Below are 57,671 nucleotides of genomic sequence, written 5' to 3' on the forward strand. Positions count from 1 at the left end.
GGTTTCTAGCTCCAGACTAATGAAAACTTAAAACGAATGGAAACTCAAAGCCTTCTCATTTTTTTATCTTCTAAAAAGAATTAGAAGACGACGATAACGAGTATTTAAGTTATATAAACAATGAATGTTACATCCTAGGGGGAAGAAGCCAACAGTTTCTGTTACTAAAGCGGTAAATATAAAGTTATAGTCCAGTAATAAGATGAGTTAATCAGCAATATTTCCTAGCTGTTAACGACGCAGTAATTGATTTAGGTTTACTTTAGCTAAAACTAAATCAATTACTGCGTCGTTAAGTTTGCAAACAACTAAGGTAGTCTCAATGCTTGTTCGTTCATTGGACATGACTAAGTAAAGCAGCACCATGCTTTACAATTTAGGATTTTTGTAAAATCTAAGAAAGTAAGTTAAAAAGTATTTAAACTTGTGTGTTCATTGTCATCTTGAATTAATACTTAAGTCAAGGTGGTTTAGGCTCAATTAACCCTTATGTAGGCGTATTAAACAAAATCTAGATTAAGACATAATCAACAATCAATGGTCATTGTTTGTTGATTATGTCTTTTTAAGATAAGAGACCGACGATTGTGAATCATATGGGAAAGCGGGGGGTGAAATTTACCCTAACACCTAAGGTAAATGACAATCCTAGAGGAGATGAGTACGATCACTGAGAATTCCCAAAATTAGATTATTTATAGTATCTGGAATGTTACCAATCATTAGTATAATTACCCCTGCTCTCTCTACATAGGTAAGGGAATACTAATAGACAAAGAACAAGTATATTAGCCGCGATTACTGGTCCGGAATCTCTCACATCATGAGCTAATTCTGTCGTAGAATAGAGTCTCTTTGATTTGAGGACAGTCGTATAAATTATGAATAGTAAGTCATTGATTCTAGAATTATAAAGCAACATAGGAATTGGCTATCCTCCTGACTCAAAGAGTTCTAACTTCCTACTTTTTACTTTAAATAATGACTAGAACCCGTAAACGTTTTGCACAACACTGGTTACGTAATGAAAAAGTCTTAACAAAAATAATACAGGCTGCTCAACTTCAAAATAGCGATCACATCCTAGAAATTGGGCCAGGAACTGGAATTTTAACCCGTCGTCTTATCCCACATGTTCAGTCTACCGTAGCGGTGGAATTGGATCGAGATTTATGTCAACGGTTAGCCAAACAGTTAGGAAACATCAAGAATTTTTTATTATTACAAGGAGATATATTAACCCTAGATTTAACCACTCAATTACAACAATTTTCAAAATTTCAACCCCTAAATAAGGTAGTAGCAAATATTCCCTACAATATCACTGCTCCTATCTTAGAAAGACTACTTGGAACCATTGCTCATCCCCACCATCCCCCATATAATACAATCGTTTTATTGATTCAAAAAGAAGTTGCCCAACGTATTGTAGCTAAACCCAAAACAAAAGCCTACGGAGCTTTATCGGTTGGGATGCAATATTTAGCTCATTGTGAGTATATTTGTGATGTTTCCAGTAAAGCTTTTGATCCACCCCCAAAAGTAGATTCTGGGGTAATTCGTTTGACTCCTAGATCCCTAAAAACTCCTGTTACTAATCCCCAACAATTAGAGACACTAGTTAAAGTTGGATTTGCTAATCGCCGCAAAATGTTAAGAAATAATTTAAAAAGTATCATTGATGATGATAGCTTAATCTGTTTCTTAGAAAAATTAAATATTAATCCCCAAACTCGCGCAGAAGAACTAAATCTAGAACAATGGGTCATTTTAAGTAACAATTGGACCACACTTAATGGGAATCATTAAACAATTATTTATCAGAAAATATGTCAAAAATTACCGGTAAAACAAAATTACTCGGCATTATTGGTGATCCATTAAAACATTCCTTATCACCAGTCATACACAACGCAGCAATTAGTTATTTAGGAGTAGATTATATTTATGTCCCTTTTCCTCTAAAACCCAAAGATTTAACTACTGCAATTGCGGGATTTTCTAGTATTGGAATTGTAGGATTTAATGTTACTATCCCTCATAAGCAAGCAATTATTCCTTTCCTATCGGAAACAACCCCCACGGCTCAATTGGTAGGTGCAGTTAACACGGTTTGGCGCACCAAAACGGGATGGAAAGGAACTAACACTGATATAGATGGCTTTTTATCCCCTCTCCAATCATTACAACGAGACTGGGCTAATCTGACTCCAATTATTCTAGGGAATGGAGGCGCAGCTAGGGCGGTAGTGGTAGGGTTAGCCCAATTAGGATGTCTTAAAATTCACGTTGTGGGGCGAGATCGACAGAAGTTATGGCAGTTTGCACAAAGTTGGAAAAATACTCAACTTACAGCCACTTTAAGGATTTATTTCTGGGATGAATTGTCAGAGATAATAGAGGAAACTGAACTATTAATTAATACCACTCCCATCGGAATGTTTCCTAACATTAATGACTCTCCTATGGAGTCTATACTTTTTGCTAGAATGCCAGAAAATGCGATTGTCTATGATCTGATTTATACTCCTAATCCCACTCAATTTCTCAAGAATGCACAACAACAAGGGTTAATAACCATTGATGGATTGGAAATGTTAATCCAACAAGGAGCAGTTGCCCTACAATTCTGGTTACAAAAAACTGTTCCTGTTGATGTTATGACTCAATCTTTACAAGATTATTTAAACCTTCAGTAGTAATTGATAATTATTTAGTTAAAGTTAGTTATTTTTAATGAAAGGTTATTGATTTAATTCCAATAATCCAACTGGAGGATTAATTTCTATACGTTGATTTTTTAAGTCAACGACAGGAACAATTTCGTATACGAAGGGAATTAAAATCGTATTTATTTTATGGGTTTTAGGTTTATTTTTTTGTTTTTGACAGCGTATTATTTGGGGAGTAGGCTTAGAGACATCTGGTTCTTTTTGAGCATTTTTCTGATACAGTTTAACTTCTAATAGATCATGACCTGCCCATAAAATACCAGTAACATTTCCAATTAGTTCTCCTGTTTTTTGATGATAAACTTCTAGATGAATCAGATCTGATATATGATATTCTTCTTTTTCTATTTTTGGGCGATCACTCCTAGGAACTACCAATTTATAATTCCTTAATGCCTCAGCTTGAGTACGATCTTTCACTTGGGCTAATTTAATAATATATAGATTTTTTCCGGGTACATACCTACCTCTCACTAACTCAACTTCTTGAAGATACGACTCTTGAGGAGACTGTAACCATCTTGCTCCTGGTTTTTCAAATCTTTCTGAAAAATCTGAATCGGAAATAACTCTTAATTCTCCTTGTAATCCTTGCGGTGCAACAATTTTTCCAATTTCTATCCAATCATCTAGATTTTTTGATGTTAAATTATTTTTAGTCATTTTTTGAGATTATCATAATATCTATATTTTTATTATGTTTATAATAAGCCTTTATGCTATTATATTTTTATAAATTATAATATTTTATGGCAAAAAAGTTAGATGATTTTATATTAAATTAATTCAATGACTTTAAAAACGTGGCAGGTAGATTTTTATAAAACCTCTTTTCTAAACGAAGAACATCAGTTTCAATGGCAACTCTTTATTTGTAACGCTCAAGGAAAAATAATTTATCAAGCTATTTGTGAACAAAAAGAAGCTAATTTAAGTTGGTTATTTTCTAAATTAGAATCCGCTATGGAACAAGAAATACCTGATTTAATTCAAGTTTTCCGACCTCAATTAGTTAACTTATTAGTTGCAGCAGCAGATAAGTTTGGTATAAAGGTTGAAGCAACAAGGCGAACACCCAAGCTTAAAGAAATTTTAAAAAAACAAGGGATTAATAATAATTTTAATCCTGTCAAATTAGAACAACCGCCTCCACAGACACTTCCTGAGAATTTATGGGGAGAAAGATGGCAGTTTGTTACCCTCCCTGTAGGAGGTCTTATTGAGTTTTTTAGTGATTGCCCCATTCCTATTGTTGATATTCCTAACCTTTTACTTCCTATAAATTTAGGACTTGCTTCCACCGTAAGAATCCCAGGTATCATTATTTACGGTGGTCAAACCTCAATGTATTTAGCCCGTTGGTTAGTAGATGTTAAACCAGTCGCCTTAAACTATATTTCCACTCAGATAGGTAAATCGGGAGGGTTAGTTTTAGAATCAGATCTAGTTGACCGCTGGATCCTAGCCACTTTTGAAGATTCAGACATGGCTAAAGCGGCACAAAAATATGAATTGCGAAAAAACGATAGCCAAGGATTGCATTTTCTAGTCGTTCAGCCAGATGATTCTGCGATGACTTATAGCGGGTTTTGGTTATTAAGACATGAAGAGATTTAAAAGACTATTTGTATTTGTTGAAAAAAATTGCGGGCTAGTTTGTATATTTTGTAGGGTATGCAAAAGTTTAATGATAAGTGATATACAATTACTCAGGATGTTCATCGTATTTTTATACCCTGCTACCCGATACAAGTATAGTGTTTTGTTTCTTTGATTAAAGAAAACTTGAGAAAAGGTCGCTTAACCTAGTACATTTACTAAAATCAGTTTTTATGTGCGTCAACTAATAACGTGATATTTGGTAAACAAGAAACTAATTAAGTTATATGCTAGTTTCACAGTAATTTTATACATAATGTCCACAAATATGAACTTAGATAAAGACAAGTTTGAATCTACAGATTTATGGGAAAAAGTCATTACTCAGACGAATCATGCTATTAACTGTGGTGCATTACAATCTATCGTAACGAATCATGAATTCATAGAAGATACCAATATTAAATTTTTAGTTAAAATTTTAGATAATTTTTCACAAAAAGAAAATCTCCAGAAACAAGAAACTCAGCAACGTAAAAAGATAGAAAAGAAAGTAGATCCTTTTCTTCCCTATGAAAAAGATTTATTTGTCACTAATCTTTCAGATACTCATCTATGTTTATTGAATAAATATAATGTATTTGATTACCATTTACTAATTACTACTCGCGTTTTTGAAGAACAACAAAGTTGGCTAGATTTCAATGATTTTGCTGCTTTATATCAATGTTTGTTGCATATTAATGGGCTGGGATTCTATAATAGTGGCAGGCTTTCCGGAGCAAGTCAACAGCATAAACATTTACAATTAGTTCCTTTTCCATTAAGTTCTGAAGTAGAAAAAATTCCAATTGAATCAATAATAAAAGATATTTACTTTCAAGATAATATTGGATGTTTGTCTGATTTTAACTTTAGTCATGCTTTAACTAAAATTAACCTTGCTAATGAGAAAAAACATTCTCAAAACGCCCTGATTATGTTAGAAAATTATCAGAAATTATTAATGGCTATTAATCTATCTTTACACCACGAAAAACCAACAGTTGATTATAATCTTTTGGTTACACGGGAATGGATGATGATTATTGAGCGATCACAAGCAAGTTATAAATCTATTCCAGTCAATTCTTTAGGTTTTGCCGGAACATTCTTTGTTAAAAATCAGAAACAAATGGAACAATTAAAAGAATTGACTCCGCTGAGAATTTTACAGAATGTTTCTAAAAATAAGGAATAATTAATGGATTTTAGAGCATAAATGTTAGAGACATTTGTTGTTAAGTTTTTTGGTGAATATTTTTTAGTCGGTTAATAGAGGTTCTCAAAATTATAATTAGTCTATATTTTGATTACTAAATTACTTAGCTTATGGATCACCTATTCCCATTTCTCTTAAAGCAATTATTTTACGTTATGTCATTAACTACTTATGTTCCTACAAACCATTCTTTAAATAAGATAATATCAGCTTGATTAATAATTTTAATTTTAACTATATCCCCTTTCTTACGGTGTAAATTTTCATCCAAATAGGGAGCTAAAAATTTACTAACTTTAGATAAAGTTATTTTTTTTTACTTGTTTTTTTAAAATATTTTTAATTAAAAGTATTTTAAATCCTTTTTGGCTAACAAACTGCTTTACTTTCAGTAAAATTAACTGAGATTCTTTCAATGCTAACTATTTCAACCATTGTTTAACCTAACTTGGAACAGCTTTGAGAAGATATAATTTCGTCTTATTTTCTAGGTTTTACTAGAGTAAAAATCATAAATCAGAAGTAACTAATAACCTAAAAATTAAGTTTTTGGGCTATGAAAACCTTACAAGGGAAGACTTTTAGTTTTTGTTAATTATCTTTTTGTTATATCTAGTCTAGAAGAACTATTTTTATGAGTCCATTTACTAGGGTAATACCAAAGGCTTGTATTCTTTTGAAGTTAGATAATTCTCACATAGTAACCGCATTTAATTAGAAGTATTTTAAAATTTTATGATTATGAAGCAAGTTTTAAAGCTTCAAAATAGAGACTATAAACAAAGCCAATTTTAAAGATATTTAAAATTTCAAGCCATAGTTTTTTTTTTAACTGTTGTATCTGACTATAAGCAACACGACTAATAGTTTCTGTAAATAAAATTAGAAACCCGGCAATTGTAATATCCCAATAGGCTTCTTGTCCTGCAGTTGTAGACACAGCTTGACCAATAAAAAACCCTAATAACAGACTCATTAAACTTAAAGAAATGCGCCTCCAAGGATTAGTAAATAGTTGATTAAGACGGATTTGAATATTATCAAACAGAGTATTTAATCGAGTTTTTTGCATAGTGGATAATTAAGTAGATACTCATAATTCATTGGACATATTGGACAAAAACCATAATATGGGCAATAATTACCATTTTGATAGATATTGCCCACCCGATAATTAGTTTTATTTAGATACCAAGAAAAATACCCTCACCCTTCCTGAAGTACTATTTGGTAATACGATTGAGTAACCACAAAGAGATACCAATTCCGATAAAATGAGCGGTGACTGCTGTTGAATTAGCTTGAATACTAAAAATATCTGCCGCTACTACCAAACATCCTGCGCCTCCTCTTACTGCCCCAGTCTGTCTCACGGATTTCAATAAAACATTACCGACAACAGATTGAGTGCCAACTAACGACAATAGCATTCCGATCAGGTTAATAATCAACCCCCACCGAATCACTTGGACGGTATCGGTTCGTTTGGGACGACGGGTTGGATCGGAACTCTGCAGGAGATTAGCAATTTTGGTATGACGAAAAGAAAAATAAATGCTAATGCCAAGGACCACTAGTCCACAAATAGCAAAAAATATACCAAACCCCGTGCCTGGGTTTTTTTCCCCTTCCCCTAATGAACCGGTTCCAAGGGCTAACAGAGAGATAATACCGAGGACAATTTGCATCCAAAAGCTACGCCATCCCCACCATTTTAAAGTTAAGGAAGCTTCTAACATAGCCTCAGGTAAGGGACGGCTAATTGCTGGGTTTTCGCGGTTGTCGTTCATGGGACGGTTATCATTTTTTTAAGGCAGTGCTGACTCAAAAGGAAGAAGAGGACAGAGGAGAAATTTTATTTTTTAGGGGAGAAAAACAATATTGGAAACCAACTACGGCGAAGAACCTCGTTAGCTAAACTGGGATTTGTCCATTCTAAGATAGTGTTGCGATAATCGGAAGCGATGGCGATCGCGCTAATGTCAAAGTTTAAGGCAGTATCGAGGATTTCTACTAAGGGGTTTCCTTGAGTAACCTTAGTTTTGACGGTTACATTTAGTTCTTCCAATTCTGCTTTAACGCTGTTTAGTTTCTCCTGAGCTTCTCTGTAGTGATATTTTGTAATTTCTTCCGTGCGTTCCCCATCATCAATCACCCATAGTAGTAAGCATTGTTCACAAGAGTTGTCAGGATAGTCTTTCAGGTGATTTTTAATTTTTCCAAGCAAATATTCCCCAGATCGCTTTCCATTGTAAGGAATCAGCAAGTAACGCCACATATGCTGACAACGTAGGGCTAATTCTTCATCAGTGTAAGTGGAGATTAACTGAGGACGCAAAATCATTAAAGGTGTTGAGGTTGATTTGACTAACTCTAGAGTGTGACTCCCAAAAATTTTTGTTTCTATGGCACTGCGGATGGGCATCCCTGTGAGCACAATATCGATGTTATAGGTGTCAATTAATCGCAAAATTACATCTTTAGTTTGTCCTGAGAGAACTTCAACTTTAACTTCTACACCCTCAGGAATTTCTTCTAAGGAGGGTGAGAGAAGTTCTTTTGCCTTAGCAATTTCGTCTTCGTCAACCCCGACAACTTTTTCAGATTGCCAAACCGAGATACTGTGTAAAAATACGATACGTTTGATTCCGTTACTAGCTAGAGGGGAGATGAAGTTAACTAGGCGATGTAAGCCGTCAGTGAAGTCAGTACAAATTAAATAGTTATGGAACATAAGGAAAGGTCTTCATTTTCAAGCAAACCACTCGAAACTACTATAGCAAGAATAAATAGTTATACTGCTGTTATGAACATTAAAGTTCAAGCAAACAAACACACGAACGGTAATCCAGAATCTAGATACTTTCCTAAAGAGGAAATGTACATAGAAAACTATATACATTTTTTCTAAAATACCTAAAGAGAGCTTTTGAAAATTTTCCCTATGAAAACTTATCAAAATTATTTTTAGATTATCATCCCTATGATAATTAATTGAATCTTAAAATTAAATTAGTTGTTGACTTGATTATTTTTTTATGTTCAATAATTCCTTGACAAAATCACAAAGTAAATAAAATATTAGAAATACTCAAAAAAAAATTTACCCTACCATATAATCAACTAATCTTAGCAGATATCTCCCTATATTTGATTATAGTATAAATTTCAGCCCGAATGGTTACAGCTATAAATATTCAAAGTAGATAAAAGCTAATAAAAGTTAACTTCTGTGTTTTTTTATAACGAGTAAGAAACCACAAAAACCCTAAATGAAGGAATAACAAAATAACAAATAAGCTATTAATGATCATCAATTAATGATCATCAATTAATGATCATTAATTAATAACATCTTAACAAGAAGAACACCAAATCCACCAAGCAGCACTAGAGAAAGGACAATTCCCAACAACTGGACTGCTTGTAAAGTGACTAATAAGCTTGAAAATGGGGGATTTTTAATAAAATTCTAAGTAAATGTGTTCATGAATTTTAGAATCAATGATTGATAATTATTTTTTCTCTAGCCAATTAATGACTTTTTTTCCTAAATTAGTTTCATCCAGACGATCAATCTCTCTAATACCAGTGGGACTGGTAACGTTAACTTCTGTTAAATAACCACCAATAACATCAATTCCAACAAAATACAAACCGTTTTGTCGTAATTTTGGACCTATAACCTCACAAATTTCTAATTCTTTGGAGGTAACTTGTGTTTTTTCACTTCTTCCACCAACAGCCATATTTCCCCGAAATTCTTTACCTGTCGGGATTCGATTAACTGCTCCAATAGGTTGGCCATCAAGGAGAATAATTCGTTTATCCCCATCCTTTGCTTCGGGAATAAAACGCTGTACCATCACAGCTTCCTGCCCATAAAAAGTACTGACTTCAATTAGAGAATTAAAATTGCGATCACTAGAATCTAACAGTAAAATTCCTTCTCCTGCTTTTCCTCCCAAAGGTTTTAAAATTGCTAATTTTTTCTCTTCTACGAACTTACGAATAATTGTCTTATCCAAACTGACAATTGTTTCTGGCATTTTTGAATAAAATTGCAGAGTGTACATTTTTTCATTAGCTTCGCGTAATCCTTGAGGAGAATTAATCACTAAAGTTTTTTCAGGATTAATTAACTCTAAAATGTAGGTAGCATAGAGATAGCGAACGGTAACCGGGGGGTCTTTTCTCATGAAAACTACATCCATGTCTTCTAGACACTTCAACACTGTCTCCAAGATTTCATACCAATTGGGAGCCGCTACCCATTTTTGACCTTGTAATTCAACGGGAATTAACTGAACCTGAGATAAGATTGCCCAGGACTTGCCTTCAATAACACTAAGTTGATGCAATTGTGTTACCCAGACTTCATGACAGGCTATTTGGGCTGCTTCCATGATAGCTACTGTGCTATCGTGACCGGGATCTAACTGAGGTAGGGAATCAATAATAAAAGCAAATTTCATTGCTACAAACAATAGGGAATAGGGAGTACTAAAGATCTCGCAATTTATTAGGGTAGTGCTTTCAACAATTTATAATAAACAACAAAACAATTACCTTTTTTTAGAAGACAGAGGATTAGAAAACAGTCAGCTTTTTCCTTTTTAAAAAAGTTTTAGACCTAAATTAATCGTCTATTGGTAAATATTTTTGGATTAATATCGCTAACTTTTCTTGAGTTTTCGGTGGAATCTTATCCCAAGGAGTCAACCTCGCATGTTTCAGAGCATTATGGGCTTTGGATACTGGCAGATTTTTACTCAACCTTCTTACTGTCTCTACAATAACCTTTTGGGCATTAACAGTATTGTGGTTTAAATTGTCCATAATCATCTCAACGGTGACATGATCATGGTCCGGGTGCCAGCAATCATAATCCGTAACTAATGCTAGAGTAGCATAGGCAATTTCTGCTTCCCTAGTGAGTTTCGCTTCAGTTAAATTAGTCATTCCAATGATAGACGCGCCCCAACTGCGATAGAGGTTGGACTCAGCAATAGTAGAAAAAGCTGGACCTTCTATGCAAACATAGGTTCCACTTCTGTGTAAGGTAATTTCAGGTAAGTTAAGACTCTCCACCGCATCCCCTAACATAGCGGCTAATCGATTACAAACGGGATGTCCAAAACCAATATGAGCAACCATTCCTTCCCCGAAAAAAGTAGAAATTCGGTTACTGGTGCGATCAATGAATTGATCAGGAATCATCAAATCACAGGGTTTAATTTCAGCTTTGAGTGATCCTACAGCAGAAGCCGAGATAAGATATTCTACCCCTAATTGCTTCATGCCGTGGATATTTGCGCGAAAAGGCAATTCTGAGGGAATTAAATGATGATTTCGTCCGTGACGAGCGAGAAAGACTACAGGAGTTCCTTCAATAGTTCCTAAAATATAAGCGTCGGAAGGGGAACCAAAGGGGGTATCAAGGTGGACTTCTTGGATATCTCGGAGAGCATCTATTTTGTATAAACCACTACCACCTATTACACCTATTTTTGCTTTAATCATGATTTGCTTAAGAATTGAGCTGAGGACATTATAAGAAAAGTATAGGGGTAAAGGAACTCCAAATTTTTAAAAGTCGGGGTAGTTCTTCCTATTAAACAGCACCTATCAAACAATAGCTAATTTCGATTTGTTAGTGTCACTTGTGATTTCTGCCGAATTGCACCATAAAGATGATTCAAGGCACTAATATAAGCTCGTGCCGAAGCAGTGATAATATCAGTATTTGCTGCATATCCTAAATAGATGCGATCTTCATGGCTTAGGCGAATCGTAACCTCTCCTATGGCATCAATTCCGGCAGTAACGGATTTCACAGAAAACTCTATTAACTCATTGGGAACATTAACCACACGGTTAATAGCTTTGTAAATCGCATCTATGGGACCGGTCCCGATGGCTGCATCCGTTAATTTCTGACCATTAGGAGTCTTTAGGGTGACAGTAGCTGTGGGGACAGCATGATCCCCACAGGATACTTGTACCAATTCTAAACGGAACAATTCGGGGGCTTGTTGAATTTCGTCGTTAATGATCGCTGCTAAGTCCCAGTCAGTAATTCTCTTTTTTTTGTCGGCCACCTCTTTAAAACGTAAGAAAGCGTTATTAATCTCCGTATCCGATAATTCAAATCCTAATTCCTTCAAACAACTACGGAAAGCATTACGTCCTGATAGCTTACCCAAGATAATTTTATTTTTGGTTAGCCCAATTGATTCTGCATCCATAATCTCATAGGTTAACTTGTGTTTTAGTACCCCATCTTGATGGATTCCCGACTCATGAGCAAAAGCATTAGTTCCCACAATTGCCTTATTAGGTTGTACCACCATTCCAGTTAGTTGGGAGACGAGACGAGATGTGCGGTAAATTTCTTTCGTATGAATCTGGGTCAAAGGTTCACTAGAGTCAGGGGAACGACCGAAGAAGGGATTAAAATATTGACGGCGCACGTGCAAAGCCATCACTAATTCTTCTAATGCAGCATTACCAGCCCGTTCTCCGATCCCATTAATGGTACATTCAAGCTGTCTCGCTCCATTCTTAACTGCTTCGAGAAAATTAGCTACGGCTAACCCTAGATCATTGTGTCCGTGAACAGAGATAATGGCCTGCTCAATATTTGGAACGTTTTCTCTAATACTGCCAATTAATGCACCAAATTCACTGGGAGTTGTATAACCGACTGTATCAGGTATATTAAGAGTAGTTGCACCGGCTAAGATCGCTTTTTCGAGGACTTCATACAAAAATTTAGGGTCACTTCGTACTGCATCTTCAGGAGAAAATTCTACATCATCCACAAAGGTTTTAGCGTAAGCTACCATTTCAGGAACAATAGCTAAAACTTCCTGGCGGGTTTTTTTAAGTTTGTATTCTAGGTGAATATCTGAGGTAGCTAGAAAAGTATGTATACGAGCTTTTGCCGCCGGTTTAAGAGCTTCTCCAGCTGATTGAATATCCTTCTTGGTAGCTCTGGCTAACCCACAGATTGTAGGTCCAGTTTTGGTTCCCACAGTTTGGGCGATTTTTTGAACTGCTTCAAAGTCTCCAGGACTAGCATAGGGGAATCCTGCTTCAATGATGTCAACTCCAAGTCGTGCAAGTGATCGAGCAATAATTAGTTTTTCTTCAACCGTTAAACTGGCGCCGGGGGACTGTTCTCCATCTCGTAGAGTTGTATCAAAAATAATAATCCGGTCAGAGTGATTACTCATAGCCCAACTCGTACTAATTTATCAAGGACATTGTCTATCTTCAGTGTCTTCTGGAATTATAGCAATTTCATCTTACATTTTAAGCCATAGATTTTCTTAGCTTGAATACTCCCAATATTTCAGTTATTTTTTTAATCCTTAATCGATTAAAAATAATTCTATGCAATTTCTATATTATTTCTATCTGCTCCTGTGGAAATGATGTCAATATCAAAACGGTTTCAACAAATATCAAGTGTGAGCTTGATGGTAACTACTGATGTCAGCTTACCCTATCCCTCCACAATCCTAACTCAAGGTTTCTATCGTCCCTAATACTATTGTTAAGGTTATGCTAGAGACTATGCTAATTAATCGCTTTCTGGCTTTTTTGCGGAGGTGCTAGAGAGGCAATCAGTGTAGCTACTGTTGAGATTATTACAGCTATTATAAACAAGCTTTATTCTACTTGATAGACAAGGAAAATCTCTCTTGATAAGGATTAAGATAAACTTCAAAATAAATTAAGTTTTAAATAAAAACTTTGTTGTTAATTATAGCAAGGATTAAGGACTTTTATAAGAAGACAGCAACTAATTTTATTTTAATTTTTTTATAGCTTAATAAAATCTAAAAAAATCAACTGATTACAGACAATATTTAGTTTAAAAACCCGACTAAATAATAATTGTTTACTAGATTAGTAATAATTACTTAAATAAATTTAAATTAACACTCTTGATAAGTATCATTAAGACAAATATATAAATCTATCTTAGAACTAAAAAGAGATAGTGTATTTTATCTCTTTTTAGTTCTAAGATAGATTTATTTACATAAGATTTATTATCATTTCCTGAGTTGCCTTGACTTAGTATCTTTGATTGTTTATTCCATTAAATATAGGTTAAAATTGAGCTATTGATTGTGAGCAATATAAGTATTTATTTTTAGTTTTTATTTATGTAAAAACAATATTTTCTGAATCCTGTTTTTATTATCGCAAAGTTGTTATGACTATAAAAATAATTGAGATAATCATACATATTTTATTTTTTTTAAAACCTATACAAAAATATTCTGAACAAAATAACGTCACCAACTTAAGTGGTTGTATATGGATTTCATGCGACTAAACAAGTAACCTATTAATTAAATAATCAAAAATAATTTTCAGTAAAAAATTAAAGATATTAAAAATACTAGTTAAAATATATTTATTTATACTTAAGTACAAATAAATATATTTTATATAAAAATAAAAGAGATTTAATCAAAAAATAAAAAATTAAATAAACCTGAGTATATAAAACGTTGACAGTTCTCTTGAAAATACACTAATTCAAAGAGAGATATAGAGGAATTTTGAGAACAACTCCAGACTAGATATAAATGTTTTTAGAACTAAAAACTAATTTGCTAAAGCTGTATAACAACTGGGTAGCGTGCAATAATAGAAATCCTCACCTAATCCAGCCAAGGAATAGTAGAAGATATTAATAACAAATTGAAGTTAATTAGAAAAAGATATTATAGATTCATAAATTTAGGCTCCAATTTTTAAAATTTAGCATTTTAATAGTCAGTTTTACATCATTAGTTTAATTTTTTCTTGACTTAGGACAAAATGACGTAATTTAAGCAAATCAAAAGTATGTCCTAATTTAAGAGGTAAAAGAGAAATTCCTTCTAATCTAGATTGCACCCAGCCATCGCCCCAAACCCATTCATGATAACCATCAATTCCTTGACTTAGTAGTAATCGTAAGCTGTTTTTATTAGCAATTTCTACTTGATGATGGATAGAAACAAATCCTAGCCAACTAGTAAAGACTACCCCTGCTTCTAAAGTATCAGGAAGTTCAGAGGATAGGGTTTGAGGAATGAGCCATTGACGGAGATTTTTTGTTTTTAGTAAACTATGACTAATAGTACTTTCATTAACATCAACAGCGATGCGTAGATGACTTTCTTGTAAATTTCCCAGCATATGAATTAAGTCAATAGTTGAACAAAGATGAAGCTACCCACTAGTTAAGAGAATAATTAACCAATATTTTTTTAATAGAATTTGATTTGCTTAAACACTTCTAGTTTATCATTAGCTGTTTCTTGATAATTTTTGGGGATAGTAAAAACTTGACCAAGGTTAGCTAAATGATTGGGATTAGATGTTTAGCACATCTATCGTTTAATTTCTAAAAAAGTTTGCTTAAACATGTAAAAAATATAACAGTTTTTATAGGTTTCAATACCGTGTTTTCCTGATGAACTTCCTTGAAACTCCATACATAATTTAAGGATTTATTCCTCTAATTCTTATATCTTTTCTCATATCCCTGCTACAGCATTATAATCAGGAATTAATAGATGTAATTTGCTATCTCTGGTATAAAAACATTAGTGATTTAATAACCCTTATTTTCTCTTAGTTAACCAATTTATCGTTAAATTGTCGCTAATTTAGTCTAAAAAATTTCCTATATTGAACAATATAACTAGGACTAAGCCTATCCATTATAGCAAAGACTACCTTTTGTCCTCTCCAAAATCTTGGACCGCTTTCTACATTATTTAGCTAGCGAAGGTTATTTTTCTAGCTTCATCTTGCTGAAAAATTTGGACGCTCCGCTCTTTATTCACAGGCGATTCTACACGTAGTTTATCTAGTTTTACTAACAAAATTATTTCAACATCTCTGGGACAATTGTTAGTGGCTACTACATCGTTCTACCGCATTAATACAAAGGTTATTCATGATTTCCATGCCTGCTAAAATAATAACTGCACTAACAATATCAGCTACTGCTTGTCTAGTAGCTTCAATATCAGTAAAGTAGGCTAATAAAATACATATTGCTTCTAAGGTCTTCAAAATGTGTAAAGTGATTTCAGTAGCAATTCCTAATATCCCTTCAGACCCAACAAATGGTTCCGTCAATTTATCCCCAGACATTTCGGGAACAGTATTCTCAACTTTTTTCTAAATTTAAGAACGTGAGGATAAACACAATAGATACTGAAATAAAAGATAACAACTTTTGAGCATTTAATTCATTTTGGGAACATTAAACCAGCCATCAACGTTCAGTTATAGAGAGTAATGATTAAATTTACTTATCAAAAAAAGTGGATTCTTCCTTATTGACAAATAGAGTGTATTCTTTAAATGTGAGTGTGTTGTGTGAGGAAATAGATAAAATGGTAAGTTCCCTATCTCGTAATGTAAGCAGTCGGATGGACCGTGTCAGTGCTACGATGAACCCAGGTTTTTTGGGACAATTTGCCCATCTCCCCAATAGCTCTTTATTTGGAACCGATGGCATTCGTGGCAAAGCAGGTGACTTGCTAACTGCCCCCTTTGTCCTTCAACTTGGATTTCGGGCAGGGCAAGTTTTAAAAATGAATCGGGGAACTTCAGGCCCGGTGATTATTGGGCAAGACTCTCGAAACTCTAGTGATATGTTGGCTATGGCTATGGCTGCTGGGTTGACTTCTGCCGGGCTAGAAGTCTGGCAATTAGGTTTGTGTCCTACTCCTTGTGTTTCTTATTTGACACGCACTAGTGAGGCGGTGGGTGGAATTATGATCTCTGCAAGCCATAATCCCCCTGAGGATAATGGAATTAAATTCTTTAACCATGAAGGGACAAAACTAAGTCAAATATTAACACAACAGATTGAAGAAAAGTTACGTAGTAATTTATCCTTATCATTAGATAAGCCTCAAGAATGGGGAAAAACTTACTATCAGCCGGGTTTAGTAGATAAATATTGCCAATTTTTACAGGGTGCTCTCCCGCAAAGTCTAGATTTGCAGGGAATGCGAATAGTTTTAGATTTGGCTTGGGGGGCATCGGTGAATGTGGCTGTTCAGGTTTTTAAATTACTGGGGGCGCAGGTAATATGTTTACACGATTACCCTAATGGCGATTGTATTAATGTTAATTGTGGCTCAACTCATCTTAATGTACTCAAACAGGCAATCAAGAAACATCAAGCTGATTTAGGATTTGCTTTTGATGGAGATGCAGATCGGGTAATGGCTGTCGATGGTCAAGGAAGGGTAGTTGATGGTGACTATATTCTATATCTGTGGGGAAAATATCTTCTTCAAAAAGGAAAATTGCCTAATAATCTTTTAGTGGGAACTGTGATGGCTAACCTAGGATTCGAAAGGGCTTGGAAAAACTTAGGTGGTCAATTTATGCGAACATCTGTGGGCGATCGCTATGTTCAAGCCAAAATGTGGGAAACTGGAGCGATGCTTGGGGGTGAACAGTCAGGCCACATTATTTGCCATCATTATGGCGTGTCTGGAGATGGGATACAAACTGCCCTTCACTTAGCAGCTTTAGTTCGTCAGTCTGAGGAGTCTTTAGCCACCCTAGTAGATAACAGCTTCCAAACATATCCCCAAATTTTACGTAATGTTCGTGTGGAGGACCGCGATCAGCGTCACTCTTGGCAGGAATGTATTCCTTTAAGAGAAGCGATCACCCACGCAGAAATAGGGATGGGGGATACTGGTCGGGTTTTAGTTCGACCTTCTGGAACGGAACCCTTAATTAGAGTAATGGTAGAGTCAGTAAGTGCTAAAGATGCTCATGAATGGGTTGAATATTTAGTCAATGTTGTTGAGAGATATTTAGCCAATTAATAGGTCTACCACGTATGACTTAAGAATCCCAGTGTGATTAGGTTGCACAGTGACTAAAACTATTAAAAATAAGGACCACCACTTTTAAGGGGTCTCTATTCTGAATATTTTTTTTGTACGTTGGAGTTCACATTTACTTATTTACATTTTTAGTGTTTTGAGTGCCATAAAGTCTAGCTTTAAATGCAGCAAGGATTTTTTAAAAGTCTTAATCAAGTGTTTTTAAAACTAGAGTTATTCATCCTATACATAAATGATTCTTGTCTGTCTAAAATTTTACACACAGTAAAAATTAAATCTTATTTAATTTATCGAAATCTATCCTGATGGGTGAGAATTATACACTTAACCTCCTCATGAAAAATTAGTATAGTTAGAACTATTAATCTCAGATAATATGCATTAATTAAAGCATCAATATTTTGGATAACTTGACAATTTTAATAATTTCAAAGGTAATATTTTTATCACTTTGTGACTTGAGTCGCTCAATCTTATGATGGCTGGTTTATACATAAATCTTTGAACAAATAATCGTTGGCTTAGAACTTCTTTTATTCCCCAATAATTAGCTGACATCAAATCGACGGTTTCGACTAGCTGTACTAATAGATTTTCTCTTAATCTTACTCGTCTCAACATTTTATTATCTTAGTACTAACAGTTAAGAGTTTAGCAGTTTCCTTAATTTAAATAAGATAGTTTGGATGGTTATTGATTTAAGCTTACAATACTTTAGATTAGTAGATACTTTCCAGGCAAGTAGAAGTTATGTATTATCTGTAATAGACAAAGTAATTCCTATATATTCGACTAGCTAAAAAAAATTAATGAAAACTAAATTTTAAAAAAATAAAGATGGTTAACTGTAGTTAAAATACTTATAAATATAGTTATTATTAACTCCAATAAATAATCATATTGATAATCATAACTAATTATTGATTAAGTTTTTAGCTTCCATTAATTAGAATTTAATAAAAGCTTTTGAAAAAACCAAAAATCAATAAAAATTACTTCATATTTTATAACTATAAAATCATTGATTGTACCTAATTATTTTAGGGCTTAGCAATATCATTTAATAATCTAATAAATTATTTTTTCTTTTTCAGAAATTAAACTTTTGATCATATTAGTTAAATAGAATATAAAATTGAATGATATAAGTTCTTTTCAAAATAAAAATACTTTGACTTTCTCAAATTATTTATTTTCAATAAAATGATAATTTTTTTTATCTCTAATGTCTTTAACAACTAGCACTCTATTGATATGATTAAAATTTAAAGTTTCCTTATAAATAAAATTAACTATTTTCGATTACATCAATTGTACGAAGAGCCCAAACTAAAACTGTTGACATAATAAGTTTACAATACTCATTTAAAGAGAAATTCTTCTCTCTGTTGTCAAATTAATCTATAAATTAAGAATCAATAAGACTTCCAAAAGGTCGGGGAAAAATAAAGTAATTAGACAAATTTATTTGGTAGTTTTATATTTATTTTGTTATCATAAATAGCTAATAAGTCACCTTAGTACTGCATTACTGTAAAGTGTTTGAATGACTGTATTATCTACATTTAAAATTTTACCTATAAAATCAATATCTTGTTTAACTTCATTTAATAAACTAACACACTCATAACTTTATTCTTAGTCAGAAATAGTTCACGCTCTCATGAGATAAATAGTCAAACATTTCGAACAGACTATCAAAGTTCAGATATTGATTTTAGGAAATAGAATATCAGGTATATAGCTCTCAATGATACTTATACCTTAATCTTTTGGCAAGAATTATGATAGGTGTATCCTGTCTTGACTTTCTCCTCTATTCTAATAGTTTTAAGCTCTCAATTTTTTGCAATTGCTTTATGTTCTGCTTGCAGAAGTCTCATATGTAAGTTTATCTGTCAATACATAACTTCTAAAATCTTAAAACAGTTGGCTTTAAAAACTCGATAACTAGTCGGATATCGGTAAACAAAATGATTTATATTAAGAAGGATAACTAAAGAACTGAAAGCTGTTTTTATGACAACTCACCTTCACTTATGTTCAACTTTAATAGTGTGCTATTACTTATTCTCGTACTCTTATGTATATTTTTATTCTTAATTCTACTCCTAATTAACAATTTTAACAATCAATAATTTCAATGAGAAAGCTCTATTTTTTGGTTCCAGGGACGGGAGAAAAATTTGCTTGTGGCGGGCTATGGGCTGAATTAAAGACTGTTAACCTAGCGCAACAAATTTGTAAATCACGAGTGGTTACCTATCGTCAACGAGAACCGGAAACATTATTTATTGATGATATTTTCCCAGCAAAATGCCTTGAGGATGTTATTTTTGTAATGAGTTGGGGTTTTGATGTTCCTAGCTTAGCGGCCAAATTGAAGAATTACCATATTGTTTATCATGCTCATAGTGTCGGGTATAATTTTATATTACCGCCAAATATTCCCATTATAACAGTTAGTCGTAATACAATGGGTTATTGGGGGCAAAAAGCTCCTCATTCTTTAATTTATTATTTACCCAATCAAATTTCTAATGAGTTTACTAACTTACATATTGAACGAGATATTGATGTTTTAGTTCAAGCCAGAAAATCCTCGGAATATTTAATTAAACAGTTAGTTCCTGAGTTAAAAAAACATTGTCAAGTTTTTGTCGTTGATTCTTATGTTGAAGATTTGGGTCAATTGTTTAATCGGGCAAAAGTGTATCTTTACGATTCAGCAGAATATTGGGCACAACAAGGAATAAGTGAAGGGTTTGGATTGCAGCCAATGGAAGCTTTAGCTTGTGGTTGTCAGGTATTTTCGAGTGTTAATGGTGGATTATCGGATTATTTAGATCCTGGTTTTAATTGTTATAAAATTGCGGGATATTCAACTATTTATGATGTGCAAAGAATTCTCAAAGTCATTAATTCTTCAGCCAATATTATTTTGTTAGAACAGATATTATCTGAATATCGAGCAGAAAATATTATTAAGCGGTTAGAATTAATTTTAGAGGATATAAATTTATTTTTTGACAGCAAGTCTCAGTATAGTAATGATATTCATAAGTTAACTAAGTTAAAATTTACTAAATTATTTCTCAAAAGAGTTTGGAATAAGATACAAAAAATGTAAAATAACTCTATCTCATAACAATCACTGTTACTTTTGTATTTTTTTGTTGTTAGAATAATTAAAATTAAACTTCATACAATTGTCTCATGCATAAGATAAGGTAATCCTTCTTTGTATTGCCAGACTAATTATTCCTATTTTTATTATTTATGAATTAATTTTTATCAGTTCAAATTTAATTTCATTACTACCACTACTGATCCAAATTAATATTTTTTATATATTATTTTTAAAAATTAAATAGATTTAGTCAGTTGAAACCCTTTTTTTGTTTTTCTTTAAGTTAGTTCTTAAGTTTTTGGAAATTTAGTTAAATATTTTAACTTTTCCATATAGATCAGCCTTGGTAATTTTTATCACTTCAATGCTCTAACACTCTTTATATTCAAAAATAAATATAGAGTGGAGAGATGAATAAAGACGTCTAAAAATATTTAGATTGACTATTTTTATGTTCAGAAATTTTATAGAAAAAAGGCACAAATTTTAGTGTTTTGTTGTATAAAAATCTCTACAACAATTCAAGTTTATTTAAATGCTAAACCTAAATTATTTAACTTATAACTATAGCTTTTTTTAAAATCTAACTAGTAATTATAAGAATAAGATTTTCAAATTACTATTTAGATAGTTATTTAATGATCAAGTTAAAAAGGATATTGGTGTAATCTACAAAACTAGAGAATTTATTGGTTATATCTTGATTTGAATACATCTAAATAAATTTAAAATAACGGTGATAATCTAAGCCATCCTTTTAAGAAGTTGCCCTGCATTATTGATGAAATGCCGTATAATATCTGGAATTCTTCAGTATTAGGTTTAAGTTCAATAGCATATTTTAACAAAGTTTCTGCAGCTTTTGGTTGCCAATTATAAAGATAGACAAACGCCAAATAGGTATAGTGATAGGGGTTATTAGGATTAAGTTTAATTAGTTGTTTTAAAGCAGTGATTGCACCTTTAGGATTTTCTTGTAAAACATGAGACAATACTAACCCATAAGTCCAGTCTAGTTCATATTTTCCTGGGTGATGATTTAAGCGATAAGTTAATGATTCTTCTGCTTGTTTAAGATAATCTTGAATTGGATCATATTGGTTAATCCGATCAACTTGATCAAAAATGGGGTAAATTCCCTCTATTCCTTGAGCTAGATTTAAGGAAAGTTGTCTTAATCTTGTAACTAAATCTAATGGGAATGAAGAAATAGGAGAAGCATTATTATCGATGGTGATATTAATATCAGAAACAACGATAGGATAAGTTTCTCCAGTATTACGATTAAGATATATTCCTGTTAACTGATAATCTCCCGAAGGCAAATCTTTAGGAACCATCATCCCTAAATTTTCAATAACTTTAAAGTTTTGTTCGTCTGGATAATTTCCAAACAACATTCCTCCTCCAATTCCATGATCGTGTATCCAAAACTTAACTAATTTTTGAGTTTGGTTTTCTTTTTCTTCTATAAGTTCCCAGTTCAATAAAAGCAAACCTGATTTTAATTCTTTCCAAGATCCTGACCATTCATAAGTAATAGGAATAGGAAAACCTGAAGGAATTCTTTGGGGTATTTTAACTTTATCTAAATTAACCTTATCATATGATTTTAAGCTTTTTTGGATAATTACAGATGGGAGTTGGCGATGATATAAAGTCAAAATATTTTTATCAGATAAATTCCAAGTTTTAACAGCTAAAAAATTTTTATCAGTTTCTAGTTTTTGAGCTAAAGCTAATTGAGGTTTTCTAGTAAATCCATTGTCTCCAGTTTTAGTAACAAACCAATCAAAATATTTTTGATCTTGTTGTATATCTTCTTCTTCATTTCCTAATTCTCGGCCATGAACTTGAAAATTAGCGACTTGTCCATAATAATTAAGGGTATTATGATTAAAAAAATCTGTATTAACAATTACCCCCAAATTAGATATCTGATAAGGATTTATTTCCTGTACAGTTCTGATGAGTTCAGTATTAGGAATATTTTCATTAAGATAGGGACGGAATAATCCTCCTGAACTTAACATTACAGTGAGTTTATCTGTCCCAAGAATAGGAAATAAATTTGTACACATAACCATGAATACAAGTCCTAAAGTGGTCCATTTAACAGGTTCCCATTTTCCTCTCCACTGAATTAATCCGTAAGCTAAAAATATCGCTAAAATTGGTAAATAAGACATAATATAGCGAGTATCTTTGTTTAAGATAGCTGAACAAATTAAGTATGAACCAATAAAATAAATAGCTAACCAAATAATTCCTTGTCTCAGCTTACTTATTTCTATTTCTTGTTTACTTTTAGTAAATTTTCCTAAGACATTTAGTATTAAACCAACTAAAGGAACTACTAGTAATATCCAAGTTACTGCCGAAGGCAAATCTTGCCAATAGTAAGTCCAAGCTGCTAAGGTGTTAAGAGGAGGATCTCCTTCATAAGATGCAGGAATTACATTAGAATTACGAATCGTACTAAACAAATAAATCCAATTAGTTCTATACCAGGGAAACCAAATTATACTAGATATGATAAAACTAATAGTTAATTGTAATATTCTTCCCCACTTACATTGAAAAATATAGCTTATTGCTAACCATAGTAAAGGGGTAAGCAAGAAAAACATGACACTTTGTTTTGTTAACAATGTAAATCCCCAACATATTCCGAAAATAACTGTCCATAGCCATTGTTTATAATAGATTTTCTGGAGTTTCCAAATAGTTAAACAACAAAAACACAGAACTGTCAATGTCATTAATGGAGTATCAATCAAAAATTGTAAGCGGCTCTGATATAATCTAGGAAACAACATCGATAAACTAGCCGCCCACAAACCGATCTGATGATTAAATAGAATTTTACCTAATGTATAAACTGCTAAAATTAAGATACTACTGTAAAGTAAATTCGTGATTAGTGCAGTATCATTACCAACCCCAAAAATTTTTTGAAATAAAGCAGCAATAATATAGGTTAACGGAGGATACTTCGATGATATCATCCAAAAACTTCGCCACCATTCACTATCAAAAAAATGTGGAGATTCTAATGCGTGGAGATATTGGAGAGACTTAGTTAAATGATTACTTTGATCCCAAGGGGGAATAGAATGATCTAAAATTAGCCATATCTGATCACTCAGATTACTGATCAACCAAATTAGTCCTAGTATCATCCATATTTGAGTGGGGCTTAGGAATAGTTTTCGGATGTTCATCTTGATAAGACTAATCGGAGAAGTGATACAATTATTAATGTATTCTAACATAATAGCTAGTTTTGAAAGTTTGCTTATTTATCTAAATAGTATTGAGAAAAAATATTTAACAATTTTCCTAGTTTAGTAGTATTTAAACAAACTTTTTTTATTTTTTTCATTAGTTTGATTAACTCCTGTTAAAGAAAAAGTAACTGATTCAGATAATTAAAGATTTAATATCTAACTAGATCTCGAAGAATTTTTTCAGTGGTTAAACTTTAAACAGAGCTAATTTATTTTATAAATCTAATTATATTTTTATTAACTAACCGAGAACAAATAACTATATTAAATAATGAATTAATATATTTTTATAAACCACTATAAAAGAAGATTAAATGATAATCGTTAAGAAAAAAAATTAAAATAATAAACAAAACTTAGTGTATTGATACTGTAGTCACTTTCCTTGATTTTCCTAATTTAATCTATTTTTATAATCTAATTATAAATAAAAAAAGGCCGCTATTAATATCATAACAATATTATGAATTGTAATGACTTCTATTGAGATAAAGTCTACTAAAAAATAAAAATTTTAAAAAAGTGAAACAAAATCAAAGTAATTCTTGTTGACAAATTATGAGAATAAGTAGAACCAGGAGAAAGTAATACTTTATAAGTATACCTCCTAAGTATACCTCCTAAATATCTCTCTTGATAAAAGATTAGTTTCGATCTTAAAACAAATAAAGAAAGGAGATTTATTTTCTTGGAAAAGTGTTACTTCTTTAATATGTACGCAATATAAAACAATAATTTTATTATATTATTTAAGTTTTTTAAAATGGCTTAGTATAAATATATTTCTAGTTTTTATCGAAATAAACTTTCTTCAACCTAACCCTATGTCACTAATTCATGAATTACATGATACTTTAGCCAGATTTGACACTATCATTGATTTTCTGACAAAAATTAGGTAATAAGTATATTTTTAAAATTTAAAACCCAATTACGGGGATGCGCATCTAAAAGATTTAGTCCAATAAGTAGTAGATTATATCTAGTAGTGCTTTTAGCCCAAAAGGATTTATAGTTATAGATTTAATTCTATTTATAATAGGGGACGTTGACACTCTATGCATCTACAATACTTTGGAGGAGCCAAGCAAGTAGAATGTCCTAACATTTCTGTATTTAAGTAGTCTAACATTAAACACCAGTGCTTTGGCAAATTTAGGGATTAAACCAATATGCCTAATAGTGAATTTTTTACTCAGTTAAATCATAATATCCCAAAAAGTTTAGAAATAATCCATATTACAGTCATATATACTCCCTATTGCTTAATGATTTGACTGCTAAAGAGCCAAATGGTTTTAAAATTAATCTAGGTGATGAAATTTTAACCCTAGTTTTTATTCATGAATAGATGCTTCAAGATATGAAACTTTAACAGCAATTTCTCGAGCCTTATCTGAATCCGTTAATAGTCGTATAAACTATATTAGTAAAATAAACTTATGGACTTAATTCAAGCATCTGAAATAGAATATGTTGATGTCGTTGTTGTTGGAGGTGGAATTGCTGGAATTGCTATAACTGAATTTCTCTCTCGTCATAGTAATTTAACTATTAAAGTTTTAGAAAAATCTCTTAAATTAGGAAACTTAGCATCGGGTAAATTGGAAGGATGGTTTCATACAGGAGCTTTATATTCTGGTCAAGACGATGCCCAAACTTTTATTAATTGTGTCAATGGAGTAGAAGACATAATTAATCTTTATAGTCCCTATTTTCTGGAAAACTGTAATATTAATTTAACTGAAAAATATTCTGACTTTTATAGTCCAAGCATTATCCCTAATTCCCAAGGATGGTTTAATGCTCAACCAGTACATATTATTCACCCCCAAGCTGATGCCCCAGAAATCAGTTCATCTCGTTTGAGAAGTGATAAAGTTCAGATTAATATTCAACTAAATAGGGTCTTAGGTCGCTTAGAAGTTGCCTATGGAAAACAACATAATTGGAAAAATAATGATAGTTGTATTGCTCCCAGTTACGCCCAAGTAGAAAATTATGAGGGGATATCTTGTTCTTTGCGTCAATCAAATGAAACTATTCATAATCTTTGTTCTAAATTTGATAATTCCTATGGAATAAATCCCTCTAATTATGAAATTCTCCATACTCTAGATTGTTCAATGAACACAAGTAGAATTCTCAGAGATTTAGTAGCAAGTTGTCTAAATCAGGGAGTAACCTTTGAAACGGGAGTTACCATTGATAAACTCTTAATAGATCGCTACGGTCCAATTCGTCTAAAAAGTTTGATTTGTAAAACTAAACAAGGACTACTTAAACGAGTGAAAGCTAAGTTGTTTATTTTTGCAGTTGGAGAAGAATTTGAATCCTTTTTAGCCGACTTGCAGGTACGGGCTAGACTAAAGCGTAGTCGAAGCGCTATGGTGGTAGCCTATCCAGCCTTAGTGAATAATAATTTTGTTAGAATGTCTACAAAAAACCGCTTTCATTTCAATCATTTTGTTCAGCAAAGAGAAAAAGGCAACCAAAAATTTGTATACTCAATGTTAGCTAATTCAGGTTATATGAGAGATGAAGAACCAGAAGACATTGATATTGAGCCTATTCTAGAATTAGCAGAGCGTTATTTTGGGCAAGAAAACCTATATAATCGTCAACTTTTTAGTTATGAATGTATGAAAACTGAATTTATTAGTGAAGAAGAACAAAAAAGGCGTTATAGTTACTGGATTGAGTCCAATCCTAAAAGTAATTATTTATGTGTTCTTCCTGGTAAATTTTCTTTTTTCCCTACTGTTGCCTACCAAGCTTATCAGCGTATTAAAACTTTGATTAACTTCGAAGAATCTTCTCCTAAAATAGCGTTTGATTCTACAATTTCGAAAGAAGTAAAGGAACAAGCAAAAACTTTAGTTGCTGACTCTTACCCTCTACAAATTTTAACTGTTAAATAGTAAAAGTTATAGTTTTTAGATTGTTAATTTTACTTTAAAAACTAGAGTTTTGTAATTGTGTGTCCGAAAGCTTGTACAGGTAAAAACTATAAGTACTAAGTATTCTGGTTTTTACCTGTAATAGTTAGGATATACAAGAACAGTTTCTTGAGATGGGGCAAACATCTGACTGAGGAGAGGATTGCTTCTGGGTTGAAGAGAAAAAAATATTTGAATTTAAGCAAAGCTCCTTGAGCCATAAATCTAAAACAGTGATATTTGAAGAATTGACTCACTTCAGGAAGTAGAGTATGTCAACTAAGTTGCCTGAATATGACATGATATGAAATCAGAGTCAATCACCATTTAGGAGTCTATGAAAATACCCCAATTGATTTTTAACGTACTGGTTATTGGAAACATTATTGCTATCACTACAGTAGGTTCAACTCTCACTCATAGAATTTTACGGCTATTTAACTTTGCCTACGCTGATTTTTATGACATTGGGAGCTTATTTTACTTAGCTTAGATAGCCAAAATTGGCGGGCTTAATTTGTAGATTTCGATGATTATAGGGTCTGTCGGAACCATTGTTACTATGACTATCGCGGAATACCTACTGTGGAAATCAATGCGTGATCGCTGCGTGACTTCCACCACTTTAATTGTTATTTCTATTGGACTAGCATTGTTTATTCGCAATAAAATTTTAAGGATCTGGGGAGGAATAATCAAAGCTATCAAATTCCTCTTGTCCCTGTTCAAGAATTTTTAGGAATTAATGTAGAAAAAGTAGTTTTCTAGACTTGGGTAATTACGGAAGGACTGACTGCTTTAGGAGTAGCTATTCATGGACTAATTTGTACCATTAAACCGATTATGGGGTCATTTTTGGTGGATTAGTGGTTGGTATTCTTCAAGAATGAAGTGTTAGTATTTCCTGGCTATTTGTTGATGGGGATGTACAGGGTTATTTTAAGGAAATAATTAATTGTTTAGACTATCTCAAAAATTATTTGGTCATTAATGTTATTTAGCTATTTCCCATTAATGAAGTCTCTCGTAATTAATGATGGCTATGATATCAGTGACTATTTTTATATTTGTCTAGTTTGTGAAAAATTTAGAATTTTAAAAAATTGTCTCAAAATTTTTGTTAGGTTAATGATAAATTATTGTTCTAATCAACGTTCTTAGTTTTTAAAATTAAATCAAGAAAAAAATAATTTTAAAATCATTTTTTTCTATGGCAATAGCCCACACTAGGAGAAAAATTTTTCAAAGAAAAGTACATTTTCATTCAAATGCTTCTAGTTGTTACAGCAAGCATAGATACTTTCGCTACGATCTTTTGAAAATTATTGTAAATATGATTAAATTATCAAAGACATATTGATGAACAAACTGTGTCTTCACATTTTTGATTGTTACATAACAGGTTTAGTAGAAGCAATTAAACTTATTTAATAAAAAAAAGGAAGTAAACTAAATATTTTATGGATAGGAAATAGCGTTAAATAAAAGTTTATAAAATTCTTGAAGAGATGTTTAAAGATGAATAGTATTTAGCTGAGGCAGTTAAATAAAATATTGCTTAAAAGATATTCATGGAAACAACATAAATTAAATTTTTATTGCCTAAATATAAGACTATAAAATCAAATATTTGATTTTATAGTCTTATATTTATTTAGAGTGACTTACTTAAACCTAATAAATCATAAAAAATAAAACATTACAAAATAACAAAACACACTATCATTTCAAAAATACTATTGACGACTATTTATTATTTACTATTAAAATTGCGATAAAAACCGCATATCACTACTATAGAAACGGCGAATATCATCAATTTTGTGTAATACCATAGCAAATCTTTCGACTCCTAAACCAGCAGCAAACCCTGTATAAACCTCTGGATCATAACCCACAGCTTTGAGTACATTAGGATCAACCATGCCGCATCCCATTACCTCCAACCATTCCCCTTGCCACTGTACATCCACTTCTGCTGAAGGTTCGGTAAAAGGAAAATAACTAGCACGGAATTTAACAGGTAATTCCTTCCCAAACATTTTTTTTAAAAACTCTTTAATAGTCCCTTTTAACTTAGTAAAAGTTAACCCTTTGTCTACGCTTAAAATCTCCACTTGGTGGAATACTGCTGAATGGGTTGTATCCACCGTATCGCGACGATAAACACGTCCAGGGGACACAATACGGATGGGAGGTTTATGAGTCTCCATGTAGCGAATTTGTACAGGAGAGGTATGGGTTCGTAACAAACGACCATCAGCTAAAAAGAATGTATCTTGCATATCCCGCGCAGGATGATCAGAGGGAATATTCAATGCTTCAAAATTATAATAATCGGTTTCTAAATGAGGCCCAGTAGCTACACCATACCCTAAACCAACAAAAATATCTAACACTCGATCAATAGTCCTATTAAGAGGATGAAGACGACCTAGAGGACGACTGGACCCAGGCATAGTTACATCAAGGCTTTCTACAACAAGTTGAGCTTGAATCTGAGCAATTTGTAGAGTTTGACGTTGTAGATCAAGATTAGTTTGTAAAGTTTCTTTGACTGTATTAGCCAAGGCTCCAATACGGGGACGTTCATCCTTACTTAATTTACCCATCCCTCCCAAAATTCTGGAAAGTTGCCCTTTTTTACCTAGATAGCTAATGCGAAGTTGTTCGAGATCTTCTAAATCTGTGATGGACGCGATTGCCTCTTGTGCTTTGTCCTGTAGAGTTTGTAATTCCAATTCTAAGGTATTAGAAGTTGTAGTCATGGGAGTAAAGTTAGAAGTTAGTAGTCAAAATTTATCTGAGGAATATTTTGACATTTATCATTTATACCCTAGTGTATCGAAATTTTGCCTTGACTCTTGTTTTAATTTCACCTAAATCATTATCACACTGAAACTTGATGGGAGGATTATAGTTAAGATACATATCTCAATTGTTGCGCTGTAACACTGCCTATTAAGGTTAGTACATGGTTAAAAGCCATAACTTTGTTGTACTTAAGTTTTACTTTTGCCTTTCTTTTCTCCCTTTCAAGTTTGATCATGGAACCTTTAAAATTACTTATCTGTAATGATGATGGTATTTTCTCTCAAGGTATTCGCACTTTAGCAAATACCCTATCCCAGGCAGGTTATGAGGTAACGGTAGTTTGTCCTGACCGCGAACGCTCAGCGACTGGTCATGGGTTAACCCTTCACCACCCGATTCGTGCCGAGATAGTGGAAAACCTTTTTGATACCCAAGTGGTCGCTTGGTCCTGTTCAGGAACGCCCTCAGACTGCGTTAAATTTGCTCTCAGTGCTGTGTTGAAGAGCCTTCCTGATGTGGTGATTTCAGGAATTAATCACGGATCTAATTTAGGTACTGATGTATTGTATTCGGGAACAGTTTCAGCGGCTATGGAGGGAGCAATAGAAGGAATTCCCAGTATTGCTATAAGTTTAGCTAGTTTTTCTTCAAAAGAATTTCAACCGGGAGCCAATTTTGCTTGCACGTTAGTTCAACAATTAGTTAGTCACCCATTACCGAAAGCAACCCTTTTAAATGTGAACATTCCTCCAGTCTCTCAAGATGTGATCGCCGGTGTGATGATCACCCGCCAAGGGCTACGCCGCTATGTGGAGCAATTTGAACAGCGTATCGATCCTAGGGGAAAAAGCTATTATTGGCTAGCCGGGGAGTTAGTCACTGAAATTGAACAACCCGAGCATCTTCATCTTCCATCAGATATTCTTACAGATGTCCAAGGGATTCAACACAATTACATTACCATTACCCCGCTACAGTATAATTTAACAGATATCGAGGGATTTAAGTATCTTTATAAAACCGGTTGGTTGGATACCTATCTAAGTTAATTCTTGTCAATAACTAATGACATTGTGTGATATTCTGATCAACTATCACAGTCCTATTCAAGATCATGTCCTCGTTCCAATTTATTCCAGAAAACGAGCCAGAAGAAATTGATAGTGTTACCCTGACTGATAACGAGGGTCGCACTTTAGAATGCTATGTAGAAAACGCCCTGGAGGCAGAAGATGGAACTTATATCCTTCTTATGCCTGTGGATATTCCTGTTGTTATTTTGGCCTGGGATGAGCTATCAGAGGAGGAAGACGAAGACCCCAATGTTATTCTCTTAGAAGACAAAGTAGAAATCCAAGAAATTTTTCCTGATGCTAGGGCTGTTTTAGCTGAATTAGATTTAGCTTTAAGTTTTACAGCTTTCACTTTAACGGTTAAAGGAGAATTACCTCCCATTGAAGATGATGGTATTCTGAACCTTGAATTAGATACTGAAGAGCAACCTTTAGACTCAGAAGAATTACAGTTTTTAGCGGGATTTTATCACAAAAAACAAAAATATTCTGTTTATACTCCCCTTGCGCCATTGTTATTTTTAGCTAAATATGACTTACTTGGACAAATATCTTTAGTCTCTCCTGATGATAAGCAAATGCAGCCTATTTTGGAGGAGTTATTATTTGATGATATGGAATAGTTAATAACGTGAGAGTTAATGTTTGATAGTCTAACTGATAATTGTTATGAAAGACTGGGATTTTAGTATACCTCCATCTTCTGACTTGGGAGATCGTGATGTTCCTTTTGTGGGAAATAATCTCCTCGGAAAAAATATTGCCTTATTGATTACTGGTGGAATAGCTGCTATGAAAACCCCCTTGATTGCACGTGCTTTGCGTCGAGAAGGTGCTAATGTTTCAGCTTTTGTCTCCAAAGAAGCAACTCGATATGTTACTTTAGATGCTCTAGAGTGGAGCACTAATAATCCCATTGTTACTCAGTTAACACCAGTTGCTGAACATTTAAGTGATCGCACTCCCTTTGCCGTCTATCTTGTAGCTCCTGCTACCTATAATACTATTAATAAAATGCGTTACGGTATTGCCGATGGGGTGATTACCTCTACCTTAGCATCTGCTTTAGGACGCATGGAGAAAGGGAAAACTAAAATTATGATTGTTCCCACTATGCACGGCAGTTTACATAACTCTATTTTAACAGAATCTTTAAAATTCTTATACAATTTAGGGGTAAAAATTATGCCGCCCAGACAAGATTATGGTAAAAATAATATACCACATGAACAAAATATTGTAGTAGAAGTTTGCCGTTTAATTAATGATTCTCCTTTAAAAAATATCCCTATCTTAGTTACAGCTGGACCTACTCCAGTCCCCATTGATAATATACGTCGTTTGACTAATCATTTTACGGGACAGTTAGGTACAAAAATTGCTAAAGAATTATATTTAAAAGGGGCAGATATAAATCTAATTCATGGAGAAAGCTCTTACACTCCCCCTGATTACTTACCGTATCAAATTGTCAAAACTTATCAAGACTATTTAGAATTAGTAATAAACAAATTAAGCAATAAAAATTATATTTGTGGAATTTTTTCAGCAGCAGTTGCTGACTATCAACCCCAAAAAATTATGCTTGGCAAAATTCCTAGTAAGGAAAAGTCAAAATGTATTAAGCTGATTCCGACCATTAAAGTGATTGAAGAAGTTAGACAAAAGTTTCCTAATCTTTATATGGTGACATTTAAATATCAAGAACAAGTTAGTCATGAAGCTTTAATAGAAGTTGCTAGTGCTAGAATCAAAAAGGGGTATCAAGTTGTAGTTGCTAACCGAGGGGAAGAAATGAAAAGTCAACAAGAACATATTGCTTATTTAGTTACTCAAAATGAGTCACCTCAAAAAATGATAGGAAAAAGAAGAATAGCCACGAAAATCGTTGAACATTTAGAGAATATTTGTGAATTAAGATGGAAATAATTAACATAGAAAGTTTTACAAAACAAATCAGAGATTAAATTCTTAACAAGAACTAGCTTTTCTCATATCTTGACAATGATATTTATAAGTATTCCCTTGATTTTAGTTGAATTGAAATAGTAAAAGATGCAGATAAATTACAAAAAATTGGAAACGTATCATTATATCTTGAATCGATAAGTTGAATATATTCTTGTAGAGAATTCTTATTCGGTCATGATGATAGAAATAACAAACATAAATTAGTCAATGGAGAATTAAAACTGATACCTCCTTCTAGTAATTTATACTTGCCTTTTTGACCAAGTAGAAATTGATTGCATTTAGTATTAATGGAAAGTATAGAGAATATTAACAATAATTATTTTTATCAGTATTCTGAGTATGTAATTATCAAAAATTACAAATATTTAATTTTCAAGTTATGAGTCAAAAAAATAGTATTATCGTCATTTTTTTTTATTTTATCAAGTTTTTATAAAGCTACATAATGTATATAAAATATTTGTTAGTATCAATAGTAAAATTAATTTTTAAGTCGATTGATATTTAATAACTATAATATTTACGGATCTTTATCATATGCCAGCAAAATCGAAAAATATGACAAGATTAAATGGAAACTATTCAAATTTAGCTCTCCCTTACTAAGATTAATTTTAATCTATTTTAGAAAAAAGTGTATTACCTATTTACAGTAAGATTGCCTGATTTGTAACCCAACTTTGTTAGTCTCAATTTCATGGGTAAGTTCAATAGCTTACACACAATGTTTGATCAATTACAGAAGATAAAACTATCATGGAAAAAGTATTTTTTAAAAAATTAGTCATTACCAGAAATAGTTTTCCAATACAAATATTGGTTAATTTTTTCTAATTAATCTAAGTCACCGTGGAACTTCAAGGGCTCAGTAGTTTTTAGAAACGTTTTAGGTTCTTAGGCTTCATTAGGCAGAATACTTTTAATGATGCCTAATGAAGCCGTATTGAGAATATTTTTATTATGAGCGTAGTTGCTCGGCAAGTTTTTTGGACCGAACCATATAGTTGATGATCTACAATTACGCGGTATCATGCGTTAAGTCATAGGTATCGAATAAATTAGGTAGCCGAGCATCTAAAACATAAGAGATAATTACTAGAAACTAGGCATGATACGTGTATCACAGATTGTCTTACTCTATCATCCTTTAACCCCACTTCCTACATCAGTGGGAATAATGTATTTTTGCAAAAATACGAATAATAATAAGGCTGGAGCAATAGAAATGATTGAACCGGCTGCAATTAATCGCCAGTCGAGATCTAAAGCACTGGCTAATCTAGCAACGCCTAGAGGAAGAGTATAATGCTCAGGGCGATCAAGAATAATTAATGGCCACAAAAAGTCACTCCAAGCTCCAATAAAGACAAAAATAGCCAGAGTAACTAAAGCTGGACGTACCCCAGAAATCATAATATGCCACCAAATGTCCAATTCTGAACAACCATCAATACGGGCAGCTTCTTCTAACTCTTTGGGGACGCTTTGGAATGCTTGACGTAACAGAAAAATACCAAATGCTGAGGCTAAATTTGGGAAAATAATTCCGAGATAAGTGTTACGAAGTCCCAATCGTACTGTCAAGATATACAAAGGAATCATCACAATTTGAAAGGGAATCATAATGGTGGCTACAATGACTACAAATAAAAAGTCTCGTCCTCGAAAATCTAGTCTAGCGAGGGGATAAGCAGCCAGAGAACAAAATAATAGGTTTAAGCTGACGGTTAAAATCGCAACCACGGTACTGTTAAATAAATAGCGTCCAAAAGGGTAAGTTTGCCAAACTGATCGAAAATTATCCCAGGTGGGTTTTTGGGGAAGTAATTGCCAGGAAACGGTAAAAATATCTTCTGTAGGAGATTTAAATGCAGTACTCAATAACCAGAAGAGAGGAAAAAGCATTCCTAGGGCGATGAGAGTTAAAAGTAAGTAGCGAATACCAGTTTTATTTAGAGATTTACAATTTACCATTGATGAAAAATTAACGAATTTAAGTATATGTTAGATTTTTTGGAAAATTAGTATCAGGCTGTATGAGCAATATTTGAGCTAAAATATTGTATTAGAATCCAGGTTTATAGTCAGTCTTTTAGCGCTAAAGCGGTAACTGCGAACTTAATATATAAACTAATATAATTGGTTCTAAAACTTAAATGGCAATACTATATTTTTACTTTTTATTATAAATGCTTTACTTTTTTATCAAACTATTTTTAGAAAAAAGGAGTGTTCATATTGTCCACAGTTGTACCGTTACTATCGAATAGTGATACCTTAGAAAGTTATCTGAAGGAACTTCCTTCTGAACCAGGGATATATCTAATGCGTAATGGAGAGGGAGATATTCTCTATATTGGAAAGTCAAAAAAACTGCGATCACGGGTTCGTTCCTATTTCCAAAAATCACAATTTCATATGCCTCGTATTGCTTTGATGCTTCAACAAGTGACCGATATTGATTTTATTGTCACTGATACAGAAGCTGAAGCATTAGCCTTAGAAGCAACCTTGATCAAACAATATCAACCATATTTCAATGTTCTCCTTAAAGATGACAAGAAATATCCTTACGTTTGCATTACTTGGTCGGAAGAGTATCCCCGTATTTTTATTACCCGTAAACGACGATTAAACAAGGAACGTGATCGCTATTATGGTCCTTATGTAGACACTCATTTGTTACGATATACCTTACGGTTAGTTAAACAAGTTTTTCCCTTACGTCAGCGTCCCAAACCTCTTTTTAAAGATCGTCCTTGTCTTAACTATGAACTTGGAAAATGTCCCGGGGTTTGTCAAGGATTAATTTCCACTGAAAATTACAATAAAATTGTAGCAAAGATAGCGATGATTTTCCAGGGAAGGACAGCAGAATTAATAGCAATTCTTAAATACCAAATGGAAAAAGAAGTAGTCGAATTAAACTTTGAAAAAGCGGCTGCCATTCGAGATCAACTTAAAGCAATAAATACATTAACAGTAGATCAAAAAGTTTCATTACCTGATGATACTATCTCACGAGATGCTATTGCTTTGGCAAGCGATACTAAACATTGTTGTATTCAATTATTCCAAATTCGTGCTGGTCGTTTAGTGGGACGGTTAGGTTTTTTTACAGATGTTGATTCAGGAATTCCTGGAGCAATTTTAAAACGAGTTCTTGAAGAACATTACTGGCAAGCAGATGGGGTAGAAATTCCTAATGAAATTATTGTTCAACATAAGTTACCAGAAATGGAGATTTTAGAAAAATGGTTAAGTGAACGTAAGGGAAAAAAAGTATCTATTACTGTTCCTCAACGGCAATTAAAAGCCCAACTGATTGATATGGTAGAACGAAATGCAAACTATGAGTTAGAACGTACTCAACGAACAGTAGAAAAAAATCTAACGGCAATGGAAGATCTTACACAAATGTTAGGTTTGCCAGAGTTACCACGACGTATAGAAGGGTATGATATTTCCCATATTCAAGGGTCAAATGCGGTTGCTTCCCAAGTAGTTTTTATTGATGGAATTCCTGCTAAACAACATTATAGGCATTTTAAAATTAAAAGTCCTACGGTAAAAATTGGTCATTCTGATGATTTTACTAGTATGGCTGAAGTTATTAGTCGCCGCTTTCATCATTATCAATCTGATAGTGATGATCGTCCTAATGTAATTATGATTGACGGAGGAAAAGGCCAACTCTCAGCCGTCGTAGCTGTGTTAAAAAAATTAAACTTAATGGAAGAATTCCAAGTAGTAAGTTTAGCTAAACAAAAAGAAGAAATTTTTCTTCCTATGGAGTCTAAACCATTAACAACTAACTCGGAACAACCTGGGGTTCTCTTGTTAAGAAGAGTACGGGATGAAGCTCACCGTTTTGCTGTTAGCTTTCATCGTCAACAAAGACTAAAAAAAAGTAGGCGATCACGATTAGATGAAATTCCAGGGTTAGGATTTGAACGTCAAAAATATTTGTTAGCCTATTTTCATTCTATTGATTATATTCGGGAAGCTTCTGTAGAAGAATTACAACAAGTTCCCGGTTTTGGTAAAGCTTTAGCTAAGGAAATCTATAATTATTTTCATCCCCATTAACTTTAATTTTTATATGCTGACCCGTCCCAACGAAATAAATGTAGCACGCCATAGATATCAATATTTTCTCACTAATAGAGTTCTCCTATGTATAAAAAATAGATGATGCTAAATAGCTAAGCATCAAAAATATTTTAGGATTTCTGTACTTTGCTGGAGTCTACAATTTTTTCTATTGAAATATAGAAGGATTATTTAGCAAGATAAAAATAGTTATTTTATTCCTCAATAGCTCATTGTCTCACGGAAGATAGAGCTAAATACTATACACAAACATCAGCAATGATTGCCGCATCCAGTAAAAATTTTAAAAGAATAAGATTACTTAATATTAGTTTTGAGTTTTAGCTTGTCACATAAATTTTAAAAAAACTAGTTAGCCTTAATAAAATTTATTAAAGTCCTACATAAACATTACAATAACTTAGTATGATTTTCAATCAACTACTGTAATTAATGACAAAATTAATAATAAAAACGATTATCATGCAAAGTGATACCACAATAAAAAGTTTACTCACATAGAGTGTGAGTAGTGACATGCTCAGGATCATTAAATTTGTTCGACAAAAGTTTAATGTCTTTCGTTCTCGACAGTCTTGGCTTATTTTGTTGGACTCGATGGGGTTTATAACCTATTTAGATTTTGAAGGGTTAAGACAGTCTTCATTACAAGTACAATATGTTTCAATATTCACTTCTGGAAATATTTGGCAATATGCCTCATTTCCAGTAAAAAACTTTCGAACATACACCTCTGGATATGGTTATCGGACATCTCCAATTCCTGAAGAAACTTAATTTCATCGAAGGTTAGATATGGCTGCCCCTTGGGTAGTTATGTGCGACATTGGTAGGTAGGTCGAGTGATAAGTTTATCCGATCATATTGCTTGTGGAACGATGATTAAAATTTAATTAGGACAGTGGCAACATATTTACTGCCATTTCTGCCATTTGATGGGATCAGTTGAAGACACTGCTTAGGGACATTATTTGATAGATTGAGATGGGGGAATTCTTATTTGGCAAGGTCAAGAAATTCCAGCAGGGGTAAGAATTGATCGTGTTGGGATGACTGGCCGAACTACTGGATATCATTTACATTGGGGATTAAAACATGAATATCAATATATTAACCCTGGATTAGTAATTCAGGAAATGTTTCGCTATCAAGTATCTTCTTGAAGTCCACAGTAATAGTTCGGGTTTATCTCTAATCACAAACCGGCAAATCGAAGTTGTTCTTTTATATAAGAAATTACTGTTACCATTATGGGTGTTTAAATTATTATTTAAATATTTATCAATTATAGATATTAAATATTTACTTATTCTAATATTTCTTGCTAAAAAACTTATCTATAGCTATAAAAAACATTTAGTAGCTATTATCAATAGATAGTTGCTAAATGTCTACATTAAGACATAATATTTACTGAATTTTTTTATTTAAATATTAAAGATATAGTCTTTTCTTTTGGGCATATATCTAGTTATTTGAGTATAAATTCATATATCTATTAATATTCTTTTTAAGAAGATTTAATTTACACCTTAAAATTCAAGTCAAAATATAATTAAAACTATAGAAAAACTCATCCTTAAGATGATATTATCCTACCATAACGAGCTATAGATTCACCCTTTTGCCAAGCCCACATTTGATCGCCTAAAGAAAAATGCCACCATTCTTTAGGATGACGACAAAATCCGGCTTGACTCATAATCTTATTTAAAATTTCTCGTCGTTGATGATAGGTTCTTCCCGTTTTAGAATTATTATTAATATAATAATTAGGGTGTGATCGCTCTGAAATTTCATCAATTTCTCCCCCCATATTGAGAGAATTTCCTTTATTATCAACTAAGGTAATATCAATAGCAGCCCCGGTACTATGGGGAGGAGGAGTCGCATGATTATCACTAGGAATTGCCCAAATTTGATATACTTTTTCCCAGATAGTTTGTTGTTGCTGAAGGGTTAATTTTTCTAGAATTAACCTTTGTTCCTTAATAACTAAATTAAAGGTATAATCGACCATAAATTGTTGCACTTGTACAGGTCGATAGGCATCAAAAATTTGTATGTTCCATTCTGGATACTCTTGATGTAAATAAGTTTTAGCATTTAATAAAGCATTCAAAACCCCTTTACGTAAATAATAAGGAGATTTTTCTTGATAAATTGCTCCTAATTTTTCATAGGGATGGGGTGATTCTATAAAAAATTGTTCTAGGGGAATAGTAACTAAAGGCTCTCTACAATCTTGGATGACAATGCTATGATAAGGCTTAATATTCATATATTTACTATTAGTAACTAGTAAAAAATAAGAAAAGATAAAAAAATAAATCAAACACCATAACTTCACTGTGCAATCTTATTAAAGACTATCGTAAATCTAAAAATATTGCTATCTTTAGGATAACAGCTTATAGTCTATTTGAAATAATTGACTCAGTAGTTCTTTATCTCATAGAGATATCATCGATAATATCATTAATAGTATATCTAATCACCCCTTAGATATACCTTTCCAGAAGCTAATGCAATATATCTCCACTATTCATCTTTTGTTATTCAAAATTTTGATTTATTTTTAAAATAACTATTAGTTAGATTTTTAAATTTAAATATCCTATTTATATTTTGGTTAGTTTTTAATGCCATTAGGTTATTTGTATATGATCATATTCTCTTTATTTATTGATTAAAATTTAATACTTATTCTGTCTTCTTCTGATGAAAAAATTTAGGTAAAACTGCTAACTGAATTTCTGAAAAGATTAAGAATTATACATGTACTTATCCAGAAGTAATTTTTTTAGTATCCTTTTTACTGATTTTATTTTTCTGTTTTAAACAGTTTAAATATTTAATTAATATAGTGTTTAAAAAGTAGATATAATGTTTGTTGTCCAAAATAACTATTGTGGAGACAGGAAGTCATCAAGCGTTATTAAATCATAAAACAATCTATCATCATCTTCATCATTTACAAGAAACAAAATAACTTTTATTAGATAATAATTAATATACTATAATATTTTGAAACTTAAATTATATTGATTTCGTCTTCAATAACCTATAGTTGGTTATAATCAAACTAAATTAAACAGTCAGGTAATTATATTTGATTTATATTTAACCCTTAAGAGAGTTGACAATCATCAACTCTGTTTTCGATAACTCATAAAAAATATGTAATTACTGGTTAATATCTATGAATTCTATTTGGAATCAATTTACTCTTTCCTATTTCTCTCCATATCAATGGCTTAGTGGCAGTTATTTATATCGTACTGTCGGTTTACTGAGTCAATGGCGACAGGGAAGTTTGCTCTTAAAATGGGGAGAGCCTCTTGGTGCATTATTGATTAGTATTGTCTTGATTTTTGGACCCTTTATTACCACTAGTTTAATTGGAATTTGGTTAATAGCTTTAGCTGGGTATTGGGGAATATTAACCATATCTGATCAGGGACCACCAGGAGTTACTCCTATTCATCTAATGGTGATGTTGTATTGGGTAATTGCTGCTATTGCAGTAGCATTTTCTCCAGTCAAAGCAACTGCATTTTCAGGATTGATTAAGTTGAGTTTATACCTTTTCTTTTTTGTAATATGTGCGCGAATTCTAAGATCATCTCGTCTTACTAACTGGCTAATTACTGTTGTTTTACTAATTGGCTTAGTGGTCAGTTCCTATGGAGTGAGACAAAATTTTTTTGGAGTTGAACAGTTAGCTACCTGGAATGATCCTAGCTCTGAATTAGCGCAAGCAACTCGTGTTTATAGTTATTTAGATAATCCTAATTTACTTTGTGCCTATTTATTTCCGGCAATCGCGCTGAGTATTGGGGCAGTTTTTATCTGGCAAGGTTGGTTACCAAAAACTTTAGCAGTCACCATGGTTTTGACTAATTCTGCTTGTCTATATTTTACAGGCAGCAGGGGCGGATGGATTGGCATGATAGCCTTGTTAGTCGTCTTTATGTTATTACTTTTCCTCTGGTTTTGGAAATTTTTGCCTATTTTTTGGCGTAAATGGTTATTAACCCTAGTATTGGGAGGGTTTACAGGATTTATTCTGGTTGCAGTGATGACGATAGAACCTTTGCAGTTACGAGTTCTGAGTATTTTTGCTGGACGTGAAGACAGTAGTAATAATTTTCGAATGAACGTTTGGATGGGAGTGATCGATATGATAAGAGATTATCCCCTAACGGGTATTGGTCCGGGAAATGGGGCTTTTAATATTGTTTATCCTCGTTACATGAGTCCTAAATATAGTGCTTTGAGTGCTTATTCTATCTTCCTGGAAACAGCAGTGGAAATGGGATTAATTGGCTTAGGAATTTTTCTTTGGTTAACTGTAGTTATTCTTAATCAAGGGGTTCAACAAATGCAACGGTTACGTTTAAAACATAATATCCAAGGACTTTGGTTGATAGCGGCAACCGCGGCCATAGCTGGGATTTTAGCTCAAGGGTTAGTTGACACAGTTTGGTATCGTCCTCAAGTTAATACTTTGTGGTGGTTTGTCGTGGCTTTGATTGCTAGTCAGTATCAATTTCAAACAAAAGAACAAGGTTTTTAAAACTTACAAACACTGACTGAAAAGACTATCTATGAAGTCTATAGCCTTTTCAGCATAATTGTTTTTTGTCAACGCTCTGATAAATTTGTAATGTCATGTTTGTTCTTAGAACAAATTAATTCTAGAACTAATTTATAAATACGTTTTAAAAACTATTAAAAGCACCACCTCTGCTTTTCTTTTATGTTAAAATTCCCCATCTATGTTTATTTTTTAGTTGATCAACTCCTTTGGTTTTCTGATTCTTAACAAGACATCTCTCTACTTCTAAACTATTTTATTCCGGGTGTAATTTGATGGTTTTAAGAACTACTGTCGTTCATACATATTTATCTTTTAAGATCTTACCGGTTAACCTATCTTTTTTTTCCTTTGCTATTCGTTCTGAATACTGTTCGATTTCGGGGAATAAGAATATAAATATTTTTTCTGGGTCTGCTTAGCTTTTTTTAGCTCTCTTCTTTGAGATGAGCTACTACTTGTAGCTGACGATAGATTAAAGTGTTTTTAACTAAATTTTTTTCACAGCTTTACAGAGCACTCCACTGTACTATTAATCCAAGCTTATTCCATAAATTGTTGTATAGACTGTTTTTAGTATAGATGCAGTCTTCCCTATTAAGTAAAGTTCTTCCCTACTCTGACTTGAGAAATACCCTTAAAGAAGAAGACAACATCGACCAATTAGAGTTTTTCTGGCTAACTCTGCTACAATATTTTGGTATCTGTTTGTGATTATTATTTTTAACGCTGTAACATACATTAGCATAATGTCACGTGTTTATGTACAACTAATTTAGAAAAAAACAATTCATTCAACCTGTCTAGAAATGAAAAGGGTAATCACCTTCCTTTCCTCAGAAAATTTAGGTAGAAGCTCTGTCGTAGAAAAATGACTTTATATGACAATATTAAACGGAATAATATATGAACCCAACCAACAACATTCTTATCATTGGCGGTGGCATTATTGGCTTGTCCATCGCTGTAGATCTTAGACTAAAAGGTGCGTCTGTCACCCTCCTTAACCGCAATTTTTCCCAAACGGCAAGTCAAGCAGCTGCGGGAATGTTGGCCCCCCATGCGGAAGCTCTAACTCCGGGACCTTTTCTGAATTTATGTATGAAGTCTCGCTGGCTATACCCTGAATGGGTTCGCAAAATTCAAGACCTTACCGGACTCGATCTAGAATACAATCCTTGCGGTATTATGGCTCCTGTTTATGATCTTCCCTCCGAGTATTTGCCTAATACCGCTACAGCCCAGTGGTTAGATAAGACCGCTATTCGTTCCCATCAACCAGGGTTAGGAAATGATGTCGTCGGAGGATGGTGGTATCCCGAAGATGGTCAAGTAGACAACTGCAAAGTCATAAAAGCTCTGAGCCAAGCAGCCCAGCAATTAGGAATTAACGTTCGCAATGGAGTGACTGTTCAAACTGTTCAACAAAAACAAGGCAAGGTGACTAGTGTTTTAACGACTGAGGGAGAAATTAAAGCGGAGACTTACGTGCTCGCTAGTGGATCTTGGGCTAGTCGAATTCTTCCTTTACCTGTGCGCCCAGTCAAGGGACAAATATTGTCTGTTACCATGCCCCGACAACCCGAAGAACCTTTTCCTTTACAACGGGTATTATATGGTCCAGCTACCTACCTTGTCCCCCGACGTGATGGTCGTTTAATTATTGGCGCAACCTCTGAAGAGGTAGGTTGGACTCCCCAAAATACCCCTCAAGGTATTGAGACCTTACTAACTAGGGCGATTAGACTTTATCCTGAATTAGCTAATTGGCCGATTCAGGAATTTTGGTGGGGCTACCGCCCGGGAACCCCAGATGAATTGCCAATTTTAGGTCAAAGTTCTTGTGATAATCTTATCTTAGCTACGGGACATTCTCGTAATGGTATTTTACTAGCTCCTATAACCGCCTCCTTAATTAGTAATTTGATTATTAACCAGAAGTCTGATCCTATTCTCGATGATTTTCGAAGTGATCGCTTCTACAGTCTACCTACTCCTACAATTATGACAACTCTTAATCCAGTTCTTCCAACTCCCCTTAATGGAACTAACGGCTCATTATCCTATCGAGAACTTTCCTCCTCTACTCACGATGACTTGATAATTGCCGGACGCCACTTTCACTCACGTTTAATGACAGGAACAGGGAAATATCCTAACATTGCAAGTATGCAAAACAGTGTGGCTGCTAGCGGTTGCCAAATTGTAACCGTCGCTGTTAGACGAGTGCAAACTAAAGCTCTTGGACATGAAGGGCTAGCCGAAGCTTTAGACTGGAGCAAAACCTGGATGTTGCCCAATACTGCAGGGTGTAAAACAGCTCAAGAAGCTATCCGAGTGGCTAGGTTAGGACGGGAAATGGCAAAACTATTGGGACAAGAAGATAATAACTTTGTCAAGCTGGAAGTGATTCCAGATACTAAATACCTGCTACCTGATCCCATCGGAACTTTACAAGCAGCTGAAATATTAGTCAAAGAAGGGTTTGCAGTACTTCCCTATATTAACGCTGATCCTCTATTAGCCAAACGTCTTGAAGAGATAGGATGTGCTACAGTGATGCCCTTAGGTTCCCCCATAGGTTCAGGTCAGGGTATTCGCAACGAAGCTAACATCACTATTATTATCCAAGAAGCAAAAGTACCCGTAGTAGTAGATGCTGGTATAAGAACCCCCAGTGAAGCAGCAAAAGCGATGGAATTAGGAGCTGATGCAGTATTAATTAATAGTGCGATCGCCTTGGCTGAAAATCCTGTGAAGATGGCAGAGGCAATGGGAATGGCGACTAAAGCCGGACGTTTAGCTTATTTAGGAGGTCGTATTCCTCTCAAAGATTATGCCAGTGCTAGTTCTCCTTTGACAGGAACTATCGATAGTCAAAAGTTATCATTAACTAGTAGGTGATGCTTCTCTTCACGAGTTGCATAAGTGTACAGCGCGGGCTTCTCTTGCTCACGATAAGATGCTATTGTTTCATCATATAGAAAATGTTGACATTTATTTACTCCCATTCAGATGCCTTCACAGTGGGCATCGCTGACTATCCATCGGCTGTAAATACATCGTTTTTTTAAGCACCAGAAAAACTTTTCTATTAGCTAAAGCAGTGGGGTTTATCTTTTGTATTTACCCGTCTGTTTTTATGTATCGATTAGACTTATTCTGTTCCAGGTTTTATAGTTTCGTCGTAAAGTACTGAGTGCGCTTTCATCCCGACACTGAAACATTGCAGTGATTATTCTCCTATAGTTCGATACTTTCCACTTATTTATCTTATTTATAGCGTGAGGACTACCGTTTGGAAGCTAATAGGACAAAAAGCTTAGTTTTGATTATGGATAATCATGATTTTTATAAAAGACTAAAATATGACAACATGTCGAATTACTAGATTTTTTTCAGATCCCAACTTATGTAACATAAATTTTAGAAGCAACAGAATCCTCTGGAATTCACAGTTTAGGAAATAGTAAAAATTTATACTATTTTAGTCCTTATCTTGTTGACAGAAAACATAGTTATTTTTTGAACTTTATAAACAGAAGTATACTTTAAAAAAAGCTTTTAAAATAAAACCAAAAGACACGATAACAAACTATATTGTCGAATAAGTTATTTGAATAAAAATATAAGTGCTATTTGTTAAAAACACTACTTTTATTCTCACTATCTAAGTTAAAGTGCGACGAGATAAACGCTTATCTAAAATAGTAATTACTAATAATCAAGGCTATTATTTTTAGATAGAAACAGCACTAATTAAAGCTGAATTACCATTTGCAACTAAATAAAGAGAGATTTGGGGGAGGAAATAGATATAAGCAATCAACCGAATAAAAAAGTAAATAAAGCGATTCTAAACACTTCTATTTCTTGAATATTTAATATAAAATATATTTTCAAATAGCTGTCAACTATTTAAATCAAAAAACGCTTATAAAATTAAATTTTATTAATTAGTTAAAGTAACTATATCATCTATAGTCTAACCCGATTAAGAAGGTAAGTTAATTAGTATATAAAGAATATGGACTGCTAGGAATATAGAGAAATTAGCTAAATGACGACTAAAGTCAACACCAATTTTACAATTACTTTTTTCCAATTGTTTCTAGAAGTCACTTATAATCTACTCAAATATTGATTATAAGTGACTTCTAGAAACAATTTTTAAACCATCGACTCCAAATTCATTTTTTTAAAAAATAAAATGATAAAAATAAAAAATATTTTACTAATTAGGGTCATTCATGCTGACTCTAATCAATTCTGTTATTAAACATATGGGTTACTTCCCTTGTGCTGAATTTACAAGGTAATACTTTTTTATAAAAAAGTATTTTTATATTGACTAAAATTAATGATTTATAAAGGTTAAAATAATCAGAATAACCAAGAATTAAAATAAAAAGTGAAAGAGTGTTAGACACTAGAGTTTTTACTAATTTTCAACAATCAAAATATTTTATAGTTTCGTTACTTTTAATGATTTTTGTGTTTTTTCTTGATTACGATAACGTTTTTTCGTATAAAGTTGAATTGAAAGAGTTATTGTAATAATAAGAGTGAAAACTAGTAAAGTAGTCAAGTATAATGGTAAATTTTTTTTAAAAACGGCTAGTAAAATAATTATGACCAATAATATGGTTGGAGCTTCATTGAAAGCGCGAAACTGTTGACCTGTCCATTGGCATTCTCCTTTCTCCAACTGTTTCATAATCCAGCCACACAAGAAATGATAAGCTAAAAGTAGGGCGACGAAAGCTAACTTAATATGTAACCATCCTAACTTTAAAATTTCAGGTTTTGTAAAAATTAAACCAATAGCCATGGTCACTGTCATTACCATTCCTGGTGTGGTAATGATATTATAGAGACGTTTTTCCATAATTTCATATTGAGTTTTAAGGATCGTTTGGGCAGGTTCAGTTTCTTGAGAAGCCTCCACATGGTATACAAATAAACGAACTAAATAAAATAATCCTGCAAACCAAACCACAATACCAATAAGATGAAAGGCTTTGAACCAAAAATATATCATTATACTTGTTTACAATTATATAAATTGAAACTAATTATTAATTGCAAGTGTACCGAGTTCTTTAAGAGTTATCTAAAAATCCTCAACAAAAATTCATAGAAGACCTTACATAACTTTTGAGAGAATTTATTTTCTTAGTATCAAATACTTAGTTTTTAAAATTTTAGAGTATAAATTAGTTCCTGATATCTAAATCTATTTTGACAAGGAGCAAATTATCGCCTATTTCCCATCAGGTAGACTTTCCAGATAGACTGTATTTAATTGACTTTAGACAAACCACCTATAGTGACTTAAGATGATCTTGAACTAGCTATAATCTAGAAGGACAATCAAGGAGTGAAACGGAATATAGATGCAGATACAAAAGAGTGTGTCATCGGTCGAGATTAACTTATTCAACCTTAGTCAGGCTATCTTGTCCAGCCAAGACTATTTACTTTCCCAGCAATATCCCGACGGGTATTGGTGTGGGGAACTTGAGTCGAATGTTACTCTAACAGCCGAAACTGTTCTACTTCATAAAATTTGGGGAACTGACACAATTCTTCCCCTCCATAAAGTGGAAACCTATCTTCGTCGTCAACAAAATGAACAGGGAGGATGGGAACTTTTTTATAGTGACGGTGGAGAAATTAGTACTTCTGTTGAAGCCTATATGGCCTTGCGTTTATTAGGAGTTTCTCAAGAAGATCCTGCATTAATTCGAGCTAAGGACTTTATTCTCAGTAAGGGTGGTATTAGTAAAACTAGAATTTTTACCAAGTTTCATCTAGCTTTAATTGGCTGTTATGACTGGCGAGGAATTCCTTCTATTCCTCCTTGGATTATCTTATTTCCTAATAATTTTTTCTTTAATATTTATGAGATGTCTAGTTGGGCTAGAGAAAGTACAGTTCCCTTATTAATTGTCTTTAATGAAAAGCCTGTTTTCCAAATTGATCCAGTTTTTACGCTTGATGAATTATATGCCGAGGGGATTACAAGTGTAAAGTATATTTTGCCTAGTAATAAGAATTGGTCAGATATTTTTCTGATATTAGATAAAATTTTTAAATGGAGTAGAAAAAATAATTTAGTTCCCTTCTATAAAAAAAGTATTCAAGCCTCAGAACAATGGATTTTAAACCATCAACAAGAAAGCGGAGATTGGGGAGGAATTATGCCCCCGATGATCAACTCATTAATTGCTTTTCGGGTACTTAATTATGATGTAGCCGATCCCTGTGTTCAAAGAGGATTTGAAGCCATTGATCGTTTTTCCATTGAAGACGAAAAAACCTATCGTGTTCAAGCTTGTGTCTCTCCTGTTTGGGATACTGGTTGGGCCTTAAGATCTTTAGTTGAATCAGGGTTAAAACCGGATCATCAAGGTTTAGTTAAAGGAGGTGAATGGCTACTCAATCAACAAGTTCTTGACTATGGAGATTGGGCGATTAAAAATCATAAAGGAAAACCAGGGGGCTGGTCTTTTGAATTTACAAACCGTTTCTATCCAGATCTCGATGATTCTGGGGTAATAGTCATGGCTTTACATGGCGTTAAATTGCCCGATGAAAATCGCAAACAGGCTGCTATTAATCGTTGTGTGGAATGGATGGCAACTATGCAATGTAAGCCTGGGGGTTGGGCAGCTTTTGATGTGAATAATGATAAAAATTGGATCAATGAAATTCCCTATGGAGACTTAAAAGCCATGATCGATCCCAATACGGCTGATATCACTGCCAGAGTGTTAGAAATGTTGGGGTCTTGTGGCTTGGAAATCGACGGTGATAGGGTTCAAAAAGCTTTAACTTATTTAGATAAAGAACAAGAAGCTGATGGTAGTTGGTTTGGAAGGTGGGGCGTAAACTATATTTATGGAACCAGTGGAGTATTATCTGCCTTAGCAGTCATTGCGGCGGATACCCATAAACCCCAGATGGAAAAAGCCATTAACTGGCTAGTTAGTTGTCAAAATACTGATGGAGGATGGGGCGAAACCTGTTGGAGTTATGATGATCCTTCCCTCAAAGGAATAGGAGTTAGTACTGCCTCTCAGACCGCTTGGGCCTTAATTGGATTATTGGACACGGGGAAAGCATTAGGAACTTTTGCCACCGATGCTATAAAACGGGGTATTAACTATTTGCTAGCTAGCCAAACAATTGAGGGAACTTGGGAGGAAGCCGAGTTCACAGGAACAGGGTTTCCGTGTCATTTCTATATCCGTTATCACCTTTACTGCCATTATTTTCCGTTAATGGCTCTGGGCCGTTATTATAAACTATCATCCCAAATGTAATACCTTAAAAAGGTGGGAATCCCTCACTTTATCACTTTTGACAACCTTAAAACACTACATTAACTGCAAAGACAAATAACCTTCCGTCTCTACTTTAATTTGATATTTTTTTAAAAAAGTTCCCCACAATCAGTAATAACAACTTTTGCTGTTGTCTGTCCTTCATCAGTTCCGACTTTTTCCATCATTTCTACGATTTCATATCCTTTGAATACTTTTCCAAAAACGACGTGTTTACCATCTAGCCAATTACAAGGTACAGTACAAATAAAAAATTGAGAGCCATTGGTATCAGTCCCAGCATTAGCCATAGACAAAATTCCAGGTTCAGTATGCTTGAGTTGAAAGTTTTCATCCTTGAAGAATTTACCATAAATTGATTTACCTCCTGTGCCATCACCTCGGGTAACATCACCTCCTTGACACATGAAATTAGGAATGATGCGATGAAAAATACTATTTTTGTACCCAAACCCAGCTTTTCCAGTACATAATTGACGAAAATTTTCAGCAGTTTTAGGGACAATATCAGTAAAAAGTTGAAATTCTATACGGCCAGTCTTATGTCCGTTAATTTCAATATCAAAAAATACAATTGAATTCACCATGGTAAAAGTTTTGGTATTTTAAATTAGGAAGACGATGTGATTACAATGGACTTTATTCATTGAAATCCTCATTCCTTGATTATACTATAGGTATGTCTACGATAGATTATTTACGATAGATATAATCAGCTCTTTCGATACTTGGGGACAAACATTGGAAATAATTATCAGATTTAATTTAATGGGTTAGAGTATGTATAAAAAATTAATTAGTTTTATCTCAAAATAAATTAACCAAACACACAACTATTCGAGGTAGTTAAGCACTGACATACTAATTTAAATATATAAATATAGTTAATCTAAAAGTATAAAGCGATTACTAAAAATCGAGAGCAAAAACCTGGTATAATAGAGCGAACAGTCAGAATAGAAAATAGTTATGTTAACTATTACAAGACAATCAACTTAAAAGTTAAATTTAGACCTCTATATTTAGTATTTTTATAACTTTTTTTTTGCTGTCATTGTTCATACGAGATGTTTAACAATTGATCTTATAATAGCGTGAATCATTTCTGGCGAATATAGTGTTCAACTTCATTGCTTATTGATATATGCAATGAAGTTGAACACTATATATATAAAACCTACAGTACTGAAGATATAGTTAGTAAAACACTTTGTAGTAATGCGAACTGTAGTAAATTTATTGACTATTTCTGGTTCAAGACTAAATATAAAACTTTTAAAAAAATTGATTAAATCATTTTACCTAGACTAGTCAAAAATATCATTTCTTTTAAAGAATTTTATTTAAAATTAATTAAATAATTTATATAGAACTCAATATTTAACTAATTTTATCGAATAGTTTATGGTTTCTATTTTATGTATTTAAGCAAATATATTCTTTATGCAAAAAATATCCACAAACATAACCTTTTAAATTTAAATTTAAAAGGTTATTAGTTAAATGTAGTATAAAGAAAATATTCAATAGGTTTAATTTTTAACATTAATAAGAGATTATTTGTTTTATCTAACAACAATAAAAAAATAGTATTATAAATTATTAACTGCAGATACCAAATACTAAAATAGTGAGGTGTAATCAATATATTAATAGTTATAATATATGAAATATATTTACTTATTTATATTTTTTTAAAATTTATAATGTTATAGTTAACAGGGAATAAAAAGTGAGTTGATAGCTAATTTAAAATTTAAATAGAATTAACTTTTTAAGTTAATTCTGATTTGATATTCAATTATTTAAACTAAAATCTAGTCTTTTTGCATTTAAAATAATTTTGTTTCTACTGAACAACATAAAATATACTGGGAGCAAAAAAATACATGTGTTTTTTTGTTATGATTGGGCAGCTAGCAGATTTATCGCTCAAATTTAAGTGACTTTAAAATAGGCTAATGACTATTCATTAATCTGATCAACTTTTAATTAAGGCAATCCACTTATACAAAAGTTTTGAGGATCTAGGTGCCGTTAATGATGTTCATATTGAAGTACCAACTGGAAATACTACGGGGTTGATTGGACCAAACGGTGCAGGTAAAACTACCTTATTCAACCTACTTTCTAACTTTATTCGTCTTAACCAGGAAAAAGTAATTTTTGATGATTCTCCAATTCATCCCCTATCTCCCTACGAAATTGCCCTAGAAGGATGTGTTCGTACCTTTCGACTACCATGGATTCTTTCCCAACTTACTCTCCTAGAAAATATGTTATTAGCGACCTAAAAACAAACAGAAGAAAATTTTATTCAAGTTTGGTTACAACAAAAACAAGCTGAGCAGGAAGAGCGATAAAATTGGGTAAAAGCCTTGTAAGGGCTAAAATAAGTAGAAATAGCGATAAAAGCTTATAATTATGCTGGGGCTTTATCAGGAGGTCAACGTAAGTTGTTATAAATTGCTCGTGCTGTGATGACCCGCCCTAAACTTATTTTACTCGATGAACCAGCTGCAGAAGTCAATCTTAAATCGTGTAATCATATTTGGGTGTTAGCTAAAGGAATTAATCTTGCTAATGCTACTCCAGAAGAAATTCAGAATAATTCCTCAGTTCTTGAGGCTTATTTTTTTCAGAAAATAAAGTTTCTTTGAGAAGTGTATAAAAATTATTATAATATATCTCTTTTTTAAAGAGATCGACTCTATTCTTATGTTTAATAAGTACCGGATAAATATGTTTTCATTAACTTAAACTACAGATGTTGGTGTTGTTCTGTTCAACGGCTATCTACTCTGACGGAAATGTTTAGCCATATTTTAGAAAAGTGTTAAGTAAGTAGCTCTAAATAAACATTAAAAACTATAAATTATTTTGTATTTCTGATATTCAAACAATGATAGTTAACTTCATATTGCTTCTATGGGAATTGTTTACGGTAATTTCTTTGAATAAAACTTTGTTTAACTGTCTCAGCTAAATCATATTTATCCTCAAATACTCTTCCGTAATTTTATGAGCTTTTATTGGATGTTATTTTTTTCCTATATATATTTAATTATGGATTATTAAGTTGGTACATAAAATAGACATAATCCTTTTTATTTCTATTGTTTTAGTTTGATGTTAACTAAACCATTTGCATACACCGAGTCATTATCAAGAACAATTTATTTTATCTATTCCTTTGTCTTGACAGTATCTTTTAGCTTATCTGCTTCTTTATCTGAAATAATCCTACTTTTTTGGCTTTTTTCTTTTAAGACTATAGAGGAATTCTCATACTCACTTTTGTTACTTTTTATATATAGCCCCTTTCTTTATAATCTTATGTATTTTTCTGTCACTTTATTTAACCTTTCCCTGTTTTTTTATATTTTATATGATTATAGACTACCCAAGTTTTTTCCTCTACTTCTCGAAAAATCTCGCAACTCTTCTCTTTTTTAACAATCTATCTAGAAATTATTTTGCTAACTACATTTTATGATAAATAATTTTACCCAATCTACAATTTTTTTTAGCTGAGTTTTATGGACAAGCTGTCAATAAGTGAGTAGTATTCTTGAACTATTTTCTATTTTAGACTTATTTAAGCTTACTTTTTTATTACTAGTTCTATTCCTTATACACCTCATCTCTATTGTATCCCTATTTCTTTAAATATCGAGATAAAAAGCCACCCTGTCATAACTGATAGGGTGGATGAGGTCACTGGTTCCATCCGAAGAGGAAATCTAAAAACTTTAGAACTAAACTTGCGGGATATATCCCCAGAATCACAGCTATTTAAGCTGTCGAACCAAGAATCAAACACGAAGCTCTTCATACACAAGAACAAGGCTGTATCACTTCTAGTTTTTACTAAACTTGTATTTTGTGACGACGAGATAATCGGAGCTAGGGGTTTTTCTTTTTACCTGCCCACAATAGTCTCAGTTTTCGTTCTCCTGGCGCTTCACCTAATAGGATGAACTCAAAGAGTAACAGCTAAAAGCGTATCTAATTTATTAGTCTCGTTGAGAGCATAAAGCTCATCACAGCCTCCAATATGTTCATTATTAATAAATATCTGAGGTACACTACGCTTTCCGTTAGATCTTTGAGACATACTATCTCTAGCTGTTTCGTTACCATCAATTTTATATTCATTAAAGTTAACCCCTTTCCACCACAGAAGAAATTTTGCACGAATACAAAAAGGACAGGCTCGCCAAGTATAAATTTCAACGTCAGCGTTAATTTTTTCAGGATGACGGCCAAGAAAAGAGTTAATTGTGTTTAACATGAGTTGAATCCTTAATTGTTAATGATTCATAGCCAAAATTATGGAATTTCCTATGAAAATTTAGCTGATGATTGCATCGATGTTATTTTAACTTAGTTTTGGTTAACGGAATTTGTCAATATCTTTGATTGAATATCTTTAATTAATCCTTCCTGGTCATCAAAGATAGATGCTAATAAGCAATCACCTTTTTCTTTTGTTGCAACTTTAACATTACCCATTGCCCCACTTTGAGTCAATTTTTGGGTTAACTAAGTAAAGAGTAGTTTTACTTTCATAGTCAGTAAACTATTTTAAGGTAAACTCTGATGACATTATTTCACTACTTTTTCTATTTTTACTTAAGTTTGGCAACCAAAAAAATAGAATACTAGTTTATACATCTTTTGTATGAATTCCATACTCTAATTTGCGTTTAATTAACAGATCTTTAACAACATAAGGAACTTACAAAGTAAACATTAGTATGAACAGGGTAAAGTATAAGTGGGAATCCATTATTCTAATTTTTCTAATTGTTTTCCCTAAAACCTCCATTACAATCGCAGAATCTACTACCATAGGCAAATGGACGCCATTTTGTATGACTGTCCCAGCAGATCATACTATAACGATATTTTCTATATTTAATATCGCTTGAATATTTGTCCAAGTTAAACAGCTAAAGAAGTATTTTAGGAGGAATAAAATCGTACATAATAATTATGAGTTTGATTGCTCAAGTTATCTATATTTAGTTAACGTAATCATCAAGATAATTTTAACTTTTACCGTTTGGCTTTATTTGAACGCGGGGGTTGACGACGACGATACCAAGCCGAAACTCCTACTAAAATTCCAGTTAATGTAAAACCACACAGTAGAGGCAAAATATTGCCTTGATTAAGAGACTTAAAACCAGCTCCTATCATGACAAAAGGCAGAATTCCTGGAATAATTCCCAAGACAGTTCCAATCAAATAATCTTGAAATCTAATTGATGTTAATCCTGCTGCAACATTAACAATCCCATAAGGAATAATCGGTAGTAAGCGAATAGCAAACAAATAAAATAAGCCACCCTGACGTATTTCTGCGTCTATTGCTTCCCATTTGTAGGCAAGTTTTCGCGTGACATATTTTCTTCCTAGGGTACGGGTGAAAGCGAAAGATAAAATGGCTGCTAACATAGCTGCAATCGTTGTCCAAAATACTCCCCACCCAATTCCAAATAATGCTCCACCACTTAAATTGAGGGGAGTTGAAGGTAAAATTAGTAAAGTTGCTAAAGTGTAAATAATTATGTAGAGAATAGGAGCTAAAATTCCCATTTTATTAAGCCAAAGTTGCAATTCTTCAAAATCAATTTTTCGAATTAAACCTACACCAATTACAGTGATAGCTATACAAAAAATTGTCAGTAAAATTACTTTGTGTTTCCCTTTGGTCATCTACTTTTCTCCTCACGAAACTTAACCTATAAGGTTATCATACTAAATCCGATTGTAAAAACCTACTTATTTAGGAGAGAAATAATATAAATAAAAATGATACATAATTTTTATCTCAAATAGAGAAAAAAAACTACCATGCTAGATTAAGATCATAAAGAATTTTTATTTATATATAAATATAAACACTAATTCAGTAAATATTATGTAATTAAATTTTAATATTTAATTACATAATAGATAACAGCTAAATTTTACAAATAAATTTTTAGTTAAATATATAAAATAACCTAAAAAACCTTAATTAATAAGATGTAATTTCTAATTATATTTTTGTTTTTTATGTGCAAGAATATAATTAGAAATTACCAGAAAATATCTGCTAGCTTTCTCTATAGAATCAGAGTTTTTACAAAATTATATATATAAGAATTTTAAAATATCTAATGAAATTAATACTACTAAATATGTTTAATTTTTTGGCAAAATAAAAGATAAAATTAAATAATTAACTCATTACTTTTTAATGTTATTTTTTCATTATTTTAGGACAATAATCAGCATAAAATAAATGTTCAATGCAGCTTTAAAATATATTTTTTTTTAGAAAAAATCTGATTTTTTACAAATTTTTAAAGTACATTATCACAAGCAAGATCACCTTTTTTTAAAAATTACCTTTTTCTACTAAGCTATTCACTGTAATTTTATCCAACATTAGACAATCAAGTAGGTAAGTCCAAAGAAAGCTATAATAGAGGAGTAGTTTAAAAAGGGCAATTACTAGATACAAATATAGAATAAAGTCAAACAAGATGTTAGACTTTATTCTATAAACTAATAGGTTTACAATTTTCGCCTAACCAGTAATAATTCACATTGTCATAAGATAAATCTATAAACATCTCAGATAAACAACCAAAGCCTGAAGATTTTGATTCAGCAATCACATACCAAGTATACAGGGCTAAATAGTACTTAGCTATCGTAACTCTCACAAAAAACCCGGCAGCTAAGTGCTATTTATACAACTACCTTTATTTTTAGCGATTATTTTAAGTTTTTAGGCTAATTATGTTTGACTTTATTTGTCAATACGTAAAAATAATTAATTATTATTTTGGATGATATAAAGAACTGAATATAATGTCTATTTTAGCATAATCTATATCAAGTATAGATTATGATTGATTGATAATTTTTAGGTTAGTTTACAGAATTAGAATCTATCTTCCCTATAATAGTTACTGATAAAAAATCGGCTTATTTTTTTACCTGTAATTTACTCTATTCAAAAAATTTTTGGTTTAATTATTTTAAGTAAAACGGTTTTGTTAATTTTAGTTTAATTGTAATTTTAGAGATTGTCTATTTTGATTATTTATTGCATATTTAATAAATATTAATTATAGCAATTATTTTATTTTTTTTAAAAAATTAATAGGAATGCAGCCGAGTATATTTTGTATGGTATTTATGTATATTGCTGGTCTAATTAGATAATTTTTTTAACGAAAAGTAATAACTAGTAAATTATTATTAGAAGCAACCACAATAATCTGATAAAATTAAATACATATTCATGGTTTAAAACTATTTTTTATTTGTGTTTTAATTGTCAATTCTATTAGTTAAATAGTTATATCAAATTCCTATCTAATTATTGATCAAATAGCTATTTTAGTACGTATTTTATATTTAATAGTAATCATTAATTACTATTAATATCCTGATTTTATACTAGAATTATAACTAATATTATTATTGTTTTTATCATCCTATTTATTGATTAACTGATTTTATAATTATTTTAATTTTTTCCATAAATCACTATAGTGCTAGTAATTTATGGTATGATATTTTTGTGAAATAAATTTTTACATTTGTTTTAGTAGGAAAAAAGTTAATTTTTTACTCAATTTCTATTAAATCTAAATATTGGTAAATATTTACATTCTATTTGTTAAAATCTGATCACTATCTTTAATATTTAAGTCTCAAGATATTAAAGATAGTTTAACTATTATTCTTTGTACAAATACGAACGTTTGTTATGGATTCAAAATAATGTTGGCATTTAATTAGCATTGCTGTCAATAAAACCTTTAAACTTAAGTAGATTTATATTTTGCATAAAACATAGATTAATTTAAATAAATTTTAAAGTTAACCAACGATATAGTTATGTTTTATGCATAGTACTAAAAACTAAGCCCGATTAACAGATTCAAAAACTATTTATTTACAAACTCTCTCAGTATCATGAAATTATATTAATTTAAAATTTGGTAAAAAATAACCTATACAGTAGTAATTTTAACTGGTTTATATATATCTATATTTTTTTTAAATCATATAAATTTAAGGAACAAAAATCTATTAAACTCAAAAAAATAGAGAAATTTAATCGATCTAAAAAAATAGAAACAATTATATTTAAATATGGATGACTTCCTACATATTATCAATTACTAATTATCAATTTTCAAACCTATGTCTAAAATTCAGTGGTATCCTGGTCATATTTCCAAAGCAGAAAGACAACTTAAAGAACAATTAAACAAAGTTGATGTTGTTCTTGAAGTTCTTGATGCGCGAATTCCTCTAGCATCTCACCATCCCCAAGTTCCTAGGTGGATCGGCGAAAAACCTAGAATTCTTGTGCTTAATCGTGTAGATATGATACCAGAATTTGTACGTGAACAATGGATAACCTGGTTTGAAAATCATAAGGAAACGCCCTATTTCACTAATGCAAAACAGGGAAAAGGGGTGAAAGCACTCCATAAAGCTACTCAGACTCTAGGAGTAGCTATGAACCGACGAAGACGCGAGCGCGGGATGCTACCTCGTCCAGTTCGCGCAGTTGTCATTGGATTGCCAAATGTAGGAAAATCTGCCTTAATTAATCGTCTTTTGGGACGTAAAATTGTCGCTAGTGCTAGAAGTGTGGGGGTGACTCGTCAAATACGTTGGGTTCGGATTTCTGATACTATTGAATTATTAGATGCACCAGGAATAATCCCTAGTAACCTAGAAAACCAAAAAAATGCTGTTAAATTGGCAATTTGTGAGGATATTGGGAATGCAGCTTACGATAATCAACAGGTAGCAGGTGTGTTAGTTGATTTCCTAGTTGAATTGAACTTTGAAACAATCTTGCGATCACGTTATCA

At 32.4% G+C, this 57,671-nt stretch carries 36 protein-coding genes and 1 pseudogene (1 of these 37 only partly in view); 19 read left to right on the forward strand and 18 right to left on the reverse strand.

The window, feature by feature from the left end:
- Window positions 1–231: 231 nt before the first annotated feature.
- Window positions 232–366: a hypothetical protein gene (locus ETSB_RS10505; protein ID WP_269763986.1), complete on the reverse strand. Its 135-nt coding sequence runs from the start codon at window positions 364–366 to the stop codon at window positions 232–234.
- Window positions 367–981: 615 nt separating this feature from the next.
- Between ETSB_RS10505 and rsmA the strand changes: the two genes are divergently transcribed.
- Entirely contained in the window at window positions 982–1,809 is an 828-nt protein-coding gene (rsmA, locus tag ETSB_RS05130; protein ID WP_044106706.1) for a 16S rRNA (adenine(1518)-N(6)/adenine(1519)-N(6))-dimethyltransferase RsmA, read from the forward strand.
- A gap of 20 nt (window positions 1,810–1,829) precedes the next feature.
- Window positions 1,830–2,699 carry a shikimate dehydrogenase gene (locus ETSB_RS05135; RefSeq protein WP_044106707.1) on the forward strand — a complete coding sequence of 290 codons (870 nt, stop codon included), beginning with the start codon at window positions 1,830–1,832 and terminating at the stop codon, window positions 2,697–2,699.
- A gap of 45 nt (window positions 2,700–2,744) precedes the next feature.
- Here the strand turns inward: ETSB_RS05135 and rimM are convergent, their stop codons facing one another.
- Entirely contained in the window at window positions 2,745–3,395 is a 651-nt protein-coding gene (gene rimM / locus ETSB_RS05140) for a ribosome maturation factor RimM (protein WP_044106708.1), read from the reverse strand.
- 126 nt (window positions 3,396–3,521) lie between these two features.
- Here rimM and ETSB_RS05145 point away from each other — a divergent pair, with 126 nt between their 5' ends.
- Both ETSB_RS05145 and ETSB_RS05150 read left to right on the forward strand, forming a co-directional pair.
- Window positions 3,522–4,349: a Tab2/Atab2 family RNA-binding protein gene (locus ETSB_RS05145; RefSeq protein WP_044106710.1), complete on the forward strand. Its 828-nt coding sequence runs from the start codon at window positions 3,522–3,524 to the stop codon at window positions 4,347–4,349.
- Between the two features lie 310 nt (window positions 4,350–4,659).
- Window positions 4,660–5,571, forward strand: coding sequence for an ATP adenylyltransferase family protein (locus ETSB_RS05150; protein WP_044107638.1), 912 nt, complete (start codon window positions 4,660–4,662; stop codon window positions 5,569–5,571).
- Window positions 5,572–6,331: 760 nt separating this feature from the next.
- On the opposite strand, the gene ETSB_RS05155 is transcribed toward ETSB_RS05150, so the two are convergent.
- The 8 genes from ETSB_RS05155 to ETSB_RS08885 all read right to left on the reverse strand — a co-directional run bounded on the left by ETSB_RS05155 (window position 6,332) and on the right by ETSB_RS08885 (window position 15,750).
- On the reverse strand, window positions 6,332–6,664 hold the full coding sequence (locus ETSB_RS05155; RefSeq protein WP_044106711.1) for a DUF565 domain-containing protein: 333 nt from the start codon (window positions 6,662–6,664) through the stop codon (window positions 6,332–6,334).
- 151 nt (window positions 6,665–6,815) lie between these two features.
- Entirely contained in the window at window positions 6,816–7,382 is a 567-nt protein-coding gene (locus ETSB_RS05160) for a DUF3611 family protein (RefSeq protein ID WP_044106713.1), read from the reverse strand.
- A 65-nt stretch (window positions 7,383–7,447) separates the two neighbouring features.
- Complete coding sequence (locus ETSB_RS05165) at window positions 7,448–8,326, reverse strand: universal stress protein (protein ID WP_044106715.1); 879 nt, start codon at window positions 8,324–8,326, stop codon at window positions 7,448–7,450.
- Between the two features lie 781 nt (window positions 8,327–9,107).
- Window positions 9,108–10,067 carry a glutathione synthase gene (gene gshB / locus ETSB_RS05175; RefSeq protein ID WP_044106717.1) on the reverse strand — a complete coding sequence of 320 codons (960 nt, stop codon included), beginning with the start codon at window positions 10,065–10,067 and terminating at the stop codon, window positions 9,108–9,110.
- A gap of 163 nt (window positions 10,068–10,230) precedes the next feature.
- Window positions 10,231–11,115 carry an S-methyl-5'-thioadenosine phosphorylase gene (locus ETSB_RS05180; protein WP_044106719.1) on the reverse strand — a complete coding sequence of 295 codons (885 nt, stop codon included), beginning with the start codon at window positions 11,113–11,115 and terminating at the stop codon, window positions 10,231–10,233.
- Between the two features lie 116 nt (window positions 11,116–11,231).
- The gene (locus ETSB_RS05185; RefSeq protein WP_044106721.1) at window positions 11,232–12,830 is read right to left on the reverse strand and encodes a 2-isopropylmalate synthase; all 1,599 of its coding nucleotides are present in this window, start codon (window positions 12,828–12,830) and stop codon (window positions 11,232–11,234) included.
- 1,567 nt (window positions 12,831–14,397) lie between these two features.
- Window positions 14,398–14,799, reverse strand: coding sequence for a hypothetical protein (locus tag ETSB_RS05190; RefSeq protein ID WP_044106724.1), 402 nt, complete (start codon window positions 14,797–14,799; stop codon window positions 14,398–14,400).
- 720 nt (window positions 14,800–15,519) lie between these two features.
- Entirely contained in the window at window positions 15,520–15,750 is a 231-nt protein-coding gene (locus tag ETSB_RS08885) for an FAD-linked oxidase C-terminal domain-containing protein (RefSeq protein WP_145972239.1), read from the reverse strand.
- A 260-nt stretch (window positions 15,751–16,010) separates the two neighbouring features.
- Between ETSB_RS08885 and glmM the strand changes: the two genes are divergently transcribed.
- Entirely contained in the window at window positions 16,011–17,468 is a 1,458-nt protein-coding gene (gene glmM, locus ETSB_RS05200) for a phosphoglucosamine mutase (protein ID WP_044106726.1), read from the forward strand.
- Window positions 17,469–19,632: 2,164 nt separating this feature from the next.
- The gene (locus tag ETSB_RS05205; protein ID WP_044106727.1) at window positions 19,633–20,619 is read left to right on the forward strand and encodes a glycosyltransferase; all 987 of its coding nucleotides are present in this window, start codon (window positions 19,633–19,635) and stop codon (window positions 20,617–20,619) included.
- 725 nt (window positions 20,620–21,344) lie between these two features.
- On the opposite strand, the gene ETSB_RS05210 is transcribed toward ETSB_RS05205, so the two are convergent.
- Window positions 21,345–23,843 (reverse strand): phospholipid carrier-dependent glycosyltransferase, encoded by a 2,499-nt coding sequence (locus tag ETSB_RS05210; RefSeq protein ID WP_044107640.1) that lies wholly within the window; start codon window positions 23,841–23,843, stop codon window positions 21,345–21,347.
- Between the two features lie 1,508 nt (window positions 23,844–25,351).
- On the opposite strand from ETSB_RS05210, the gene ETSB_RS05215 reads away from it, so the two are divergent.
- From ETSB_RS05215 to ETSB_RS08890, 3 genes are all read left to right on the forward strand, one after another.
- On the forward strand, window positions 25,352–26,830 hold the full coding sequence (locus tag ETSB_RS05215) for an FAD-dependent oxidoreductase (protein ID WP_044106728.1): 1,479 nt from the start codon (window positions 25,352–25,354) through the stop codon (window positions 26,828–26,830).
- Window positions 26,831–27,185: 355 nt separating this feature from the next.
- A complete protein-coding gene (locus ETSB_RS09960; protein WP_171816414.1) occupies window positions 27,186–27,341 on the forward strand; it encodes a hypothetical protein in 156 nt (51 codons plus the stop codon).
- Between the two features lie 36 nt (window positions 27,342–27,377).
- Window positions 27,378–27,587 (forward strand): hypothetical protein, encoded by a 210-nt coding sequence (locus ETSB_RS08890; protein ID WP_052470633.1) that lies wholly within the window; start codon window positions 27,378–27,380, stop codon window positions 27,585–27,587.
- Window positions 27,588–28,611: 1,024 nt separating this feature from the next.
- Here the strand turns inward: ETSB_RS08890 and pheS are convergent.
- Window positions 28,612–29,616: a phenylalanine--tRNA ligase subunit alpha gene (gene pheS / locus ETSB_RS05225; protein ID WP_044106729.1), complete on the reverse strand. Its 1,005-nt coding sequence runs from the start codon at window positions 29,614–29,616 to the stop codon at window positions 28,612–28,614.
- Window positions 29,617–29,895: 279 nt separating this feature from the next.
- Here pheS and surE point away from each other — a divergent pair, with 279 nt between their 5' ends.
- From surE to coaBC, 3 genes are all read left to right on the forward strand, one after another.
- Window positions 29,896–30,711 (forward strand): 5'/3'-nucleotidase SurE, encoded by an 816-nt coding sequence (gene surE, locus ETSB_RS05230; protein ID WP_044106730.1) that lies wholly within the window; start codon window positions 29,896–29,898, stop codon window positions 30,709–30,711.
- Window positions 30,712–30,776: 65 nt separating this feature from the next.
- Complete coding sequence (locus tag ETSB_RS05235) at window positions 30,777–31,358, forward strand: DUF3727 domain-containing protein (RefSeq protein ID WP_044106731.1); 582 nt, start codon at window positions 30,777–30,779, stop codon at window positions 31,356–31,358.
- 46 nt (window positions 31,359–31,404) lie between these two features.
- Complete coding sequence (gene coaBC, locus ETSB_RS05240) at window positions 31,405–32,664, forward strand: bifunctional phosphopantothenoylcysteine decarboxylase/phosphopantothenate--cysteine ligase CoaBC (protein ID WP_044106732.1); 1,260 nt, start codon at window positions 31,405–31,407, stop codon at window positions 32,662–32,664.
- A 1,185-nt stretch (window positions 32,665–33,849) separates the two neighbouring features.
- Here the strand turns inward: coaBC and ETSB_RS05245 are convergent.
- A complete protein-coding gene (locus ETSB_RS05245) occupies window positions 33,850–34,683 on the reverse strand; it encodes a carbohydrate ABC transporter permease (protein ID WP_044106735.1) in 834 nt (277 codons plus the stop codon).
- 255 nt (window positions 34,684–34,938) lie between these two features.
- On the opposite strand from ETSB_RS05245, the gene uvrC reads away from it, so the two are divergent.
- Together uvrC and ETSB_RS10905 are read left to right on the forward strand one after the other, a co-directional pair.
- Window positions 34,939–36,798, forward strand: coding sequence for an excinuclease ABC subunit UvrC (gene uvrC / locus ETSB_RS05250; RefSeq protein ID WP_408643710.1), 1,860 nt, complete (start codon window positions 34,939–34,941; stop codon window positions 36,796–36,798).
- Between the two features lie 540 nt (window positions 36,799–37,338).
- Entirely contained in the window at window positions 37,339–37,599 is a 261-nt protein-coding gene (locus tag ETSB_RS10905; RefSeq protein WP_408643711.1) for a hypothetical protein, read from the forward strand.
- An 802-nt stretch (window positions 37,600–38,401) separates the two neighbouring features.
- Here the strand turns inward: ETSB_RS10905 and ETSB_RS05260 are convergent.
- Window positions 38,402–39,097 (reverse strand): M15 family metallopeptidase, encoded by a 696-nt coding sequence (locus ETSB_RS05260; RefSeq protein WP_044107641.1) that lies wholly within the window; start codon window positions 39,095–39,097, stop codon window positions 38,402–38,404.
- Window positions 39,098–40,024: 927 nt separating this feature from the next.
- On the opposite strand from ETSB_RS05260, the gene ETSB_RS05265 reads away from it, so the two are divergent.
- Together ETSB_RS05265 and thiO are read left to right on the forward strand one after the other, a co-directional pair.
- On the forward strand, window positions 40,025–41,401 hold the full coding sequence (locus tag ETSB_RS05265; protein ID WP_044106738.1) for an IctB family putative bicarbonate transporter: 1,377 nt from the start codon (window positions 40,025–40,027) through the stop codon (window positions 41,399–41,401).
- Between the two features lie 927 nt (window positions 41,402–42,328).
- Complete coding sequence (gene thiO, locus ETSB_RS10510) at window positions 42,329–44,326, forward strand: glycine oxidase ThiO (RefSeq protein ID WP_044106739.1); 1,998 nt, start codon at window positions 42,329–42,331, stop codon at window positions 44,324–44,326.
- Between the two features lie 1,561 nt (window positions 44,327–45,887).
- On the opposite strand, the gene hemJ is transcribed toward thiO, so the two are convergent.
- Window positions 45,888–46,463, reverse strand: coding sequence for a protoporphyrinogen oxidase HemJ (gene hemJ / locus ETSB_RS05275; RefSeq protein ID WP_044106742.1), 576 nt, complete (start codon window positions 46,461–46,463; stop codon window positions 45,888–45,890).
- Window positions 46,464–46,818: 355 nt separating this feature from the next.
- Between hemJ and shc the strand changes: the two genes are divergently transcribed.
- The gene (shc, locus tag ETSB_RS05280) at window positions 46,819–48,750 is read left to right on the forward strand and encodes a squalene--hopene cyclase (protein WP_044106744.1); all 1,932 of its coding nucleotides are present in this window, start codon (window positions 46,819–46,821) and stop codon (window positions 48,748–48,750) included.
- A 110-nt stretch (window positions 48,751–48,860) separates the two neighbouring features.
- Here shc and ETSB_RS05285 read toward each other — a convergent pair whose 3' ends face one another.
- Window positions 48,861–49,358: a peptidylprolyl isomerase gene (locus ETSB_RS05285; protein ID WP_044106745.1), complete on the reverse strand. Its 498-nt coding sequence runs from the start codon at window positions 49,356–49,358 to the stop codon at window positions 48,861–48,863.
- Between the two features lie 1,404 nt (window positions 49,359–50,762).
- Here ETSB_RS05285 and ETSB_RS05290 point away from each other — a divergent pair.
- A pseudogene (locus ETSB_RS05290) lies at window positions 50,763–51,431 on the forward strand (ATP-binding cassette domain-containing protein).
- Between the two features lie 1,322 nt (window positions 51,432–52,753).
- On the opposite strand, the gene grxC reads toward ETSB_RS05290, so the two are convergent.
- The gene (grxC, locus tag ETSB_RS05300) at window positions 52,754–53,065 is read right to left on the reverse strand and encodes a glutaredoxin 3 (RefSeq protein WP_044106748.1); all 312 of its coding nucleotides are present in this window, start codon (window positions 53,063–53,065) and stop codon (window positions 52,754–52,756) included.
- 767 nt (window positions 53,066–53,832) lie between these two features.
- Window positions 53,833–54,495 (reverse strand): TVP38/TMEM64 family protein, encoded by a 663-nt coding sequence (locus ETSB_RS05305; RefSeq protein ID WP_044106749.1) that lies wholly within the window; start codon window positions 54,493–54,495, stop codon window positions 53,833–53,835.
- A gap of 2,493 nt (window positions 54,496–56,988) precedes the next feature.
- On the opposite strand from ETSB_RS05305, the gene ylqF reads away from it, so the two are divergent.
- Window positions 56,989–57,671 carry the 5' portion of a ribosome biogenesis GTPase YlqF gene (gene ylqF, locus ETSB_RS05310; protein ID WP_044106750.1) on the forward strand. It continues 157 nt past the right edge of the window, so only the first 683 of its 840 coding nucleotides appear in the window; its start codon is at window positions 56,989–56,991; its stop codon lies off the right edge, out of view.

Origin of the sequence: cyanobacterium endosymbiont of Epithemia turgida isolate EtSB Lake Yunoko (assembly GCF_000829235.1) — a bacterium.
Taxonomy (GTDB): Bacteria; Cyanobacteriota; Cyanobacteriia; order Cyanobacteriales; family Microcystaceae; genus Rippkaea.

Excerpts from the sequence above, each read along its gene's own strand:
- ETSB_RS10505 (WP_269763986.1), bottom strand. The coding sequence starts at position 366 with ATGGTGCTGCTTTACTTAGTCATGTCCAATGAACGAACAAGCATTGAG.
- rsmA (WP_044106706.1), top strand. The coding sequence starts at position 982 with ATGACTAGAACCCGTAAACGTTTTGCACAACACTGGTTACGTAATGAA.
- ETSB_RS05135 (WP_044106707.1), top strand. The coding sequence starts at position 1,830 with ATGTCAAAAATTACCGGTAAAACAAAATTACTCGGCATTATTGGTGAT.
- rimM (WP_044106708.1), bottom strand. The coding sequence starts at position 3,395 with ATGACTAAAAATAATTTAACATCAAAAAATCTAGATGATTGGATAGAA.
- ETSB_RS05145 (WP_044106710.1), top strand. The coding sequence starts at position 3,522 with ATGACTTTAAAAACGTGGCAGGTAGATTTTTATAAAACCTCTTTTCTA.
- ETSB_RS05150 (WP_044107638.1), top strand. The coding sequence starts at position 4,660 with ATGAACTTAGATAAAGACAAGTTTGAATCTACAGATTTATGGGAAAAA.
- ETSB_RS05155 (WP_044106711.1), bottom strand. The coding sequence starts at position 6,664 with ATGCAAAAAACTCGATTAAATACTCTGTTTGATAATATTCAAATCCGT.
- ETSB_RS05160 (WP_044106713.1), bottom strand. The coding sequence starts at position 7,382 with ATGAACGACAACCGCGAAAACCCAGCAATTAGCCGTCCCTTACCTGAG.
- ETSB_RS05165 (WP_044106715.1), bottom strand. The coding sequence starts at position 8,326 with ATGTTCCATAACTATTTAATTTGTACTGACTTCACTGACGGCTTACAT.
- gshB (WP_044106717.1), bottom strand. The coding sequence starts at position 10,067 with ATGAAATTTGCTTTTATTATTGATTCCCTACCTCAGTTAGATCCCGGT.
- ETSB_RS05180 (WP_044106719.1), bottom strand. The coding sequence starts at position 11,115 with ATGATTAAAGCAAAAATAGGTGTAATAGGTGGTAGTGGTTTATACAAA.
- ETSB_RS05185 (WP_044106721.1), bottom strand. The coding sequence starts at position 12,830 with ATGAGTAATCACTCTGACCGGATTATTATTTTTGATACAACTCTACGA.
- ETSB_RS05190 (WP_044106724.1), bottom strand. The coding sequence starts at position 14,799 with ATGCTGGGAAATTTACAAGAAAGTCATCTACGCATCGCTGTTGATGTT.
- glmM (WP_044106726.1), top strand. The coding sequence starts at position 16,011 with ATGGTAAGTTCCCTATCTCGTAATGTAAGCAGTCGGATGGACCGTGTC.
- ETSB_RS05205 (WP_044106727.1), top strand. The coding sequence starts at position 19,633 with ATGAGAAAGCTCTATTTTTTGGTTCCAGGGACGGGAGAAAAATTTGCT.
- ETSB_RS05210 (WP_044107640.1), bottom strand. The coding sequence starts at position 23,843 with ATGAACATCCGAAAACTATTCCTAAGCCCCACTCAAATATGGATGATA.
- ETSB_RS05215 (WP_044106728.1), top strand. The coding sequence starts at position 25,352 with ATGGACTTAATTCAAGCATCTGAAATAGAATATGTTGATGTCGTTGTT.
- ETSB_RS09960 (WP_171816414.1), top strand. The coding sequence starts at position 27,186 with ATGAAAATACCCCAATTGATTTTTAACGTACTGGTTATTGGAAACATT.
- ETSB_RS08890 (WP_052470633.1), top strand. The coding sequence starts at position 27,378 with ATGATTATAGGGTCTGTCGGAACCATTGTTACTATGACTATCGCGGAA.
- pheS (WP_044106729.1), bottom strand. The coding sequence starts at position 29,616 with ATGACTACAACTTCTAATACCTTAGAATTGGAATTACAAACTCTACAG.
- surE (WP_044106730.1), top strand. The coding sequence starts at position 29,896 with ATGGAACCTTTAAAATTACTTATCTGTAATGATGATGGTATTTTCTCT.
- ETSB_RS05235 (WP_044106731.1), top strand. The coding sequence starts at position 30,777 with ATGTCCTCGTTCCAATTTATTCCAGAAAACGAGCCAGAAGAAATTGAT.
- coaBC (WP_044106732.1), top strand. The coding sequence starts at position 31,405 with ATGAAAGACTGGGATTTTAGTATACCTCCATCTTCTGACTTGGGAGAT.
- ETSB_RS05245 (WP_044106735.1), bottom strand. The coding sequence starts at position 34,683 with ATGGTAAATTGTAAATCTCTAAATAAAACTGGTATTCGCTACTTACTT.
- ETSB_RS10905 (WP_408643711.1), top strand. The coding sequence starts at position 37,339 with ATGCTCAGGATCATTAAATTTGTTCGACAAAAGTTTAATGTCTTTCGT.
- ETSB_RS05265 (WP_044106738.1), top strand. The coding sequence starts at position 40,025 with ATGAATTCTATTTGGAATCAATTTACTCTTTCCTATTTCTCTCCATAT.
- thiO (WP_044106739.1), top strand. The coding sequence starts at position 42,329 with ATGAACCCAACCAACAACATTCTTATCATTGGCGGTGGCATTATTGGC.
- hemJ (WP_044106742.1), bottom strand. The coding sequence starts at position 46,463 with ATGATATATTTTTGGTTCAAAGCCTTTCATCTTATTGGTATTGTGGTT.
- shc (WP_044106744.1), top strand. The coding sequence starts at position 46,819 with ATGCAGATACAAAAGAGTGTGTCATCGGTCGAGATTAACTTATTCAAC.
- ETSB_RS05285 (WP_044106745.1), bottom strand. The coding sequence starts at position 49,358 with ATGGTGAATTCAATTGTATTTTTTGATATTGAAATTAACGGACATAAG.
- grxC (WP_044106748.1), bottom strand. The coding sequence starts at position 53,065 with ATGTTAAACACAATTAACTCTTTTCTTGGCCGTCATCCTGAAAAAATT.
- ETSB_RS05305 (WP_044106749.1), bottom strand. The coding sequence starts at position 54,495 with ATGACCAAAGGGAAACACAAAGTAATTTTACTGACAATTTTTTGTATA.